General features: G+C 61.9%; 41 protein-coding genes and 1 tRNA gene. 24 read left to right on the forward strand and 18 right to left on the reverse strand.

The annotated features are described in order from the left end of the window. The 5 genes from BC363_RS21575 to BC363_RS21595 all read right to left on the reverse strand — a co-directional run. Positions 1-710: electron transfer flavoprotein subunit beta/FixA family protein (locus BC363_RS21575; RefSeq protein WP_065793328.1), on the reverse strand; the 710-nt coding region annotated here is incomplete at its 3' end. Between the two features lie 288 nt (positions 711-998). After that, positions 999-1,793 (reverse strand): rhomboid family intramembrane serine protease, encoded by a 795-nt coding sequence (locus tag BC363_RS21580; protein WP_065784910.1) that lies wholly within the window; start codon positions 1,791-1,793, stop codon positions 999-1,001. A 65-nt stretch (positions 1,794-1,858) separates the two neighbouring features. Continuing rightward, entirely contained in the window at positions 1,859-2,437 is a 579-nt protein-coding gene (locus tag BC363_RS21585; protein ID WP_065784911.1) for a cob(I)yrinic acid a,c-diamide adenosyltransferase, read from the reverse strand. 16 nt (positions 2,438-2,453) lie between these two features. Continuing rightward, entirely contained in the window at positions 2,454-2,657 is a 204-nt protein-coding gene (locus tag BC363_RS21590) for a twin transmembrane helix small protein (protein WP_025424626.1), read from the reverse strand. A 23-nt stretch (positions 2,658-2,680) separates the two neighbouring features. Then, a complete protein-coding gene (locus BC363_RS21595) occupies positions 2,681-3,514 on the reverse strand; it encodes an SDR family oxidoreductase (RefSeq protein WP_065784912.1) in 834 nt (277 codons plus the stop codon). 183 nt (positions 3,515-3,697) lie between these two features. Here BC363_RS21595 and BC363_RS21600 point away from each other — a divergent pair, with 183 nt between their 5' ends. Then, positions 3,698-4,579 (forward strand): YihY/virulence factor BrkB family protein, encoded by an 882-nt coding sequence (locus BC363_RS21600; protein ID WP_065784913.1) that lies wholly within the window; start codon positions 3,698-3,700, stop codon positions 4,577-4,579. A 6-nt stretch (positions 4,580-4,585) separates the two neighbouring features. Here BC363_RS21600 and gluQRS read toward each other — a convergent pair whose 3' ends face one another. Next, positions 4,586-5,476, reverse strand: a complete 891-nt coding sequence (gene gluQRS / locus BC363_RS21605; protein WP_065784914.1) for a tRNA glutamyl-Q(34) synthetase GluQRS — start codon at positions 5,474-5,476, stop codon at positions 4,586-4,588. Between the two features lie 54 nt (positions 5,477-5,530). On the opposite strand from gluQRS, the gene BC363_RS21610 reads away from it, so the two are divergent. Both BC363_RS21610 and BC363_RS21615 read left to right on the forward strand, forming a co-directional pair. Beyond that, entirely contained in the window at positions 5,531-6,178 is a 648-nt protein-coding gene (locus tag BC363_RS21610) for a DNA-3-methyladenine glycosylase (protein WP_065784915.1), read from the forward strand. Between the two features lie 105 nt (positions 6,179-6,283). Next, complete coding sequence (locus BC363_RS21615) at positions 6,284-6,841, forward strand: HNH endonuclease (RefSeq protein WP_065784916.1); 558 nt, start codon at positions 6,284-6,286, stop codon at positions 6,839-6,841. Positions 6,842-7,052: 211 nt separating this feature from the next. Here BC363_RS21615 and BC363_RS21620 read toward each other — a convergent pair whose 3' ends face one another. After that, entirely contained in the window at positions 7,053-7,562 is a 510-nt protein-coding gene (locus BC363_RS21620; RefSeq protein ID WP_065784917.1) for a disulfide bond formation protein B, read from the reverse strand. Between the two features lie 428 nt (positions 7,563-7,990). Here BC363_RS21620 and BC363_RS21625 point away from each other — a divergent pair. The 3 genes from BC363_RS21625 (at position 7,991) to BC363_RS21635 (ending at position 11,397) form a co-directional block, all read left to right on the forward strand. Next, a tRNA-Leu gene (locus tag BC363_RS21625) sits at positions 7,991-8,075 on the forward strand. A 255-nt stretch (positions 8,076-8,330) separates the two neighbouring features. Continuing rightward, complete coding sequence (locus BC363_RS21630; RefSeq protein ID WP_065784918.1) at positions 8,331-9,383, forward strand: hypothetical protein; 1,053 nt, start codon at positions 8,331-8,333, stop codon at positions 9,381-9,383. A 364-nt stretch (positions 9,384-9,747) separates the two neighbouring features. Continuing rightward, the gene (locus BC363_RS21635) at positions 9,748-11,397 is read left to right on the forward strand and encodes an AMP-binding protein (RefSeq protein ID WP_065784919.1); all 1,650 of its coding nucleotides are present in this window, start codon (positions 9,748-9,750) and stop codon (positions 11,395-11,397) included. A gap of 6 nt (positions 11,398-11,403) precedes the next feature. Here BC363_RS21635 and BC363_RS21640 read toward each other — a convergent pair whose 3' ends face one another. From BC363_RS21640 to secA, 3 genes are all read right to left on the reverse strand, one after another. Next, a complete protein-coding gene (locus tag BC363_RS21640; protein WP_065784920.1) occupies positions 11,404-12,678 on the reverse strand; it encodes a GNAT family N-acetyltransferase in 1,275 nt (424 codons plus the stop codon). Further along, positions 12,675-14,069 (reverse strand): lipopolysaccharide biosynthesis protein, encoded by a 1,395-nt coding sequence (locus tag BC363_RS21645; RefSeq protein ID WP_065784921.1) that lies wholly within the window; start codon positions 14,067-14,069, stop codon positions 12,675-12,677. The genes BC363_RS21640 and BC363_RS21645 overlap by 4 nt, the downstream gene beginning before the upstream one ends. Before the next feature lie 275 nt (positions 14,070-14,344). Next, positions 14,345-17,059, reverse strand: coding sequence for a preprotein translocase subunit SecA (gene secA / locus BC363_RS21650; RefSeq protein WP_065784922.1), 2,715 nt, complete (start codon positions 17,057-17,059; stop codon positions 14,345-14,347). A 245-nt stretch (positions 17,060-17,304) separates the two neighbouring features. Here secA and BC363_RS21655 point away from each other — a divergent pair, with 245 nt between their 5' ends. The 6 genes from BC363_RS21655 to BC363_RS33735 all read left to right on the forward strand — a co-directional run bounded on the left by BC363_RS21655 (position 17,305) and on the right by BC363_RS33735 (position 21,613). After that, positions 17,305-18,162: a peptidylprolyl isomerase gene (locus BC363_RS21655; protein WP_053249842.1), complete on the forward strand. Its 858-nt coding sequence runs from the start codon at positions 17,305-17,307 to the stop codon at positions 18,160-18,162. A 135-nt stretch (positions 18,163-18,297) separates the two neighbouring features. Next, complete coding sequence (gene argJ, locus BC363_RS21660) at positions 18,298-19,539, forward strand: bifunctional glutamate N-acetyltransferase/amino-acid acetyltransferase ArgJ (protein ID WP_065784923.1); 1,242 nt, start codon at positions 18,298-18,300, stop codon at positions 19,537-19,539. 151 nt (positions 19,540-19,690) lie between these two features. Further along, positions 19,691-20,446, forward strand: coding sequence for a GNAT family N-acetyltransferase (locus BC363_RS21665; protein ID WP_141690397.1), 756 nt, complete (start codon positions 19,691-19,693; stop codon positions 20,444-20,446). A 3-nt stretch (positions 20,447-20,449) separates the two neighbouring features. Further along, a complete protein-coding gene (gene mutT / locus BC363_RS21670) occupies positions 20,450-20,863 on the forward strand; it encodes an 8-oxo-dGTP diphosphatase MutT (protein ID WP_065784925.1) in 414 nt (137 codons plus the stop codon). Positions 20,864-21,044: 181 nt separating this feature from the next. Continuing rightward, on the forward strand, positions 21,045-21,365 hold the full coding sequence (locus tag BC363_RS21675) for a hypothetical protein (RefSeq protein ID WP_053249846.1): 321 nt from the start codon (positions 21,045-21,047) through the stop codon (positions 21,363-21,365). 74 nt (positions 21,366-21,439) lie between these two features. After that, a complete protein-coding gene (locus BC363_RS33735; protein WP_083222667.1) occupies positions 21,440-21,613 on the forward strand; it encodes a Flp family type IVb pilin in 174 nt (57 codons plus the stop codon). A 19-nt stretch (positions 21,614-21,632) separates the two neighbouring features. On the opposite strand, the gene BC363_RS21680 is transcribed toward BC363_RS33735, so the two are convergent. After that, positions 21,633-22,511: an SAM-dependent methyltransferase gene (locus tag BC363_RS21680; RefSeq protein ID WP_065784941.1), complete on the reverse strand. Its 879-nt coding sequence runs from the start codon at positions 22,509-22,511 to the stop codon at positions 21,633-21,635. Between the two features lie 173 nt (positions 22,512-22,684). Here BC363_RS21680 and BC363_RS21685 point away from each other — a divergent pair, with 173 nt between their 5' ends. From BC363_RS21685 to BC363_RS21705, 5 genes are all read left to right on the forward strand, one after another. Then, a complete protein-coding gene (locus BC363_RS21685; protein WP_083223586.1) occupies positions 22,685-23,461 on the forward strand; it encodes a ComF family protein in 777 nt (258 codons plus the stop codon). A 47-nt stretch (positions 23,462-23,508) separates the two neighbouring features. Beyond that, positions 23,509-23,766, forward strand: a complete 258-nt coding sequence (grxC, locus tag BC363_RS21690) for a glutaredoxin 3 (protein ID WP_065784926.1) — start codon at positions 23,509-23,511, stop codon at positions 23,764-23,766. 116 nt (positions 23,767-23,882) lie between these two features. Then, positions 23,883-24,740 (forward strand): carbon-nitrogen hydrolase family protein, encoded by an 858-nt coding sequence (locus tag BC363_RS21695; RefSeq protein ID WP_065784927.1) that lies wholly within the window; start codon positions 23,883-23,885, stop codon positions 24,738-24,740. Continuing rightward, on the forward strand, positions 24,737-25,165 hold the full coding sequence (locus BC363_RS21700) for a DUF1178 family protein (RefSeq protein WP_065784928.1): 429 nt from the start codon (positions 24,737-24,739) through the stop codon (positions 25,163-25,165). The genes BC363_RS21695 and BC363_RS21700 overlap by 4 nt, the downstream gene beginning before the upstream one ends. Before the next feature lie 129 nt (positions 25,166-25,294). Further along, complete coding sequence (locus BC363_RS21705) at positions 25,295-25,876, forward strand: GNAT family N-acetyltransferase (protein WP_065784929.1); 582 nt, start codon at positions 25,295-25,297, stop codon at positions 25,874-25,876. 125 nt (positions 25,877-26,001) lie between these two features. Here the strand turns inward: BC363_RS21705 and ubiG are convergent, their stop codons facing one another. From ubiG to BC363_RS21725, 4 genes are all read right to left on the reverse strand, one after another. Further along, entirely contained in the window at positions 26,002-26,748 is a 747-nt protein-coding gene (gene ubiG / locus BC363_RS21710; RefSeq protein ID WP_065784930.1) for a bifunctional 2-polyprenyl-6-hydroxyphenol methylase/3-demethylubiquinol 3-O-methyltransferase UbiG, read from the reverse strand. 141 nt (positions 26,749-26,889) lie between these two features. Beyond that, positions 26,890-27,438, reverse strand: coding sequence for a dihydrofolate reductase family protein (locus tag BC363_RS21715; RefSeq protein WP_065784931.1), 549 nt, complete (start codon positions 27,436-27,438; stop codon positions 26,890-26,892). Positions 27,439-27,569: 131 nt separating this feature from the next. Next, complete coding sequence (locus BC363_RS21720) at positions 27,570-28,298, reverse strand: class I SAM-dependent methyltransferase (protein WP_065784932.1); 729 nt, start codon at positions 28,296-28,298, stop codon at positions 27,570-27,572. 294 nt (positions 28,299-28,592) lie between these two features. Next, on the reverse strand, positions 28,593-30,125 hold the full coding sequence (locus BC363_RS21725) for an ABC-F family ATP-binding cassette domain-containing protein (protein WP_065784933.1): 1,533 nt from the start codon (positions 30,123-30,125) through the stop codon (positions 28,593-28,595). A gap of 703 nt (positions 30,126-30,828) precedes the next feature. Between BC363_RS21725 and BC363_RS21730 the strand changes: the two genes are divergently transcribed. The 5 genes from BC363_RS21730 (at position 30,829) to BC363_RS21750 (ending at position 37,481) form a co-directional block, all read left to right on the forward strand. Beyond that, positions 30,829-32,103: an aspartate kinase gene (locus tag BC363_RS21730; RefSeq protein WP_065784934.1), complete on the forward strand. Its 1,275-nt coding sequence runs from the start codon at positions 30,829-30,831 to the stop codon at positions 32,101-32,103. 90 nt (positions 32,104-32,193) lie between these two features. Then, the gene (ptsP, locus tag BC363_RS21735; RefSeq protein ID WP_065784935.1) at positions 32,194-34,461 is read left to right on the forward strand and encodes a phosphoenolpyruvate--protein phosphotransferase; all 2,268 of its coding nucleotides are present in this window, start codon (positions 32,194-32,196) and stop codon (positions 34,459-34,461) included. 71 nt (positions 34,462-34,532) lie between these two features. Next, positions 34,533-35,615, forward strand: coding sequence for a peptide chain release factor 1 (gene prfA, locus BC363_RS21740; protein ID WP_065784936.1), 1,083 nt, complete (start codon positions 34,533-34,535; stop codon positions 35,613-35,615). 5 nt (positions 35,616-35,620) lie between these two features. After that, positions 35,621-36,490: a peptide chain release factor N(5)-glutamine methyltransferase gene (gene prmC, locus BC363_RS21745; RefSeq protein ID WP_083223587.1), complete on the forward strand. Its 870-nt coding sequence runs from the start codon at positions 35,621-35,623 to the stop codon at positions 36,488-36,490. 331 nt (positions 36,491-36,821) lie between these two features. Then, positions 36,822-37,481, forward strand: coding sequence for a DUF4167 domain-containing protein (locus BC363_RS21750; protein WP_065784938.1), 660 nt, complete (start codon positions 36,822-36,824; stop codon positions 37,479-37,481). A 134-nt stretch (positions 37,482-37,615) separates the two neighbouring features. Here BC363_RS21750 and BC363_RS21755 read toward each other — a convergent pair whose 3' ends face one another. Beyond that, a complete protein-coding gene (locus tag BC363_RS21755) occupies positions 37,616-38,200 on the reverse strand; it encodes a TetR/AcrR family transcriptional regulator (RefSeq protein WP_065784939.1) in 585 nt (194 codons plus the stop codon). A gap of 145 nt (positions 38,201-38,345) precedes the next feature. Between BC363_RS21755 and BC363_RS21760 the strand changes: the two genes are divergently transcribed. Together BC363_RS21760 and clpB are read left to right on the forward strand one after the other, a co-directional pair. After that, positions 38,346-39,353 carry a saccharopine dehydrogenase gene (locus BC363_RS21760; RefSeq protein ID WP_065784943.1) on the forward strand — a complete coding sequence of 336 codons (1,008 nt, stop codon included), beginning with the start codon at positions 38,346-38,348 and terminating at the stop codon, positions 39,351-39,353. A 299-nt stretch (positions 39,354-39,652) separates the two neighbouring features. Next, positions 39,653-42,259 (forward strand): ATP-dependent chaperone ClpB, encoded by a 2,607-nt coding sequence (gene clpB, locus BC363_RS21765; protein WP_065784940.1) that lies wholly within the window; start codon positions 39,653-39,655, stop codon positions 42,257-42,259. Between the two features lie 237 nt (positions 42,260-42,496). On the opposite strand, the gene BC363_RS21770 is transcribed toward clpB, so the two are convergent. Continuing rightward, positions 42,497-44,446 (reverse strand): M23 family metallopeptidase, encoded by a 1,950-nt coding sequence (locus BC363_RS21770; protein ID WP_065784944.1) that lies wholly within the window; start codon positions 44,444-44,446, stop codon positions 42,497-42,499. A gap of 85 nt (positions 44,447-44,531) precedes the next feature. Further along, positions 44,532-44,875, reverse strand: a 344-nt coding sequence (locus tag BC363_RS35710; RefSeq protein WP_210183663.1) for a hypothetical protein, incomplete at its 5' end; no start/stop codon positions are given.

The following is a 44,875-nucleotide window of genomic DNA, read 5'->3' on the forward strand; positions in this document are numbered from 1 at the left end:
TCGGCCACCGACTTGACCTTGATGCCGGCCTTGCGGCCTTCCGGCTCCTCGGTCTTCAGCACCTTCAGCCGCGCCGTCGTGTCGACGCCGAAATCGGCCGGCGTGTGTCTGTCGAGCGGCTTCTTCTTCGCCTTCATGATGTTGGGCAGCGAGGCGTAACGCGGCTCGTTCAGCCGCAGGTCGGTGGTCACCACCGCCGGCAGCGTGATGGCGATCGTCTGCAGACCGCCATCAACTTCGCGCGTCACCGTCGCGCTTCCCTCACCGATCTCGACCTTGGAAGCAAACGTCCCCTGGGCCCAGCCCAAGAGTGCCGACAGCATCTGGCCGGTCTGGTTGCTGTCGTCATCGATCGCCTGCTTGCCGACGATGATCAGCCCCGGCTGTTCGGCCTCGGCAACACCCTTGACGATCTTGGCAACGGCGAGCGGCTCGACCGGGTCGTCGGTCTCGACCAGGATGGCGCGGTCGGCGCCCATCGCCAGCGCCGTCCTCAGCGTCTCTTCGGCCTTGGCCGGACCGACCGACACGACGACGACCTCGTCGGCCTTGCCGGCTTCCTTCAGCCGCAGCGCCTCTTCCACCGAGATCTCGTCGAACGGGTTCATCGACATCTTCACATTGGCCAGCTCGACACCCGAGCCGTCCGCCTTCACCCGGATCTTGACGTTGTAGTCAACCACCCGCTTGACCGTCACAAGTATTTTCATGGATTCTTCCCTCCAAGAGCTTTCGCAGGAAAATGCGCCTTAACGGAGCCGCCTGATTGTCGGTGGGCGACATCGATACGCGTTTTTTCTCCAATTACAATCACTGTGCATGGCGCTAAATCGATATAATCCCGAGAATTGGAATAACGTTTACGTACACGTAAGAAAGTGACCTGACAAGACCTCTTCGCCGATGCGGTACGAGCGTACTCTTCCTATCGTTCATGGGAGGTCAAGCCCTTGAAATGACGACGAAACCGGTGCGGGTTGGATCTCAAGTCCGCGGTTTCAAGCTGTCGGGCGACCCCAGGGTGTCGGTGGTTTGCGCGTTTCCGGCGTGGGTTGCGGCGAGACGACGACGGACTCCGCCTTGTGTTCGACAGCGCGGGGCGTGACGATCGTGCGGTCGAAGAGCGGGACGCCGCGGCGTCGCAAAATGACCACCAGTACCAGCCCCGCGACGATGCCGCCGACATGGGCGCTCCAGGAGACGCCACTACCGGGATCGACCACAAGCATGAAGAATTGCTGGCCGATCCAGAAGGCGAGCGGAATGGCCGCCGGCAGGGGCAGCGGTAACCGGAAGAACACCAGAACCCAGACACGCACCTTCGGGTGCAGCAGAAAATAGGCGGCGACCACGCCGGAGATCGCGCCCGATGCACCGATCAGCGGGGCTTCCGATGCCGGGTCGAGCAGGCCATGCGCCAAGGCCCCGGCAGCGGCACAGGCGAGATAGAACACAAGAAAGCGAAAGTGCCCGAGCGCATCCTCGACATTGTCGCCGAACACCCAGAGAAACAGCATGTTCATCGCCAGATGCATGAAGCCGCCATGCAGGAAGGAATAGGTGATGAAGGTGAAACCATCAGGCACGATGATCAGCGACGGGTCGAGCTGGGCATAGTCAAAGATGAGCGCCGGGATATAGCCGAAGCCCAGCAACGTCGCGTTGGCGAATTCTTCCGTGGCGATCGGACCGGTTATCAGCCAGACGACGATGTTGATGACGATCAGGCTGATTGTCACATACTGAACCTTGATGTGCTTCAGGGTGTTCCTGTCGTGAAGCGGTATGAACATGCGGTCCCCCGAAGCGTGATCCTACAGTCCGGCGCCGATCTAGACGCGCCATGGAGTCGGAAACGTTATCTGTTTTTCCCGGGAATCCAAAGGACGTCGGCATGTCCCTTGTCGTTTGCCCAGCGGGCTGCGACGAACAGGAAATCCGACAGCCGATTGATGTAGGCGATCGCCTCGCGGCTGACGATTTCGGCCTCGAGCTGGGCAAGCGCCACCATCTGCCGCTCGGCACGTCGGGCAACGGTTCGCGCCACATGGAGCGCGGCGGATGCGGCGCTGCCGGCCGGCAGCACGAAGGAGCGCAGGGGCTGGAGATCGGCGTTCAGCCGATCGATCTCGGCTTCGAGCCAGGTTACCTGCGTGGCGACGATGCGAAGCGGCTCGTATTCCGGCTTCTCGCCGGTGTCGGGGGTCGCGAGATCGGCGCCGAGATCGAAGAGATCGTTCTGGATCCGCATCAAGGCGGCGTCGAGATCGACGGCATCGGCGGTGTGTTGCCGTGCGAGCCCGACGAAAGCGTTGGCCTCATCGACGGCGCCGTACGCGTCGACCCGGAGATCGCTCTTCAGGCGGCGCGCACCGGAGACGAGCCCGGTGGTGCCGTTGTCGCCCGTCCGGGTGTAGATCTTGTTGAGCTTGACCATGGTGTCGTCACGTTCCTCAGGCGGGGCGGCCGCCGCCGGTGATCCATAGCGTCAGCATGATCAATACGATCGCGACTGCCTGCAGCAGTACACGGGCCTGCATCAGCTTGTTGGATTTACTGCTGCTGCCACCCCTCATCATGTTCAAGAGGCCGCGGATCAGAACGATGACGACCAGCCCCATGACAAACAGGGTCAGGCCGGTGACGAAACTGGACATCGAATGCTCCCTTGCGTTTTCACTCAGCCGAGTCGGCCGATAATACGGTAAAACAATGCGGCCGGCAGGAGCTTCTTCAGGAACGCGCCCTGCTTGGCGGGCCTTGTTACAATATAGTGCGGTTTCGGTCTCTTTGCTGCCAGCGCGTGCTTTAGGACTGCATATACGGCTTCTGGTCCGAGCTTGCCTGCGACCGGTTTGCTCTCGCCTTTCAGGCGGCGCATCTGCCGCTCGTACTCGGCGCGGTGGACCGAATTCTTCAGGTCGATGAAGCGCTCGATATAGGTCACCGCATTGGCGGTGAATTTCGAGGCGATCGGCCCCGGCTCGATTAGGCTCACCTTGATGCCACTTCCGGCGAGTTCCATTCTCAGGGTCAGCGACAGCGCCTCGATCGCGAACTTCGATGCGTTATAGGCGCCGCGCCAGCGATAGGGCACGATGCCGAGGATGGAGGAGCATTGCACGATGCGGCCGCTTCCGCGCGCCCGCATCGCCGGGATCACCCGCCGCGTCAGGTCGTGCCAGCCGATGACGTTGGTTTCCAGCTGCAGCCGCAGGGCTTCCGGCGGCAGGTCCTCGACGGCGCCGGCCTGGCCATAGGCGCCGTTGTTGAACAGCGCATCGATACGACCGCCGGAGCGCGCCATTACTGCCTCGACGAGGGCGGCGATCGTCTCCGGCTTGGTATAGTCCATCAGGAAGGTTTCGATGCCCTCGTTTTCCAGGGCGCTTCGGTCCTCTTCGCGGCGCACGGTTGCAAACACCCGCCAACCGTCCGCATGCAGCGCGCGGGCACAATGGGCGCCAATCCCGGATGAACAACCGGTGACAATGATTGTGGGGCGATCGGACATCCTGTCGATTCCTGTAGAAATCCTGCCCCCGTTTCCCATATTCATCGGCGGGATACAATTGAATTGCGCGAGCCCAAACCCGTGTACGTTGTCGCGGACGGATGAGCGTCAATGCCGTGGAACGGCGCCCAAGGACCCGCATGCAAAGGCAGGCGACCGCGGCGCCACTGGGCCGGAGTGGAAATGCCAGCGTTTATTCGCATCATCTGGAAAGTCGTGTTCGATGCGCTATGGCACTTCAGTCTGGACGACGGCTGGGCCATGGCGAGCCATGTGGCGCTTTCGTCCTTGCTTGCCGTCTTCCCCTTCCTGATTTTCGGTACGGCGCTCGGCAGCTTTCTTGGGGCCGATCAGTTTGCCGAGACCGCGGTTCACCTCATTTTCGACGCCTGGCCGGAGTCGATCGCCACCCCGATCGCCAACGAGATCGTACAGGTGCTGACCATTCCGCGCGGCGGCCTGCTGACCGTTTCGGTGCTCGCAGCCGCCTACTTCGCCTCGAATGGCGTCGAGGCGCTGCGGGTGTCGCTCAACCGCGCCTACCGGGTGACGGAAAGCCGCTACTGGTACGTGACGCGCCTTGCCAGCCTCGGGTTCGTGATCGCCGGGGTGCTGATCCTTGCGGCGCTGAGCATTATTCTCGTTGCCGTGCCGCTGGCGCTTCGCTATGCCGGCGAATGGCTGCCCTGGCTCGACGGCGTGCTGGCGACCGTCGACAACTGGAGCTTGCCGCTGGCACTGGTCGTGGTGACGGGGGGGCTGTTTATGTCGCACCTGTGGCTGCCGGATGGTCACCGCAAGGTCGTCGACGTGTTGCCGGGCATTTTTCTGACGCTGCTCTGCTGGACGATCGGCGGCTACACCTTCGCCTATTACCTCTCGACCTTTGCGACCTATGTCTCGACCTATGCGGGTCTGGCCTCGATCATGATCGTGCTGGTGTTCCTCTATATAGTCGCGGCGATCTTCATCATCGGCGCCGAGATCAATGCCGCGATCCTTAAATATCGGGTCAAGCGCATGGTGCGGCGCAGTTTCCAGGGCGTGCGCACGACCGAGGACTAAGTTCGCTTAGAGGATCAGGGCACGGATGTCGGCCGGCGACCGGCCAGCCTCGCGGAAGGCTGAAATACCGGTGTCCCGATTGCTCTTGGAAAGCTTCCGGCCGTCGGCGCCGAGCAGCAGGCGGTGATGGTGGTAGTTGGGTTCGGGCAGATCCAGCAGCCGCTGCAGCAGGCGGTGCACGGCGGTTGCGTGATAGAGGTCGCGTCCGCGCACCACATGGGTTATGCCTTGCAGCGCATCGTCGACGACAACAGACAGATGGTAGCTCGACGGCGCGTCGGAGCGCGACAGGATGACGTCGCCCCAGGCGGCAGGATCGGCCTTTATGGTGCCCGTCTCTCCATCCGGTCCACTGCCGGTTTCCTGCCAGACGAGGGGAGGTCCACCGGCCGCAAGCACCGCCTTTTGCATGTCCAGCCGCCAGGCATAGGGCTTGCCGCCTGCGATGATGGCGTTGCGCGCACCGGTCTCCAGATCGCGCTCGCGCCCGGGGTAGAGCGGTGTGCCGTCCGGATCGCGCGGCCAGCTCCTGCCCTCAGCTTCAGCATTGGCAACCGCCGCCTTGATCTCGCCGCGCGACAGGGCCGAGGGATAGACGAGGCCCATATCGTTCAGCCGCCGGAGCGCGGATGCGTAAAGGTCGAGATGGTCCGATTGCCGGCGCACTGGCCGTTCCCACTCAAGCCCGAGCCAAGCGAGATCGCTAGAGATCGCGGCCTCGAATTCCGGACGGCAGCGCGTCCGGTCGATATCCTCGATGCGCAGCAGGAACCGCCCTCCCGATGCGCGCGCCATGTCGTGGTTGAGCATCGCCGACAGCGCGTGGCCCAGATGCAGAAGGCCGTTCGGACTCGGTGCAAAACGGAAAACAGGTTGTGCGGATGACGTGTCTGCCATCGTTTCCCTTTGGCATGGAAGCGGTATAAAAATCATCCGCTTTTTGGAGGCGCCATGCGGATCATCCGAACACATGAGGACATCGAGGCGGGCCTTGCTGGTCTGGTGATGCTAGACGCCCGTCTCGAGCATGTCGTGGCCAGGGCCGGGCCCGTGCCGCTCAGACGAACCGACCCCGGCTATCGCGGTCTTGCCAGCATCATCGTGTCGCAGATGGTGTCGAAGGCAAGCGCTGCGGCGATCTGGAAACGCATGGAAGTGTCGCTCGGTGAGATCACCGCGCCTGCCGCCCTGACACTCAGCGACGAGGATTGCCGGACGATCGGGCTTTCCCGCGCCAAGGCCGACGCGCTGAGGCGGGTGGCACAGGTGGTTGTTGCCGGCGAGATCGACCTCGACGCGATTTGCAATGTCGAAGCCAAGGAGGCGATCCACGAGCTGACGACCATCAAGGGCGTCGGGCGCTGGACAGCGGAGGTCTATCTGTTGTTTTGCGCCGGGCATCCGGATGTCTTTCCATCCGGCGATGTCGCGTTGCAAAACGCGATCAGCCACGGTCTCGGTCTGGAGTTGCGCCCGACCGCCCGCGAGATTGATTCGCTGGCCGCGTCATGGTCGCCTTGGCGCAGCGTCGCGGCACGTCTGTTCTGGGCCTATTACGCGCAAGAAATGCGGCGGGATGCTGTTCCTGTGACGTCTTGAAGGAAAAAGCGAATCCGCTGTTCGTTTTTCTTTCCGGCTTCACAATCCTGTTGCAACGGGCCTAATATAGAAGGTGCAGATGCCGAATCGATCAGGAGAATACGCTTGACGATTGCAGTCTCACCGCAGGCCTTGCCGGCGCTCGTCTTGAACGCTGACTATCGGCCGCTGAGTTATTACCCCTTGTCGCTCTGGTCCTGGCAGGACGCGATCAAGGCCGTCTTCCTTGACCGTGTGATTATCCTCGCGGAGTACGAGCACTCGGTCTCCTCGCCCAGCTTCTCGATGCGGTTGCCCAGCGTTGTTTGCCTCAAGAGCTACGTGCAGCCGTCGCGTCATCCGGCGTTCACCCGGTTCAACGTCTTCCTGCGCGACAAGTTCGAATGCCAGTATTGCGGCACGCCCGACGATCTGACCTTCGACCATGTGGTGCCGCGGGCCCATGGCGGCCAGACAACCTGGGAAAACGTCGTTGCGGCCTGCTCGCCCTGCAATCTGCGCAAGGGCAGCAAGCTGCCGAAGCAGGCCGGCATGTTCCCGCACCAGAAGCCCTATCACCCGACGGTGCAGGACCTGCACAACAATGGCCGGCTTTTCCCGCCGAACCACCTGCATGAAAGCTGGATGGACTATCTCTACTGGGATGTCGAACTGCAGCCCTGAGGCATCTCGGCCATGTGGACGACGGCAGGCCGAGAGCGGAGTTACGGCGCCGCGCGTCAAATATGACGCGCAAAGGTCGCAGTAACACTTTGAGTTACTGCATAATTCCTTAAATCGATTCCGATTTAAGGAATTATGCAGTATTGCGCACGCCGCTTAGTTCATTGTCACGCGGCCATCTCCTGAAGGCAGGCCGTTTCAGTCTCGGGGATCAGGCCTTCGCAGCGCCGCGCAAGGCGATCGCTGCAAAGATCAGGCTGGCAATCACATTCCAACCGGCAAAGGACAGACCGAGCACCCGAAGCGCCGCCTCAGAGCAGGACGGGGCGTGCTTGGAATCGAGATCGCCCAGCAGGTCGCCGACATTCGACGATACGCCCTGCGCCGTCGTCGCGCAGGTCGACGGACCCTCCCATAAGCCCCATTCCGCACCCGAGTGATAGACGCCCATGCCCGCACCGACGAGCATCAGGATGCCGATCGCCAGAAGCAGGCTGCGCGTCGTCCAGGCCGGCAGCCGCAAGGCACTGGTGATAACAGCCAGAATACCGAGCGGGATGCCGTAGTAATAGGGATCGCGCTGCAGCAGGCAAAGCGCGCAGGGGATGTACCCGCCAAGGTGTTCGAAACCGAGCGCGCCGCCAACGGTCGCCGCCATGCCGAGTGTGACGAGAACGGCGATGAGCAGGTGATGGCGGGAAGCGGTGGAAGCGTCGATCATGCGTACCTCACGCTGGAAAGCATAACGGATCTGTGTCCGGCATATGCTGCATTGCAACTAAATATGGCCTTCTTAGGTGCGACGGCACCCGCTGTAAATCACGTCCTCTGCGTCACCTTTGCACGCTTTCGTGATTGCCGCTCCGCTACTGCATAATTCCTTAAATCGGATTCGATTTAAGGAGAAAATCATGCAGCGAGTTTAAAGCGTTACAGCGTCCTTTGCGCGTCATATTTGACGCGCGGCGCTGTAAGCCGCATCGCGACCTTTCGGCATCGCTTGCCGCCCTTTGCGTTCCTGTTTTTTGCGCATGTCGTAATCGCAAAACCGCTGCACAGTTTTGCGCGACATGTATTCGTTGAAAATGATGGTTGACCGCGGCAAAAACCTTCGTGTAAATCCCAGCCGCTGATATCTTACATCCCTGAGCCCCATTGGCGGAATTGGTAGACGCGCTCGACTCAAAATCGAGTTCCGAAAGGAGTGCTGGTTCGACCCCGGCATGGGGCACCACTACTAAAAACCAACGCTGTTTTTATTGAGCTTTTTCGCTGTTTTTGTCCCACATTTTCGAACCTCGAAATGTGTGGGATAAATCTGTTCGTCTTTTGTGCGCCGATATGTGCTCGTACAAGCGCTCCTGCCGAAGGGAATTAGGGCGCTTAACCGAAACAAAACAAAGGGTGTTGACCGGAGGTTGCAGAGTGTTGCTCAACCTCAGATTAAATACTAGGTGTGTTGCGTCAAATCTGGCGCAAGGCGAGGACGATGCGGTTTCAAGACTGGTTAGACGATAATCATCCCAAGTTTAGGAGCCTAACCGCATCTGTGGAGCTTACCATACGAAGCCTGCTGAAGGACGCAGGAATACCATTCCTCACGGTTTCCGGAAGAACAAAGTCTCCATCAGATTGTTTATCGAAGGCGAAAAGAAAGAGCTACAAAGATCCAGCCCTTCAAATGACGGACATTTCCGGGATTAGAGTAGTTGTATACTTTGATTACGACATCGAAAAAGTTTCTGATATTATTAAGAGCAATTTCTGTGTCGACGTTTCGAATAGCCGAAACAAAGATGAACTTCTGTCGATTAACGAGGTGGGCTACCGCTCAGTCCATTTTGTTTGCGACCTCGGTGCTGATAGAGCGCGCCTTCAGGAAAACAAAAGACTTGAGGGGCTCAAGTTTGAAATCCAGATCCGGACGGTTCTTCAGCACGCATGGGCTGAGTTGGCTCACGACAGAAATTATAAATTTAATGGCAAGCTTCCCCAGCATATCGAACGAAAACTTTTCTTGTTGGCGGGCCTAATGGAGACTGCTGATAATGGTTTTAGCGACCTTTCAATAGAGATAGATAGCTATATTGAGCATGTATCGAAAAGCGCATCTGAGGGAAGTTTAGAGATTGATTTGAATGTCCTGAGTATAGAGCAGTTCGTCAGGCAATGGGCGTCAAAGAATAACTTTAAACTTGAGGGTGATTACAGAAGGGAAGGAGTTTCCGAGCTAATGCGTGAGTTGAACGCATTTGGGGTGAATAATCTCGACGAACTTAGTAAGATTATACCAAAAGATTTTGCTTCGAAATTTCCAGGACCCACGACAATACTCGGTGTTGTCCGTGATTGGATGATAACATCTGATCTTGAGCGTTTCGTAAGTCAGGTTAGCGTCGAATGGGAGATCACTCCCGAAGACATCGAGGTGTACGAGCGTTTTCTCACGCCTGTGCAGATAGAGCTTCTTCAAGCACACACCGGTGTTGATTACGGTGGTATACTTGACGACGACGATGATGATCACGACGCGACGGAGTGAGGCCCAATCGAATACCGGCGGCGTCCATGCTGGGAGCTAACGATCCTCCCCGGGAACGAGCTTGTGCATCGCGCTTGCCGCCATCTGTTTGCGGCGCGCTTTCATGTCAGCTAAACATGTGGTTCCCGTAGAGCCGCCTTTCATCGCCCATGCCGCTCACATCGCCGTTGATTTGTCGCGGACTTCCGATTCGGATCCGGCAACACACAGAATGACCTTTTTGTTTTTATCCCAGGCGCCCATCTCCGGGTCAGCAATCCCGGCTGCGGCGCAGGTTGGTCGGCACCCTTGCCGCCCCGGTGATTGAACAACGGCGGGCGAAAATGTTAGGTGCGGTGCAGCAGAAATCTGTTGCGGCGGGGCCATGTTACCGACAATCGAGAATTACGACGAACTCTACGGCGCATTCCGGTGGCAGATCCCCGCGAAGTTCAATATCGGCGTTGCGGTGAGCGACGCCTGGGCCGCAAAAGCGCCGGAGCGCATCTGTCTTCAGCATTTCAGCCCGGATGGCGCCCATCGGACGCTGACTTACGGCGCTTTCTCTCGGCAATCCTCCGCTTTCGCGCGCGGGCTCGAACGCCAGGGGGTCAAGCCGGGAGACCGGGTGGCGATCCTGTTGCCGCAGGGGTTCGAGGCTGCCATTGCGCACGCGGCCATCTACAAACTCGGCGCGATCGCCCTGCCGCTCGCCTTGCTCTTCGGGGTCGAGGCGCTGGAGTACAGGTTGGCAGATGCCGGTGCCGCGGCAATCGTCACCAATGCTTTTGGCCACGAGCGCGTGGCGGCCATCCGCGAGCGGCTGCCGGATTTGCGGCTGGTCGTGCTGGCTGGAGCCGAAGGCGTTCCCGGCACGCTCGGTTTCACCGACCTTGCCTCAGGCGATGCTGACGGCTTTGTCGCGGCGGATACCACGCCTGACGATCCGGCATTGATGATCTACACTTCGGGAACGACCGGGCCGCCCAAGGGCGCCCTGCATGGGCACCGGGTGCTGCTCGGCCACCTCCCGGGGTTCCAGTTTCACCATCATTTCCTGCCGCAACCGGGCGACCGGATGTGGACGCCTGCGGACTGGGCCTGGGCCGGCGGATTGTTGAACGCGCTGCTGCCCTCGCTGCTGCTCGGCGTTCCCGTGGTCTCGTCGCCGGCGCAGAAGTTCGATCCGCACACGGCTTTTCGGATCCTCGAAGAGATGGACGTGCGCAACGCCTTCATTCCGCCGACAGCATTGCGGCTGATGAAGGCGGTCGACAGGCCGCGCGATCGATACCGTCTCAATCTGAGGACCGTCGGTTCCGCCGGCGAGGCGCTCGGGCGCGAAACCTTTGAATGGGCCAGGGCAGCACTCGGCCTCGACGTCAGCGAGTTCTATGGCCAGACGGAGTGCAATATCGTCATTTCGTCGGCCGCCGATCTCGGTGTTGTCAAGCCGGGCGCGATGGGCAAAGCGGCGCCGGGCCATCGGGTGGCGATCATCGACGGCGATGGCCGCGAATTGCCGGCCGGAACCGTCGGACAGGTGGCGATCAAGCGGCCAGACCCGGTGATGTTTCTTGGCTACTGGAATAACGAGACGGCAACCAACGCGAAATTCATCGGCGACTGGATGACAACAGGCGACCAGGGCGTGATGGATGCGGAAGGCTATTTCACCTTCTTCGGGCGAGATGACGACGTGATCACGTCTTCGGGCTATCGCATCGGCCCGGGAGAGATCGAGGACTGTCTTGCCGGCCATCCGGATGTGCAGCTTGCTGCGGCCGTCGGAAAGCCCGACGCGCTGCGCACGGAAATCGTCAAGGCCTATGTCGTTTTAAGACCGGGTATCGCTGGCGACGACAAGACGGCTCAGTCCATCCGCGAATGGGTGAAGACGCGGCTGTCGATGCACGAGTATCCCCGGGAGATCGCCTTTGTCGACAGCCTGCCGTTGACGACGTCGGGCAAGGTCATTCGCCGGATCCTGCGCGAGCGGGCGGCGGCGGAACCGCCGCATTCGCCCACCGACTGAAACAGGTCAGCGCCCGGCGAGCGCCTTGATCTTTTCCCGCAGCATCCGCGCCATGTTGCGGGTGTTGCGGTAAAGGTGCAGCTGTGCGGCGACCTGCCGGACGTCGCGGTCGCGGGTCTGCTGCAGGCCGATCACCAGCGTGCCCATCTCTTCGCGCTCCTGCCAGAAGCGGCTCATGATCGGGTGGTCGGGAACGGCACAGGAATCGGAGCGGGCGATGTTGGCGTCATCGAGATGCCATTCGGTCAGTTCCGCCAGCAGCAACTTGCCGGGCGAGAACTTCGCGTAGCGCTCGTCGTAGGCCGTCTTCCACGTATAGGCCTCGCCGGACATCAGGAATACGACCATGGAGGCGATCGCCTTGCCGTCGAGATCGAGCGTGTGGATGCGGACGCTATCGGCCTCGGCGAGATTGGTGATCGCCTCGCGGGCAAAGGCCGCGCGGAAGCGGTCGAGCACCATGGCGCTGCGTTCGCGGCCCTTCCAGCCGGACGCTTCCAGCGCAAGGAACTCTTCCATGCGAATGCGGATCTCGCTGGGCTGGCGTGCGACCGAATAGGCAAGCTGCCCGCGCTTCTCCAGCTGGTCCCACTGGCGCCGCAATTCGCGGAAATGCGCCGGGCTGATCGATTTCTTCAGATAGGTCGGGCCGTCAAGCAGGCTCTCGAGCATCGGCCGGCTGAACGTGTCGGTCACCGTCAGCGGCAGATTCCGACCGATGGCGACGGCGCGCGCCAGCTGCGCGAATTTGCCCTTCAGGCGTACGTCCGGCAGCACCAGAACCCGGGGCAGGGTTGCTGATGGATTGGTCAGGGCTTCGAACAGGTTGTCGATCGTCTCAGCCGCATCCTCGGCATCGAGCAACGGCACGCCAAGCGGGCCGAACGGATTGGACCAGGCGCGGATGATCGGGGCGCCGATGGAAAAGCCGGGTTTCTCAATCGAGAACGGCATCAGGAAACGCATGCGGCTGCGGCGTTCATCGTTATCGCGGATGATGGCGAGCCGGATCACGCGCTCCTCGAGCCGGGGCATTGCGGGTGCCAGGAAGCGGCCGGTGAAGAACACGTTCGGCTCGAGCGCCCGGTTCGACAGGAAGTCGAGCTCACGCTGCAATTCATAACCGGCCTTGGCCGGGTAGATGGCAAGATGTCGTCCGGGCCGCCCGACCGCAAGCATGTGTTCTGCCTGTGGATGGGGGTGGCCCATCGGCGCCAGCCCGCCAAGAATGCGGGCCGCCCTGTCGTCTGCGTCACCGGGAAGATTGGTATTGCCGATCATGGATGGATCGCCCCGTTGTTGTCATGGTTCGGACGCCCGCTTGCGAGAGCGAAGAGCGCGAAACCGAAGGTGCGCCTTACGGCGAAATGAAGCAGCATAGCCTCGACGAACATAGCACCGGCGGTTGCAAATGCAGCACCGGTCAATCCGAAGAGAGGAATGAGGCTCAGGTTAAGCGCGATGTTGGCCACCAGTGCGCCAGCGTAAAGGATCACGCAGAGCGTCTGCTGACCTGCCATCGTCAGCAGGATTTCGGCAGGGCCGATGAAAGCCTTGGCCATGATGCCGGCAAAGAGGATGGCCATTAGCGGCAAGCCGCCGACGAAAGCAGGGCCGAAGAGCGAAAGCAGGAAGGGACCGGCAAGCAGGACCATGGTCCCGAGCAGGAGCGATGGCCAGAATGCCCAACGCGCACTGTCGACGGCGATGTCTGCCAATTGCCTGCGGTCGCGGGCGGCCATCGCGACCGCGATACGGGGGCCTGCCGCTGCCTTGACCGAGAACATGACGAAATGCACCAGTGCCATCGTCTTGGCGGCGGCGAAATAGACGGCGACATCATCGGGTTTGAGATAGAAGCCGACGATGACCACGTCGGAATTGGTCAGCAGGAAGCCGAAGCCGTCGATCAGGAAGATCGGGACCGCGACCTGGAGCCATCGTCCCATTTCGATCCGAAGCGGCCCACTGACATAGCGCGAACGCAGCCGCCAGGTGAGGACGAGAAACTGACTGATGGTCGTCGCATAGACGGCGGCCATGGCTGCCACCATGGCGGTGCGCGCCGTGTGCGGCGCGCCCATCATCGTTGCCAGCACCATGAAGGCGAGCACCAGCAGAGGGCGAATGATGAAGGTGGGGCTCATGGCCGAGAGCGGCCAGCCGTGCGCGCGCGCGGTGCCGTCCATCACATCGCCAAGCGCGATCATCGGTAGGATGAACAGACCGAGATAGAGCGGAACGAGATAGTAGCCCTCGATCCGGTCGGCGAAGAGCCACAATCCCAGAAATCCGACGAGGGCAAGCGTGCTTGCCGACACGAGGGCAAAGACCCGGGCGGTGGTCGTCAGGCCACGAATTTCGGCCAGCGCCGACGTCGCCTGGTACTCGGGCAGGAAGCGGATCACGGTCGAATGGAAGCCGATGCAGGACAGGTTGCCGAACAGGATCACCAGCACCCAGACGAAGACGAAGATGCCGTATTCGAACTCGCCCATCAGGCGCGCGAGAATGATCTGGGACAGGAATGCGATCGCGGCGCTGAGGATGCGGATGACGAAGGCGACCAGCGCCATGCGCCGCGCCGTATTCTTCGGGTCCTGTTCGGTCAGGGCGGCGATCAGCACGCCGATCAGCGGAGACAGGCGGTGTCGCAGCGCCGACGGCAGCATTCGTCCGGCTGTTTGACATACCGCCATGAACACGAGAACACCCTGAGATTACGCAATACAGGGCTTAGTTGTGCCAGATCAGCGTTAACAAACGGTTCAACCGGGTGCTTTGCACGAGGGAGGGCCTCGATCAGACGGTCTCGGCTCATCGGCTGCGAAGGCCCGGGGGCGGGTGGCAAAGCGGGCGAGGTTGTCCCATTCGGCGAAGCGGCTCGACGATCTGCGACCTTTTCCTGGCCCCAAACAAAAATGCCGCCCGGAGGCGGCATTTCAGATCAAGCTTCGTAAATCCCGTGGCAGTGCTTGTACTTCTTGCCGGAGCCGCATGGGCAGGCCTCATTGCGCGAGACCTTGCCCCAGGTCGAAGGATCGGCCGGGTTGCGGTTCACCGGCGCGACGGCCAGCAGCGAACCGGCGCCGCCACCGAAATCGTCTTCGCCGGTCAGCGGGTCGATATGGTGACCGACCATCTGTGGCGGCGCGGGCTGGGGAGCCTCGGCTGCCTCACGGACCAGTTCGACGCGCATGAGCTGGGCCGTTACGGCCTGGCGCAGGTTGCCGAGCAGGGCCTGGAACAGTTCGAAGGCTTCGGACTTGTATTCCTGCAGCGGGTCGCGCTGGGCATAGCCACGGAAGCCGATGACCGAGCGCAGGTGGTCGAGGTTGACGATGTGTTCGCGCCAGAGATGGTCGAGCGTCTGCAGAATGACCGAGCGCTCGACATATTGCATGATCTCGGGGCCGAAACGCTCGGCCCGGTCGGCCACCGCCTTTTCGGTAGTCGCCGTCACGCGCTCCAGGATGTCGCTCTCGTCGATGCCTTCCTCGGCTGCCCATTCGACGATCGGCAGGTCGAGGTTGAGGTATTGTTGGACGTCGGCCTTGAGGCCCTCGACATCCCACTGTTCTGCATAGGCCCGCTCGGGGATGCGCTTGGAAACGACGTCTTCGATGACTTCGTTGCGCATGTCGGTGATGGTTTCGGTAACGCTCTCGGCATCCATCAGCTCGATGCGCTGCTCGAAAATCACCTTGCGCTGGTCATTGAGCACGTCGTCGTATTTCAGAAGGTTTTTTCGGATGTCGAAGTTGCGGGCTTCGACCTTCTTCTGGGCGCGCTCAAGCGCCTTGTTGATCCAGGGATGGACGATCGACTCGCCTTCCTTCAGGCCGAGCTTCTGCAGCATGCCGTCCATGCGGTCGGAGCCGAAGATGCGCATCAGGTCGTCCTGAAGCGACAGGTAGAACTTGGAGCGACCCGGGTCGCCCTGACGGCCGGAACGGCCGCGGAGCTGGTTGTCGATACGACGGCTTTCGTGGCGTTCGGTGGCAAGTACGTAAAGTCCGCCGGCGGCCAGCGCCTGTTCCTTCAACTGCTGCACCTCGTCGCGGATCGCCTGTTCGCGCCCGTGGCGCTCGGGGCCGGGCTCGACCTCTGCGAGTTCCTGCTGGATGCGCATGTCGACGTTGCCGCCGAGCTGGATGTCGGTACCGCGACCCGCCATGTTGGTGGCGATCGTGACTGCGCCCGGCACGCCGGCCTGTGCGACGATAAAGGCTTCCTGCTCGTGGTAACGCGCGTTCAGCACCTGGAAGTTGTTGAACCCGGACTTCTTGAGCAGATCGGCAAGCTGTTCGGACTTTTCGATCGACGTCGTGCCGACCAGCATCGGCTGGCCGCGCTCGTGCGCCGACTTGATCTCGTCGATGATCGCCTTGAGCTTCTCGCCCTGGGTACGATAGACCTCATCGTCCTCGTCGAGACGCTTGATCGGCAGGTTGGTCGGAACTTCAATAACTTCCAGGCCGTAGATGTTGCCGAATTCTTCCGCTTCGGTGGAGGCCGTGCCGGTCATGCCGCCGAGCTTGGAATACATGCGGAAATAGTTCTGGAAGGTGATCGAGGCGAGCGTCTGGTTCTCGGGCTGGATCTGCACCTTTTCCTTGGCTTCGAGCGCCTGATGCTGGCCTTCGGAATAGCGGCGGCCCGGCATCATGCGGCCGGTGAATTCGTCGATGATGACGATCTCGCCGTTGCGGACGATATAGTCCTTGTCGCGCTGGAACAGCTTGTGGGCCTTCAGCGCGTTGTTGACGTGGTGGACGATTGCGACGTTTTCGATGTCGTAGAGCGATTCACCCTTGAGCAGGCCTGCCTGTTTCAGCAGGTTTTCGAGCTTCTCAGTGCCTTCTTCGGAGAAGTTGGCCGAGCGCTGCTTCTCGTCGATCTCGTAGTCTTCCGGCGAAAGCAGCGGGATGAACTCGTTGATCGTGTTGTAGAGATCCGAGCGGTCGTCGAGCGGGCCGGAGATGATCAGCGGCGTGCGCGCTTCGTCGACGAGGATCGAGTCCACTTCGTCGACGATGGCGAAGAAGTGACCGCGCTGGACCATCTGCGCACGCTCGTACTTCATGTTGTCGCGCAGATAGTCGAAGCCGAGTTCGTTGTTGGTCGCGTAGGTGATGTCGCAGGCATAGGCCGCATGGCGCTGGTCATCGGTGAGGCCATGGACGATGACGCCGGTCGACAGGCCGAGGAAGCTGTAGACGCGGCCCATGGTGGCGGCGTCGCGCTGTGCCAGGTAGTCGTTGACCGTGACGACGTGCACGCCCTTGCTGGCAAGCGCGTTGAGATAGACGGGCAGGGTCGCCACGAGCGTCTTGCCTTCGCCGGTCTTCATTTCGGCGATGGCGCGCTCGTGCAGGATCATGCCGCCGATCAGCTGCACGTCGAAGGGACGCAGGCCAAGCACGCGGCGGGCTGCCTCGCGGGCAACCGCAAAGGCCGGCACCAGCAGGTCGTCGAGGGTCTTGCCGTCTGCGAACTCTCGGCGGAATTCCACGGTCTTGGCGGCGAGTGCCTCATCCGACAAAGCCTTCATATCGGCTTCAAGAGCGTTGATGGCATCCACTCTGGCCTTGTAGCCACGCACACGGCGATCGTTGGAGGAGCCAAACAACTTGCGGGCTAGGCCGCCGAGACTGACCATACGAATGGTCCTTTCTTTTTTGTTGCCTTGGGTTCCACCGGCCGCACCGTCCAAAACCGCGCAATGCCGTGAAACGCCCGGAAACTGTTCTGGACGCGAGGTTGCGTGACAGATAAGAGGGGGGTCGAATTATGTCAACGCACTTGCATGGCCGGACGGCTACAGAACGGCCACATTCTGGTGGTGTTCAGCCGCCACAAGCCCGATGCAATCGCGTTGACGGCCAAAGGTGAAAGGTTACGAGCATGTCGAAGTTGAAAACCCTGGCCGCTGCGGCCCTGGTTGCGGCGATCGCCGTTCATGGTGTCGCGCGCGCCGAAGACGCGGACCCGGTCATTGCGACCGTCGGTGGCGAGGAAGTGCGCCAGTCCGAGCTCAATCTCGCCCTTGGCGGTCTCGACCCGCAGCTCCAGCAGATGCCGGAAGAGCAGAAGCGTGCTGCCGCGCTGTCGGCTGTCATCGACGTCAAGCTTCTGTCGAAGACCGCCGAAAAGGAAGGCCTTCAGGACGATGCGACCTTCAAGCAGCGTCTCGCCTACCTGACCGAGCGCGAACTGCACAACGCCTTCTTCAAGAAGCACGTCGTCGACGCGATCACCAAGGAAGAAGTGAAGGCGCGCTACGACAAGGAAATCGCAGCCGTTCCCGTTCAGGAAGAAATCAAGGCGCGTCACATCCTCGTCAAGACCGAGGAAGAGGCCAAGGAAATCATCAAGGAACTCGACGCCGGCAAGAGCTTCGTCGAACTCGCCAAGGCCAAGTCCTCCGATCCGAACAAGGACGACGGCGGCGACCTCGGCTACTTCACCAAGGGCCGCATGGTTCCGGAATTCGAAGCCGTCGTGTTCACGCTCGACAAGGGCGCCTACACCAAGACGCCGGTGAAGACGCAGTTCGGCTTCCACGTCATCCTGGTCGAAGACAAGCGCCCGCAGGCGCCGCCGACGCTGGAGCAGGTCGAGCCGCAGGTTCGTCAGCTTGTCATGCGCGACAAATACGTTGAGCTGCTTGCTGCTGCCAAGAAGGACGCCGGTGTCGAGATTTCCGATCCGGCTCTGAAGAAGGCCTATGACGAGGCCAACAAGGCGCAGGAAGCCAAGTAATTTTCGACCGGCGGGCCCTGTCTGAGGGCAAGGTTCGCCGGTCAACGTTTCTTGTCGATGCCCGACGGCCCCAAAAGCCGATCGGGCATTTGTCGCAACTCCACCTTGATCCCACGGTCTTCACGCAGGTTTGCCATGTCCGGTTCCGTCTCTCCGCTCGCTCCGAAAACCTTTGCCGAAATGCCCGCTTTGCGCGGTGTTCGCATGGCAACTGCCGCTGCCGGCATCAAGTACAAGAACCGTACCGACGTGCTGATGATGGTCTTCGACCAGCCTGCTGCCGTCGCCGGCGTGTTCACGCGCTCAAAGTGCCCCTCTGCGCCTGTCGACTTCTGCCGCCAGAACCTTGGCGGCGGCGTTGCGCGCGCAGTCGTCGTCAATTCCGGCAATGCCAATGCCTTCACCGGCAAGAAGGGCCGCGAAGCGACGGAGCTGACCGCGAAGTCGGCGGCGAAGGCCGTCGGTTGCGCCGAGAGCGAGGTGTTCCTGGCCTCGACCGGCGTCATCGGCGAACCGCTGGACGCGACGAAGTTCGCAGGCGTGCTCGACGATCTCGCGGTTGCCGGCCGCCAAGACTTCTGGTTCGAGGCGGCCAAGGCGATCATGACCACGGACACCTATCCGAAGGTCGCCACCCGCAGCGCCGAGATCGGTGGCGTGAAGGTCACGATCAACGGCATCGCCAAGGGCGCAGGCATGATCGCGCCTGATATGGCGACGATGCTTTCCTTCGTCGTCACCGACGCCGACATTGCGCCGGCGGCACTGCAGGCGCTGCTTTCGGCTGGCGTCGGCCCGACGTTCAATTCGGTCACCGTCGACAGCGATACCTCGACATCGGATACGCTGATGCTGTTTGCGACCGGTGCCGCCGCCGGCGATGGCCAGCAGAAGATGACGGATGCATCCGATGCGAAGCTCGACGCCTTCCGGACGGCACTCAACGACCTGCTGCGCGATCTGGCTCTCCAGGTGGTTCGCGACGGCGAGGGTGCGCGCAAGATGGTTGCCGTCACGGTGGAAGGTGCCGAGAACGACGCGGCTGCCAAGCGCATCGCGCTTTCGATCGCCAACTCGCCGCTGGTCAAGACTGCGGTTGCCGGCGAGGACGCCAATTGGGGGCGGGTGGTCATGGCCGTCGGCAAATCCGGCGAGATGGCAGAGCGCGACCGGCTGGCGATCTGGTTCGGCGATGTGCGCGTCGCTGTCGAGGGCGAGCGCGATCCTACCTATTCGGAAGCGGCCGCCACCGCAGTCATGAAGGCGCAGGATATCCCGATCCGCGTCGATATCGGCCTCGGTTCCGGACGTGCGACGGTCTTTACCTGCGACCTCACCAAGGAATATGTCGAGATCAACGGCGACTACAGAAGCTGACGGATTCACGGGCAACCGTTCGCGGGGCTGCTTGCAGCTCCCGGGTTGCTCGTATCGCCGACGACTGGTCTGACCTGGGGGTAAGCAGATGACATCGATCGACACTCAGCCGAGCGCAGGCGATGCTACGGCTGAAGGCAAGGACAAGCGCATGGTTGATCTTCCGAGCGTGCGGCGGCTTGAGGCCGTCGGTTTTCGCGCCTGGCCGGCAGCGTCGGTTCACTATGACGGCAGCTGGCTGATCCGGCTGAATGCCGGCCACGATTCCAAGCGCCTCAATTCGGTCAACCCGCTCGATCCCTCCGATTACCGCGACATCCCCGTCCGATTGGAAAAAGCCGCCCGACGCTTTGCCGATTACGGCCGGCCGCTGACCGTGCGGCAGACGCCGTTGACGCCGCCGCAGCTGATCGCACACATGGATGCCGAGAGCTGGACTGCCTTCTCCCATAGCATTGTGATGATGGCTGATATCGCCGAGCGCGACTTCGGCGATGGCATAGACCATTTGCCGATCAAGGATGTCGGCCGCTTCGTCGACGCGCGCATCCGCATCGGCAGGGAAGATCCCAAGACCAAGGCGGCGCTCGCCGAGATCATCAATTCCATCAAGCCGGAAAGCGGTCTGTTTCTTTTCGAGGATGTGGAGAGCGGCCCGACGGCGGTGTCGCTTGTCGTTCAGGACAACGATCTCGCCGGTATCATGCTGTTTGCCGTTGACGAACACTTCCGCCGACAGGGGGTGGGCAAGGCCATGCTCGACGTTTCGCTGCGCTGGGCGCGGCTACGCGGCGCCAAGAAGGTCTGGTTGCAGGTCGAGGCAGACAACGAGGCGGCGCTGGCGCTCTATCGCGGTGCCGGCTTCTCAGACGTCTACACCTATCTCTATCGCACGCCGAAGGCCTGATCCATGGACGCCAACGGAAAGAAGATCGTCCTCGTCGCTGCCTGCGCGCTGGTGGATTCCGACGGCCGAATCCTTCTGGCGCAGCGCCCTGAAGGCAAATCGCTTGCCGGCCTTTGGGAGTTTCCCGGCGGCAAGGTGGAGCCCGGCGAGACGCCGGAGGAAACGCTGATCCGCGAGCTGGACGAAGAGCTTGGCATCCAGACCAAGGTCGCGTGTCTGGCGCCGCTGACCTTCGCCAGCCACACCTACGACGATTTCCATCTGCTGATGCCGCTTTACGTCTGCCGGCGCTATGAAGGCGTGGCGATCGGGCGGGAGGGCCAGGCGATCAAATGGGTGCGCTCCAAGGCGCTGCGCGACTACCCGATGCCTCCTGCCGACGAGCCACTTATCCCATTTCTGATGGATTTGCTCTGAACCTACCCAAAAACCGACCGATTATTAATCGATCGTTTATCTCCCTCCCGCAAAGATAACCTTAATTCAGTTTCGGTACGTAACGTTCAGCGAACGGCGTATCGGTTTCGGGCAATGTGGCAGAACGAAGCTTGGGAAGGATGCTCCCGTTCGCCGCACCTTATGCGTTTGTGAGGCTGGGATGGTAGACGACGATTTCTGGAGGACGGTTCAGGAGAAGGACATGGTGACGAGCCAGTCCCGCCGGACAGGCGTGCTCAATCTGTCGCTGTTGTTTGGAACGGCCGTGATCGCGCTGACGCTGATCCTGACGCCGATGCTGTCCTCGAAGACGGACAAGCGCATGCTGGCGAATACGCCGGTGGACTACGACAATATTTCAACCGGCTCGATCCCTTCGAACGGCACGACGAAGCGCTATACTGTGCGCCGCAGCGTGCTTCAGGAAATGCCGGGTGCGGTCTGCATCATCGATGCTGACGGCAGCAAGAGTGGCTGCTGATCTGGGCGGCGCGTCGGACTGGTTCCCTGCGTGTCTGCCGGTCGGGAAGTGAGTTCCAACCGGGTTGGGAACATATGAACACGCTGAAGCGCCTTATTCGCGATAGTAGTGCGGCCACTGCCGTGGAGTATGGGCTTATCGCTGGCCTGATTTGCCTCAGCCTGCTTCTTGGCGCGGAGCAACTAAGAGACGCACTCCTGTCTCTTTTCAATCTGCTGACAACGACGTTCCTGGATTCGCAAAACTGAGGGCCTGATCATCGGGTTTTCAGACCGGTCTTTCCTTCGTCCCCAGCGCCTCCGACAACCGCTGTTTCGCAGAGCCCGGCTTCAGCGGTTTCTGCTGGCTTTCGTGCGGCGCCCAACCGGAGAGGTAGACGACGGAGAAGGTCGCGCGGATGCGGCCGTCCGGGTCGGAGAAGCGCTCTGCATAGATTTCCGCAGCCCTCAGGAAAAAGCGCCGGGACACCGGTGTCCGACTGCGGGCCGCCAGCGGGCTGGTCATGCCCATGGCCCGCAAATCGCGGATGAGTGCGAAGAGCGAATCGTATCGAACCGTATAGGTTTCGGCGTCCGCCACCGGCAGGGCAAAGCCCGCCCGTTGCAGCAATGCGCCCATGTCGCGAACGTCGGCAAAGGGAATGACCCGCGGGCTCGCACCGCCGGTCAACTCGGCCTCGGCGGCAAGCAACGCCTCGCGCAGTTCGTTCAGCGTTCCATTGCCGGGAATTGCCGCCAGAAAAAGCCCGTCGGGCTTCAGCGACCGGCGCGCCTGGATGAAGGCGCCGGGCGTGTCGTTGGTGAGATGCAGCGACAGGGGGGAGACGAGAAGATTGAGTGTCTCGGGCTCGGCGGGGATGCGCTCGAGCGGCGCAATCGCAACCGGCATGGCGGTCGTACCGAAGCCGGGGTCGGTTTCCACCCGCTCGACCGTTCCGACCTTGCCCGTTTCCAGAAGGCGATGCGCCGTTGCGCCGGTGTAGCCGTGCAATTCCATTGCCTTGTCGAACTGCCGCTCCACCACGCTGACGCGGTCGGCCAACTCCTGTGCGACGATATCGAGGAGGAAGGCCGCCTTTGGGTCGGCATTACGCAGCGCCCGGCGACGGTGCGCCTCGACAAGGCTCTGGTCAAAGATGATTTCCACGGTACTGTGCTCCGACAGCATGATTGCTTCCCTGGAGCGGAACCGATTTAAGGGAAAAATCATGCTGAAATTCAAAGTGCTACAGCGACCTTTGCGCGTCTGAAAACACGCGCGGCGCTGTAGGGTGTTCCAGTGTCCTGCAAAGAAACCCACACGACGGCAAAGTCAACCTCATGAACGGGGAAGAGCGGCATTTTGGGCTGGCGGAGTGCCTGACCTTTCTGCGTCGGATCGGCAACGATCTCGTCAACGTCGTCTACCCTCCCGTTTGCTGCGGCTGTGGGCGGCTGATGGGCCGCCATCGGGCGGTCTGCGCCCCCTGCTGGTCGACGCTTCGATTGATCGAGCGGCCTTACTGCGAAATCCTCGGCCTGCCATTTGCCCATGACCACGGGGAGGGAGCGATGTCGCCAGAGGCGATCGCCGATCCGCCGGTCTTCGACCGCTTGCGCTCTGTTGCTGTCCACGAAGGCATCGCGCGTGAACTGGTGCATGGATTGAAATATCGGGACCGTACCGATCTCGCGCCGATGATGGCGGAATGGATGGTCCGGGCGAGCGACGGTGCCGTCGCTTCCGCCGATGCCATCATCCCGGTGCCACTGCATGCCTTCCGGCTGTGGGGGCGTAAATACAACCAGGCGGCGGAGCTTGCCCGAGCCGTCGCCGCACTGTCCGGTCGCCCTTATCTTCCGGCAACGCTTCACCGCGTCCGCCGCACGACCAAACAGGTCGGGCTCGACGCCAAGGCGCGCGAGGACAATGTTCGCGGCGCCTTTGCCGTTGCCGAGAGTGGTAAGCAAGGTCTCATCGGAAAACGCATCGTTCTCGTCGATGACGTCTATACGACCGGCGCCACCGTTACGGCTGCGACGCGCGCACTGAAGCGGGCGGGGGCCGGACATGTCACGGTTTTAACCTTTGCAAGAGCCATGTCGGGTCTTATATGACAAATAGAAGTCCGGCATCGTTGCCGGTGAAGGAGCGGTTAGGAAACATGGCTTCGGTCGTTATTTATACGCGTCAGTTCTGCGGTTATTGCTCGGCTGCAAAAAAGCTTCTGGAAACCAAGGGCGTCTCGTTCCTCGAACATGATGCGACTTACGATCCGCAGGTGCGCCAGAAGATGATCGAGAAATCGCATGGCGGGGTCACTTTCCCGCAGATCTTCATCAACGACATCCATGTCGGCGGCTGCGACGATCTGCACGCGCTGGAGCGGGCCGGAAAACTCGACGAGATGCTCGCCGCCTAAACCGTTTCCACTTTAGACAGAGCTAGGGAAGCGCTCTATCTTTCTGTTTCTACGCATTTCCTGACGGGAAAACGCTTCGTATGTTTCCCTGAAATGCTCTGAGGAGCCCGACTGCGATGACATTCAAGGCTGCCGCGATCCAGATGTGTTCCGGCGTCGATCCGGCAAGAAATGCCGAGACGATGGCGCGGTTGGTGCGCGAGGCGGCCGGGCACGGGGCGACCTATGTCCAGACGCCGGAGATGACCGGAGCGCTCCAGCGCGATCGCGCAGGTTTGCGGGCCGTGCTCAGGGATGAGGCGAACGACACCATCGTGCGCGAAGCGGCAGCGCTTGCGGGCGAGCTTGGCATTCATCTGCATGTCGGGTCGACCCCAATTGCGCTTGCAGACGGCAAGATCGCCAATCGCGGCTTCCTGTTCGGTCCGGACGGCGCCAAGATCTGCGATTACGACAAGATCCATATGTTCGACGTCGATCTCGACAATGGCGAAAGCTGGCGCGAAAGCGCGGCCTATAGCCCTGGCAGCACGGCGCGCCTGGCGGACCTCGATTTCGGCACCTTGGGCTTTGCCATCTGCTACGACGTTCGCTTCCCCGAGTTGTTCCGCCAGCAGGCGGTCGCGGGTGTGCAGGTGATGTCGGTGCCGGCGGCCTTCACTCGCCAGACCGGCGAAGCGCACTGGGAGATCCTGCTGCGTGCCCGCGCCATCGAGAACGGTTTCTTCGTCATCGCCGCGGCACAGGGCGGTGTGCATGAGGACGGGCGCGAGACCTTCGGTCATTCGATGATCATCGACCCCTGGGGCAAGGTGCTTGCTGCGGCGGGTGCCGCCGGCGAGGGGATCGTCCTGGCAGATATCGACGTGGCTGCCGTGCATGCGGCCCGCGCCAAGATCCCGAACCTCAGGAACGCGCGCAGCTTTGCGCTGGACCACGTCTTGCTCGCTGGCAAGGGAGGTGTTGCCGCTTGATCCGCTACACGCTTTCCTGCGATCAGGGCCACGCTTTCGAGGGCTGGTTCTCGTCGAGTGACGACTTTGAACGCCAGATGGACCGCAAGCTCGTTTCCTGTCCCACCTGCAATTCTACGTCCGTTGCCAAACAGCTGATGGCGCCGTCGATCGCAACCGCACGCAAGAAGGAAGCGACACGGGCGCTGGTCATGGATCAGGCACAGAAGGAAACCGTCGCCAAGATTCGCGAACTGGTAAAAGCGGTGCGTGAAAATGCCGAGGATGTCGGCGACCGCTTTCCCGAAGAGGCCCGCAAGATCCACTACGGCGAGGCGGACGAACGTGGTCTCATTGGCCAGGCGACCGTGGAAGAGGCAGTCGCTCTTCTCGAAGAGGGCATCGCTATCGCGCCGCTGCCGGTGTTGCCCGACGAGGTCAACTGAGCGGCAAGCCGGAATACCTCCTCACGTCGGCTATTTTCAGTGCCGTCGGGTGAAATCCCGGAAACACCCTTTAAAAACAGATCGTTGTTTCCCATCTCCGGATCTTTGCAATCCGGGATTTTGACAGCAATGGATCTTTCCGACCTTCGTATTTCCACCGATCGCCTGACGGTCAGGCATTTTGCACCTGAGGATTTCGACGGGTTCCATGCCTATCACAGGCTGCCGGAGGTCTACCGCTATCTCTATGCCGATCCGCTGGACGAGGACAGCGCGCGCGCAAAATTCGCCAGGGCGAGCAATCCTCGTATCGAGGAAGACGGAGATGTCGCGGTTTTTGCCGTCGAGCGGCGGGAGGATGGCGCGCTCGTCGGCGAGGTGCTGCTGAAGCTCGCGAGCAAGGCGGCACGGCAGGCGGAAACCGGCTATGTCTTCAACCCGGCTTTTGCGGGCAAGGGCTATGCGACCGAAGCGATGCGGGCGGTGCTCGAGCTCGGTTTCTCCAAGCTGAATTTCCATCGGATCTTTGCGCGCCTCGATCCACTCAACGCGGGCTCCGTCGGCGTCGTCGAGCGCTTGGGCATGCGCCGCGAGGCGCACCTGATCCAGAACGATCTGTTCAACGGAGCCTGGGGGGACGAGTTCATCTACGCCCTGCTCCAGCACGAATGGCAGGCCAGGCCGAAGCTCGACTGCTGCATAATTCCTTAAATCGGAATCGATTTAAGGAATTATGCAGCAACTCAAAGTGTTACAGCGACCCCTCCGGCGAACAGCGTCGCCGGAGGGGTTTGCAAAGGATTTGATGCAGGCCCGAGGGGGCTGGCGCTTTCCCGTTAAAGCGGGCGCTTGGCGACAATCATGTAGTTGACGTCCATGTCCTTCGACAGGTTCCACTGGTTGGACAGCGGATTGAAGAACACCCCGGTGCGCTCGGTCAGTTCGAGGCCGCTCGCCACAAGCGGCTTTTCCAGTTCCTCCGGGCGCACGAGCTTTTCGTATTGATGCGTGCCGCGCGGCAGCCAGCGCAGGACATTTTCAGCCGCAAAGATCGCGAGCGCCGCCGCCTTCATCGTGCGGTTGATCGTGGCGACGAACATCAGGCCGCCGGGGCGAACCATATGGGCGCAGGTGGTCATGAAGAAGTCGACATCGGCCACGTGCTCGACCACTTCCATGTTGAGAACGATGTCGAAGCTTTCACCCGCCTCGGCAAGGGCCTCGGCCGTCACGGCGCGATAATCCACGGCAACGCCGCTGCCGGCCGCGTGGGTCTTGGCAATACCGATATTCTTTTCCGAAGCGTCGGCGCCGACGACATCAGCCCCCATGCGGGCCATGGGCTCCGACAGCAGACCGCCACCGCAGCCGATATCGAGCAGGCGCAGGCCCTTCAGCGGCTGCGGGCTTTTCGGATCACGGCCGAAATGCTCGGCGACCTTGTCGCGGATATAGGCGAGGCGTACGGGATTGAACTTGTGCAGCGGCCGGAACTTTCCCGTCGGGTCCCACCATTCGGCGGCCATGGCCGAAAAGCGGTCTACCTCGCTCTGGTCGATCGTCGTGCGCGCTGTCTCGCTCATGCTGCCATCTCCTTCATTCTGCCTGATGAAGTCGGACGATCGGGCAGCGATGTCAAGAGGCGGGCAGCGGCCACAACAGCGCATCTGAAGCGGCCGCGCGTGCGTCCGGCGACGTCAGGTGCCACGTCGGGCAGCCTTCGATCAGGCATCCGGCTGCGGCTGGTAATGCAGGATGACGACACCGGACTTGAGCGGCCGCGTGTGGGTGAGCCTGAGGCTGGTGCGCTTCGACAGAGGTTTGAAGAGGGGAACGCCGCCGCCGAGCAGGACCGGATTGATGCCGAGCCGATATTCGTCGACGAGGCCTTTCTCCACCAGCTCTGCGGCAAAATCCGCGCTGCCGAAGATGAAGATGGTGCCGCCCTCCTGCGCCTTCAGGCGTTCGACTTCGGCGACCGCGTCGCCGGTAACGAGCTTAGTGTTGTGCCAGCCGACGGTTTTCAGCGAGCGGGAGAAGACGTACTTCTTGACCCCGTTCATGAAGGTGGCGATATCGCCTTCGGCTTCCGGCCAGTAGGACGCCATCATCTCATAGGTGACCCGGCCGAAGAGCAGGGTATCGGCTTCGAGCTGAGTTTCGCCGATATAGGCCGCGAGTTCATCCTCGAAGACGAACCAGCTGATGTCCTGACCGGGTGCTTCGAAGAAGCCGTCGACACTGACCATGTCCCACATGATGACCTTGCGCATTGTCGTCTCTCCCGTTTTCGCTCGCCGCCATTTGCGGCCCTGTTCTTTGGCCGACAACTGTCGCGTCGGATGAACGTGCGGGACAGCATGGGGCGAAGCCCGGGCGGTTCCGGCCCAGGCTCCAGCCGGCCTTATCTCTGTGCGTCGACGATCAGGATCATCGGCCGCTCCATCTCTTCGGCAAGATCCGGATTGGCGGCGATCTGCGCCGGCGTCGGGTGCCACTCCTCGACGTGACGGATGGCGAAACCACCGCGCATCAACGCGTTGAGCGTGGTGCCGATCGTGCGGTGGTATTTGACCACGCCCTTGGCCAGCCAGTCCGTCGTGCGCCGGCCCTCGACGGAGTAGTGATCCACCGGCCACCGCTTCTCCCCGTTTTCTCCGACCTGCCAGCCCGGGGTGAGCGAGGCCATGTAGATCGGGTGCTCGATGGTGAAGACCAGGTGCGAACCGGGCATCAGCGCATTGTGGATCGCCTGGATCAGGCGATCGAAGTCCTCGACATAGTGGAATGCGAGCGAGCTGTAGGCGAGGTCGAAGGCGCCGTCCTCGAGTGTCAGGTGATCGAGATCGGCGATGCCGTATTCGATCGCCGGATCGGCCGTGTCGCGTCGGGCGCGGGCGATCATGTTCTCCGACAGGTCGAGCCCGAGGACGCGGGCGGCACCCTGCTCGCGGGCGAAACGCGAGAACCAGCCGAAGCCGCAGCCGAGATCGACCACATGGCTGCCTTGCAGATCCGGCAAGGCGGCGCGGATCGCCGGCCATTCGGCGGCGCCGTCGAGACCATGCACGGATCGCCCCAGCTGGCTGTAGCCTTCGAAAAATTCCGGTTTGTCGTAGATATTCTGTGCCATTTCATTCTCCATCAAAATGCCGATGGACGGCGCACCCGTCAAAAGAAGAACCCCGTCCGTTTCCGGCGAGGTTGCAGGTGCGCGAACGCTCTTTCGTCAGCGTGCTCTATCGCCCTGCATCCCGCCTGTTGGGATGCTGGCCGAACGCGCAATGATAGGGACGTCATGTTCGCACATGGGTCCGATATCGCCCGACCGCGTCGTTCAGTCAAGTTCGTTGCTGGCGAGCATTGGTCATCTGCAGTTGCTTCCATGGCATAGCGGCGCACGGATCCATCGCGCGTCGCCTGCCTGTCAGGCCATTTCGCCTTGAGCGGCCGCGGCGAAGAAATCCTCCGGGTCCTCTACTTCGACGAGGCGCCGCTTCTCGATCAGCCAGAAGCGATTGCCGATGTTGCGCACGAAGCTGCGGTCGTGGGACACCAGCAGGCAGCTGACCTCGTTTTTCATCAACGCGTCTTCCAACGCCTCCTGGCCCTCGATGTCGAGATGGTTGGTCGGCTCGTCGAGCAGGTAGAAGTTGGGCTCCCGCAGGCGAAGCACCAGCATCGCAAGGCGCGCCTTCTGACCGCCGGAGAGCCGGCCGAGCGGCTTGTCCTGCATGTCGATGCCGACACCGGCGCCGGCGAGCAGCGAACGCACCTTCTGGTCGCCCAGCGAGAACCGGCGGGAGAGGGCGGCAAGCGGGGTCTCCTCGTCCGAAAGACCCTCAAGCGCCTGATCGCTATAGCCGAGCACCAGGGAAGGCGTGGCTTTCAACGTTTCGGGCGCGCGTGCCGGTTCTTCGATGGCGGTGCGGATGAGGTTGACCAGCCTCGTCTTGCCGGCGCCGTTTTCGCCGAGCAGGACGATGCGGTCACCCTGGCAGATCCAGCGTTTTCCCGTGCGGAAAAGCGGGGTGCCATCCGGTGTTTCCACCTGGATGTCATCGAGCGTTACCAGGATTTTCGCGTGCGTGCCGCGATTGGTCAGCCGGATCGCGCCGGCCGAACGCTCCTGATGGGCGGGCTTGGCCGCGTCTTCCAGCCGGTCGGCGCGCTGGCGCAACTGCTTGGTCTTCACCGTCAGCAGATCGCTGCCGGAGTTGATGCCGATATTGTTGAGCTTGGCCGCCTGCCGCCGCAATTGCTGCGCCACCTTCATGTCGCGCTGGTAGCGCCGCTCTTCCGAGGCGTCCAGTTCGTCGACGGCCGCGCGCGCCTGGGAATAGGGTAGCGCGAAAACGGGCGATTGGTCCGGGCGCAGGAACAGCGTGCGGTTGCTGGTGGCGTCGAGGAAGGCGCGGTCGTGGCTGGCGATCAGCACCGGCACGTCGCGCGCTAGCGCATTCAGCCAGGATTCGAGCCTTGCGATCTTGGCCAGGTCGAGATGGTTGGTCGGCTCGTCGAGGAGCAGTGCGTCGGGATCCGTGACCCAGACACGTGCAAGGAGCGCCAGCCGCTGCCAGCCGCCACTGAGGTCCGCGACGGCGCGTTGGCGAAGCGCCTCCGGCACCTCGAGCGAATCCAGCACGATATCGACACGCCAGCTTTCGCTGTCTGCCTGTTCGGCCGAAAGTGCTGAAAGAACCGCCTCATGGAACGACAGCGGCAACAGCTGTGCCGGCACGTTCTGCTCCACATGGCCGATGGTCAGGCCGCGCGAGCGGGTGATCTCGCCGGTCGTCGGCTCGAAGCTGCCGCCGATCGATCTGAGCAGGGTGGATTTACCGCGCCCGTTGGCGGCGACGATGCCGAGGCGATCGCCGGCCGCGATCGAAAGATTGAGGTTGGAAAACAGCGCCGTGCTGAGGGTGACGCCGAGGTTGCGGATATTGATCAAGGCCATGTTCGTTCTCTGGACTGCGCGAGCGACGGCAAACATCCACGGGCGGCAAGACTTCTGCCGGGTTGGGCGGATTGTCGGACCCGATGCACGGTATGGTGCAGTCTTCGGGCCGCGTCGGCTCGGAATGGACAACTGTGCAGGCGTTCAAACCGAAACGGTTTTCAGCCGCACCACACTGGGGCAGACCAGGGATAAGGTTCGCGAGGACGCGAAGCGATTGTACCGGTCAGCCCTGCAAACGCATCTGCAGGGCGTTGACGGGGCCACGCTGGCGGTGGTGCCGGAAAAAAGTCATCACAACGCAGCCCTCCTTTCACAATCGAGTTGCGCCGCAGTTTTACCATCGGCGCGAGCAATTTTCAACGGGGTGGCGAGGGCTGGGTGCGACCGAAGATGGCTCTTGCCATATGTGCAAAGCCGTAAAGCTATCTGGCGGGCCGTTCGTTACTCCAGGCGATGTCGATTGGCAATATTGTTGCTTAGCGTGCGGCCAGGTCGCTGTCACGCGGGCCTTATTCCTGCCTTCTTGCCATTGCGCCGCGCCCCCTGATCCGCTAAGAGACGCCGCGACTTTCCGCTCCCCGAAGCGGTGATTGGCCGATGTCCGAGAAGTCTCCCAAACTTTTTGATCGTCGGGTGCCGACGGGGGCGCTTTCCTGTCACGCGCGCTTGCGCGCAAACATTCGGTACCGGTAGAGGCGAAATGGCACGCATCGTGATGAAATTCGGCGGAACTTCCGTCGCTGATTTGGACCGCATTCACAATGTTGCTCGCCATGTGAAACGTGAAGTCGACGCCGGCCATGAGGTCGCGGTCGTCGTTTCCGCCATGTCCGGCAAGACCAACGAGCTCGTCGGTTGGGTGCAGCACATGCCCAAGGTCGCCGGCAGCAATGCGCCGTTCTACGATGCGCGCGAATATGACGCCATCGTCGCCTCGGGCGAGCAGGTGACCTCGGGTCTCCTGGCGATCGCGCTGCAGTCGATGGGCATCAATGCGCGCTCCTGGCAGGGCTGGCAGATTCCGATCCGCACCGACAACGCTCATGGCGCCGCCCGCATTCTCGACATCGAGGGTGCCGACATCATCCGCCGCATGGGCGAGGGCCAGGTGGCCGTGGTCGCCGGCTTCCAGGGCCTTGGCCCGGACAATCGCCTGGCGACGCTTGGCCGCGGCGGCTCCGATACGTCGGCGGTTGCGATTGCCGCTGCCGTCAAGGCCGACCGTTGCGACATCTATACCGACGTCGACGGCGTCTACACGACCGACCCGCGTATCGAGCCGAAGGCGCGGCGTCTGAAAAAGATCGCGTTCGAGGAAATGCTGGAAATGGCATCGCTCGGCGCCAAGGTGCTGCAGGTGCGCTCGGTCGAGCTTGCCATGGTGCACAAGGTCCGTACCTTCGTGCGCTCGTCTTTCGAGGATCCCGATGCGCCGGGCATGGGTGACCTTCTCAATCCGCCCGGCACGCTGATTTGTGATGAGGAAGAAATCGTGGAACAGGAAGTCGTAACCGGCATTGCCTATGCCAAGGATGAAGCCCAGATTTCGCTGCGCCGTCTTGCCGACCGGCCGGGCGTTTCCGCCGCGATCTTCGGGCCGTTGGCCGAAGCCCATATCAATGTCGACATGATCGTTCAGAACATCTCGGAAGATGGTTCGAAGACCGACATGACCTTCACCGTTCCTTCCGGCGATGTCGACAAGGCGCTGAGAGTGCTTGGCGACAATAAGGAAAAGATCGGCTACGACGTGATCCAGTCGGAAGCGGGCCTGGTCAAGGTCTCGGTCATCGGCATCGGCATGCGCAGCCATGCGGGCGTTGCCGCGTCGGCGTTCCGTGCACTGGCCGACAAGGGCATCAACATCAAGGCGATCACCACCTCCGAAATCAAGATCTCGATCCTGATCGACGGACCCTATGCCGAATTGGCAGTTCGCACTTTGCATTCCGCCTACGGTCTCGATAAGAGTTAACCGACAGGTGACTGATTTGGGATTCGCAGCCGTTTTGGCTGCGAATTCTTCCGCCGCCGTCGTCTACTCTTTTTCGGGGGACCCCACGCGATGAGAGACCTTTCCGCAGGTCCGCGCGTTCTCCTCAAGCGGTTGCGCGAACTGATGGCGGAACCGCTCGAGCCACAGGAGCGCCTTGACCGGATCGTGCGCCAGATCGCACAGAACATGGTCGCGGAAGTGTGTTCGGTCTATGTGCTGCGTTCCGACGGCGTGCTCGAACTCTACGCGACCGAAGGTCTGAACAAGACCGCCGTCCACCTGGCGCAGTTGAAGATGGGGCAGGGCCTTGTCGGCACCATTGCTGCGTCTGCGCGGCCGCTCAACCTATCCGACGCCCAGGCGCATCCCGCCTTTACCTACCTGCCGGAAACCGGCGAAGAGATCTATCACTCGTTCCTCGGCGTGCCGATCCTGCGCACGGGCCGCGCGCTCGGCGTTCTCGTCGTGCAGAACAAGGCGCAGCGCAACTACCGGGAAGACGAGGTCGAGGCGCTGGAAACGACCGCGATGGTTCTCGCCGAGATGGTGGCGACCGGCGAGTTGAAGAAAATCACCAAGCCCGGCCTCGAGCTCGATCTGTCCCGCCCGGTCTCGATCGATGGCAACAGCTACGGCGAAGGCATCGGCCTTGGCTATGTCGTGCTGCACGAGCCGAGGATCGTCGTCACCAATCTTCTGAACGAGGATACGGACCAGGAATTGCAGCGGCTTGCCGAAGCGCTGGGATCGCTGCGCATCTCGATCGACGACATGCTGTCGCGTCGCGAAGTGTCGATGGAGGGTGAGCACCGCGCGGTGCTCGAGACCTATCGCATGTTTGCCCATGACCGCGGCTGGGTGCGGAAGCTGGAAGAGGCGATCCGCAACGGCCTGACGGCCGAAGCCGCCGTCGAACGGGTGCAGAGCGAGACCAAGGCGCGCATGATCCGGCTGACGGATCCCTATCTGCGCGAGCGCATGCACGATTTCGACGATCTGGCCAACCGGCTGCTGCGACAGCTTTCGGGCTATGGCGCCAAGCTTTCGGCCAGCGATTTTCCGACCGATGCGGTGATCGTCGCGCGCGCCATGGGTGCGGCCGAACTTCTCGACTATCCGCGCGAAAACGTCCGCGGCCTGGTTCTTGAAGAGGGTGCCGTCACCAGCCACGTGGTCATCGTCGCCCGCGCTATGGGCATCCCGGTCGTCGGCCAGGCTGCGGGTGCTGTGGCGCTTGCCGAAAATCGCGATGCCGTCATCATCGATGGCGACGATGCCAAGGTGCACCTGCGGCCTCTGGCCGATCTGCAGCGCGCCTACGAGGAAAAGGTGCGTTTCCGCGCACGCCGACAGGCGCAGTTCCGGGCGCTCAAGGACGTCGAGCCACTCACCAAGGACGGCAAGCGCATCACGTTGCAGATGAATGCCGGCCTTTTGGTCGACCTGCCGCATCTGAACGAGGCGGGTGCTGAGGGCATCGGCCTTTTCCGCACCGAGCTGCAGTTCATGATCGCCTCGACCATGCCGAAGGCGGAAGAGCAGGAGGCCTTCTATCGCAGCGTCCTGAAGCAGACCGGCGGCAAGCCGGTGACCTTCCGCACCCTCGATATCGGCGGCGACAAGGTGGTTCCCTATTTCCGTGCGGCGGAAGAGGAAAATCCGGCGCTCGGCTGGCGGGCGATCCGCCTTTCGCTCGACCGGCCGGGTCTGCTGCGCACCCAGCTTCGCGCCATGCTGCGCGCCGCTGCCGGCGCCGAGCTGAGACTGATGCTGCCGATGGTGACCGAGGTCTCGGAGCTGAAGGAAGCCCGCGAACTGCTGCAAAAGGAAATCGAGCGCCAGTCGAAGCTCGGCGAACAGCTGCCGCGCAAGCTGCAGTTCGGCGCTATGCTGGAAGTGCCGGCGCTCTTGTGGCAGCTCGACGAGCTGATGAGCGAGGTGGACTTCGTTTCGGTCGGCTCGAACGATCTGTTCCAGTTCGCCATGGCGGTCGATCGCGGCAATGCCCGCGTCTCCGAGCGCTTCGACGTGCTTGGCCGGCCCTTCCTCAGAATCCTGCGCGATATCGTGCGCGGCGGCGAGCGCCATCAGACACCGGTGACGCTCTGCGGCGAGATGGCGAGCAAGCCCTTGTCGGCCATGGCCCTGCTCGGTCTTGGCTACCGCTCGGTGTCGATGTCACCGACGGCAGTCGGGCCGATCAAGGCGATGCTCTTGGCTCTCGATGCCGGCAAGCTCGGCGAGGTCCTGAACGCGGCGCTGGACGACACGCGCGACCAGACGCCGGTTCGCCAGATCCTGATCGACTTCGCTGCGGCGAACGGCATCCCGGTTTAGATAGATTTGAAGGGCTTTTGTCCTCGTTCGGGCTATGATCCGGGCGAGGCGAAGCGCATTTGGAGTGACACTTGGCAAAGCTTCCCATTGAGAAAATGCGCGAACTGGAACGGCGGTTCGGCGAGATCGAGGCCCGCATGTCGGCAGGGCCCGCGGCCGACGTCTATGTGAAGCTGGCGTCGGAATATTCCGAACTGCAGCCTGTGGTCACCAAGATCCGCGCCTATGAGAAGGCAACCGCCGAGCTTGCCGACATCAATGCCATGTTGGCCGACAGGACGACCGACAAGGACATGCGCGACCTGGCCGAGATGGAAAGGCCTGAAGTCGTGGAGGCGATCGAGCAGCTGGAACAGGAGATCCAGATCCTGCTCTTGCCGAAGGATGCAGCCGACGAAAAGAGCGCGATCCTCGAAATCCGCGCGGGAACCGGCGGCTCGGAGGCAGCGCTGTTTGCCGGCGATCTTTTCCGGATGTACGAGCGTTATGCGGCAGCCAAGGGCTGGCGGGTCGAAGTGCTTTCGGCCAGCGACGGCGAAGCTGGCGGTTTCAAGGAAATCATCGCCACCGTTTCCGGTCGCGGCGTGTTTGCGCGGTTGAAGTTCGAGTCGGGCGTGCACCGGGTTCAGCGCGTCCCGGAAACCGAAGCGAGCGGACGCATTCACACCTCGGCGGCAACCGTCGCCGTGCTGCCGGAGGCCGAGGAGATCGACATCGAGGTCCGGCCCGAGGACATCCGCATCGACACCATGCGCTCGTCGGGCGCGGGTGGGCAGCACGTCAACACGACAGACTCCGCCGTGCGCATCACCCATCTCCCGACCGGTCTCGTCGTCACGAGTTCGGAAAAGTCGCAGCATCAGAACCGCGCCAAGGCGATGCAGGTGCTGCGTTCGCGGCTCTATGACATGGAGCGCCAGCGCGCCGACAGCGAACGTTCGGCCGACCGCAAGAGCCAGGTCGGCTCCGGCGACCGCTCCGAACGTATTCGCACCTACAACTTTCCGCAGGGGCGCATCACCGATCACCGTATCAACCTGACGCTCTACAAGCTCGACCGGATGATGATCGGCGAAATCGACGAAGTCGTCGATGCGCTGCTGGCCGATTACCAGGCGAGCCAACTGGCTCTCCTGGGCGAGCAACGAGGCTGATCGCGATGACTGCCACGCTCGCGCGCCTCGTGGCGGAAAGCCGGGACCGCCTGACCGCGGCCGGCATCGAGCATGCGACACTCGACGCGCGCCATCTGGTGTCGGGCCTGCTCGGGCTTTCGCTGACGGATGTCGTGACCCGTGGCAAGGACCCGGTTTCGGAGGTGGACGCCGTCAGGGTCCGGGCCGCCGTCGAGCGGCGGATCGCGCGCGAGCCGGTCTACCGCATTCTCGGCGAGCGGGAGTTCTTTGGCCTGCCGCTCAAGCTGTCGCGGGAAACGCTGGAGCCGAGGCCGGATACGGAAACGCTCGTCGATCGCATGATCCCGCATCTGCGCCGTACCGTTACGGCGAAGGGGAGCTGCCGGCTTCTCGATCTCGGCACAGGGACGGGGGCGATCTGCCTGGCTTTGCTCGCCAGCGTTCTTGAAGCGCACGGCACGGCTACCGATATATCCGAGGATGCGTTGGCGACAGCGAGTGCAAATGCCGAGGCGCTTGGCCTTGCGGATCGTTTCGAGGCCCTGCGCAGCAACTGGTTCGAAAGGGTGGAGGGGCGCTTCGACGTCATCGTCTCAAATCCGCCTTATATACGGTCCAGTGTAGTTGCAGAGCTTGAGCCGGAAGTGCGATTGCACGATCCGGCCGCAGCACTCGATGGCGGAGACGACGGCCTTGATGCCTATCGTGCCATCGCCCTTCAGGCCGGTCATCATCTTGAGACAGACGGCGTGATAGGCTTGGAAATCGGTTTCGATCAGAAAGAGGCGGTTACGGCATTGTTTAATGCCGAGAACTTCCGTTTGCGCGAAGAAGCCAAGGATCTGGGCGGTAACGACCGGGTGCTGATCTTCGAGCGTAGCTTCGACCGTTGAAAAAATGCTGCACTGGCGCATCTTCTTTCTTGCAGACGCAAAGAAAGGGCTTGGAATCCCAGAGGAAGCGGGCTAGTTTGCCCGCGCACTGGGCAGATGGTCATGGACCTAAGATTCGTTCCGGTATGACCTGGCCACGGGGATTGCTCTCAAGAAAGAGTTGCTAGGGTTCAACAGTGCCTTGTGCAGGTACCTGCTAATTTGACGCCAGTCGGCGCCGAAGCCGCCATGTGCGGGCTCACCGGCGCGTGCTCTGTCGGGCGCGGACGGATCCGGCCGGAAGACGAAACCACATGATCATCATTATCAAGAGAATTCGGGTGAATGTACTATGAGGCCAGGACAGCAAAACAAGCGCGGCCGCGGGCGGAATAACAATAATAACAACAATAACAACAACGGAAGCAACAACAGTCATAACCGCAAGGGATCCAATCCCCTGACGCGGACCTATGATAGTTCGGGTCCGGACGTGAAGATTCGCGGTACCGCGCAGCATATTGCCGAGAAATACTCGGCGCTTGCTCGCGACGCGCAGAGCTCTGGCGACCGTGTCATCGCTGAAAACTATCTTCAGCATGCCGAGCATTACAACCGCATCATCGCAGCCGCACAGGCGCAGATGCAGGATCGCTTCCAGCGCGAAGAGCGCCAGGATTTCCGCGGCCAGGATGCCAACGACCAGGATCAGGACGATCTGGATCAGGGCTACGCCGACGAGACACCGGCTCCGCTTGCAGCCGCTCCCGTGGTCATCGAGCAGCAGCCGGTGATCGACGGTTCGGGCCCGCAGCCCGTCATCGACGGCACGCCAGCCGAAGTGGCGATGGAAGAAGAAACGCCAGCGGCTTCCGGCCGTGCGGCCTCGCGCCGCCGCAGCGCACCGCGCCCGCGCCGTCCGCGCCGCAGTGCAGCCGATGAGGCTGCCGGTGAAGGCGAAGCTTCAGGCGAAGCGCCTCCGGAAGCTCCGGCTCTGGCCGCGTCCGAGTAAATCTTCGCAGGGCCGCATATGCGGCCCGGCAGAAACAAACATCAAAAGCCCGGTCCGCTTTGCGGCCGGGTTTTTTGTTGCCTGACCATTGTTCGAACAGCCGGTTGATCGCGGCCGTTGTGGAGCGTTGTGCATCAGGCGCCGATGCCGTTGACGATCAAGGCTGCGAGATTGGCAGCCGCATTCTCCGCGGTCGCGCGACCCCGGACGAACTCTCTTGCAATCGTTTCCGCAGCGCCGGCAATGCCTGCGCAACGCAGGCGCAGATCGTCGTCAGTGAGGTTGGAGAAGGGGGCGACAGCCACGCCAATGAGCCCGACATAGTCGTCGGCCAGTTCCTGCTGCACGCGGTCCATCTCGGCGTTGCCACGCAGGGCGCCTGACATTGCCTGCCATTCCGAGCCGTTCTCGACGGCACATCCGATATAGACGGAGCTGATGATGCCGGCGACGGATGCCAGTTCGGCCGGCGCCACCAGCAAGCCGTTCTTCAGTTTTTCCGTGTGACGGCTCTCGATCTCGCGCGATAGTGCGATCAGCAACCCTTCGCGGGTGCCGAAGTGTTCATAGGCGATCGGTTTGCTGACGCCGGCGCGTTCGGCAAGGTGGCCGAGGGTGAGGGCGTCTGCGCCGCATTCCCGCAGGATTTCCTTGGAGGTTTCGATGAGCTGCGCACGCCGTTCGGGCTTGGCAAGTTTCCTCAACGCCGTCTTCGGCATCGGCTGCTCTCCTCCGGTCGTTCGCGCCAGGCGATAAATATCCCAATCCCTTGACGCAACGCGTTTGCTACTTATCTACTGATGGTAACCTACTAATGGTAGGTTGGCAAAACGCCCACCTCTCTTCCGTCTAGGAGATATGAACATGTCGAGCAAGTTCTCACCCGTCCTGATCATCGGCGGCTCCGGCGTTGTCGGGTCACAGGCGGCCAAGGCGATCCGCAGGCTGCACCCCGGTCTGCCGCTGGCAATCGGGGGCCGGGATCTCTCCCGGGCGCAGGCCGTCGCCGACCAGGTCGGGGGAGCGATCGGTGTACGGATCGATCTCGACCGCGCCGATCTTGGCCTTGATGACAATGCCGCCTTCAGCGCCGTGGTCATCTTCGTCAAGGACGAGAGACTGACCTCGATGCGGTACGCGCAGAACAAGGGAATACCGTATATCAGCCTCTCCAGCGGAACGTTCGAGGTCGGGCCTGAGGTTGCACAGTATATCCATGCGCCGGACAAGGCGCCGATCCTGCTCGCCAGCCATTGGCTTGCGGGAGCGGCGATTTTCCCCGTGCTCGACACCCTCTCGTCCTATGAGACGGTCGATGCGATCCGCATCGGCGTGCTGCTCGACGAAGAGGATATGGGCGGGCCCGCGGCACTCGCCGACTACAACCGCATTACCGGCAAGGCGCCTGCCTCGCTCACGGTCAAGGACGGCAAGCTGCATTGGGCGAGCGGGCAAGAGGCGCTCGCGCGCTACAGAAGTGTCGATGGCGTCGAACTCGATGCTGCGGCCTATTCGCCCTTTGATGTCATGGCGCTGGCCGCGCGAACCGGCGCCAAGGAAATCCGGCTCGACCTTGCCTATAGCGTGTCCGCCAGCCGGCGGCGCGGCGAACCGTTTTCAACCGAGATCACGCTTGAAATCGCTGGACAGGCGAAGGACGGAGAACCGCTGACGCGCCGGCACGAGATCGTGCATCCGCAGGGGCAGGCGCCGTTGACGGCACTTGGCGTTGCCCTTGCGGTCGAGCGTATGCTCGGTCTTGCCGGCGGCGAGGCGCCCAAGGCCGGCCTCTATCTGCCTGAGGTGCTGATCGAGCCGGCCTACTACGTCTCCCGGATGAAGGAGTTCGGTACGTCATTTGTCGATCACTGACCTCTGAGCTGCCACTGAGGGCGTTCGTCTGAGGCCACCCGGCATGCCGGCATCCACTTGCAAATGGCCACGCATCGCAAAGAGGCGTGGCCGTTTGCATCCCCCGCAAGATTTCCTATTTGCGACATGCAATCAGCCCTTTAATTTCGAAAACCGCTGCCCCATATTCGCTTCGGACGCGTTGATCCCGCGCAAGGTGTGGATCGACGGCCAATGACAGGTTCGCCGAATGCGGGGGCCTGATCCTGAAACACCAGCGGGTGCCGTGTGACGGGCCTGGTGGGCTATGGAGGTAGAGAATGAATATCGAGAAATATTCCGAACGCGTGCGCGGTTTTCTGCAATCGGCGCAGACCTATGCGTTGGCGCAGGGACATCAGCAGTTCACGCCCGAGCATGTGCTGAAAGTGCTGCTCGACGACGACCAGGGCATGGCCGCCTCGCTGATCGAGCGGGCGGGCGGCGATGCGCGCGAAGCGCGCGCCGGCAATGATGCGGCCCTGGCAAAACTGCCGAAGGTTTCCGGCGGCAACGGTTCCGTCTATCTGTCGCAGCCGCTTGCTCGCGTCTTTTCGAGCGCCGAAGAAGCGGCCAAGAAAGCCGGTGACAGCTTCGTGACCGTCGAGCGCCTGCTTCTGGCGCTGGCGATCGAAAGTTCTGCCGCCACGGCCGACATCCTGAAGAAGGCGGGCGTGACGCCGACCAAGCTCAACCAGGTCATCAACGACATCCGCAAGGGCCGCACGGCCGACAGCGCCAATGCCGAACAGGGGTTCGACAGCCTGAAGAAATACGCCCGTGATCTGACGGCCGATGCGCGCGAAGGCAAGCTCGACCCGGTGATCGGCCGTGACGACGAAATCCGTCGCACGATCCAGGTCTTGTCGCGCCGGACCAAGAACAACCCGGTCCTGATCGGCGAGCCCGGCGTCGGCAAGACGGCGATCGCCGAAGGCCTCGCTCTGCGCATCGTCAATGGCGACGTGCCGGAAAGCCTGAAGGACAAGCGCCTGATGGCGCTCGACATGGGCGCGCTGATCGCAGGCGCGAAGTTCCGCGGCGAATTCGAAGAGCGGCTGAAGGCTGTGCTCAACGAAGTGCAGGCGGAAAACGGCGAGATCATCCTGTTCATCGACGAAATGCACACGCTTGTCGGTGCCGGCAAGGCGGAAGGGGCGATGGATGCCTCCAACCTCTTGAAGCCAGCGCTTGCGCGCGGCGAGCTGCATTGCGTCGGCGCGACCACGCTCGACGAATACCGCAAGCACGTCGAAAAGGACGCCGCCCTTGCCCGCCGCTTCCAGCCCGTCATGGTCGAGGAGCCGACGGTCGAGGACACCATCTCGATCCTGCGCGGCCTGAAGGAAAAATACGAGCAGCATCACAAGGTGCGGATCTCCGACTCTGCGCTGGTTGCCGCCGCGACGCTTTCCAACCGCTACATCACCGACCGGTTCTTGCCGGATAAGGCGATCGACCTGATGGACGAAGCGGCTTCACGTCTGCGCATGCAGGTGGATTCCAAGCCCGAGGAACTCGACGAACTCGACCGGCGCATCATGCAGCTGAAGATCGAGCGCGAAGCGCTGAAGAAGGAAACCGACAGCTCGTCGAAAGACCGGCTGGAGAAGCTTGAGCTCGATCTGGTCTCGCTCGAAGAGCAGGCATCGGCGCTGACGGCGCGTTGGCAGGCGGAGAAGCAGAAGCTTGGCCGCGCCGCCGACCTCAAGAAGCAGCTCGACGAAGCCCGCAACGAACTGGCGATCGTCCAGCGCAAGGGTGAGTTCCAGCGCGCCGGCGAGCTGACCTATGGCGTCATCCCCAAGCTCGAAAAAGAGCTTTCCGATGCCGAAAGCCAGGAGAACGCCAACGCCAATCCGATGGTGCAGGAGGTCGTGACCCCCGACAACATCGCCCATGTGGTTTCACGTTGGACCGGTATCCCGGTCGACAAGATGCTGGAAGGCGAACGCGAGAAGCTGCTTCGGATGGAAGACGAACTGGCGAAATGGGTCGTCGGTCAGGGCGATGCCGTCCAGGCCGTATCGCGTGCTGTTCGCCGTGCGCGCGCCGGCCTGCAGGATCCGAACCGGCCGATCGGCTCGTTCATCTTCCTCGGCCCGACCGGAGTGGGCAAGACCGAGTTGACCAAGGCGCTTGCCCGCTTCCTGTTCGACGACGAGACCGCGCTGCTGCGCGTCGACATGTCGGAATATATGGAGAAGCACTCCGTTGCCCGGCTGATCGGCGCACCTCCCGGCTATGTCGGCTACGAGGAAGGCGGTGCGCTGACCGAATCCGTCCGCCGCCGGCCCTATCAGGTCGTGCTGTTCGACGAAATCGAGAAGGCGCATCCGGATGTCTTCAACGTGTTGCTGCAGGTGCTCGACGACGGTCGCCTGACGGATGGTCAGGGTCGCACCGTCGACTTCCGCAACACGATGATCATCATGACCTCGAACCTCGGCGCGGAGTATCTGACCGGGCTCGGTGAGAATGAGGACAGCGATGTGGTTCGCGACCAGGTGATGGACGTCGTCAAGTCGGCCTTCCGGCCGGAGTTCCTCAACCGCGTCGACGAGATCATCCTGTTCCACAGGCTGCGTCGCTCGGAAATGGGCGCGATCGTCGATATCCAGCTGGCCCGGCTGCGCAAGCTGCTGTCCGAGCGCAAGATCACGCTGGAACTGGAGGACGACGCGCGGACGTTCCTGGCCGAAAAGGGCTACGATCCCGCCTATGGCGCCCGCCCCTTGAAGCGGACGATCCAGAAGTATCTTCAGGATCCGCTCGCTGAAAAGATCCTGCAGGGCGAGTTCCCGGACGGATCCGCCATCAAGGTTCTTGCCGGCTCCGACCGGCTGAACTTCAAGCGTGGCGCCGGCACGGAAAAGGAAGCCGCCTAAACCACAGAAACTGAAAAAGACCGCCCTTCGGGGCGGCCTTTTTCGTTCATGCGCTTGAAATTCCGCCGCTGCGGGGATCGCGGCCACCGCCTATCAAGGCACCAAACCGCTACTGCACAATTCCTTAAATCGGAATCGATTTAAGGACAAAACTATGCAGCAACTCAAAGTGTTACAGCGACCTTTGCGCGTCTAAATAGACGCGCAAAGGTCGCTGTAAGAGGTGGGTGTCGCAGGCTACTTGCTGGCGACTTCGCTGCCGTCCTTGTCCAGCAACTCGTCGATGCGGTCGCGCTCCTTCTCGAACTTCGCGAGCGCGTCACCGCCCAGCGATTTGCCGCCCGGCAGGCGGATGCGCAGCGGATCGACCTTGTTGCCGTTGACGATCAGTTCGTAGTGCAGGTGCGGACCGGTCGAAAGACCCGTCGTGCCGACCCAGCCGATCACTTGACCCTGGACCACTTTCGCGCCTGTTTTGACGGTCTTGGCGATCGCGCTCTGGTGGTTATAGGAGGAGACATAGCCGTTGGCATGGCGGATCAGCGTCTGGTTGCCGTACCCGCCGGAATCCCAGCCAGCCTTCTCCACCGTGCCGTTGCCGGCTGCAATGATCGGCGTGCCGCGGGGTGCCGCCCAATCGACGCCGGTGTGCATGCGCGAGAAGCCGAGGATCGGGTGGCGACGCATGCCGAAGCCGGAGCGGAAATGGCCGTTCGGCACGGGGTTGCGCAACAGGAACTGCCGGATGCTCTTGCCTTCGCTGTTGAAGTAGTCGATCGAGTTGTCGTCCGGATCCTGGAAGCGGTAGAAGGTCGTTTCCGCGTCGCCGAACTTCGCCCTGACGTAGAGCAGTTCGGATTCCGCCGTTGCCATGCCGCGATCGTCGGTGACCGAGAAGAAGGCTTCGAGCGAATCCGTTGGTTTCAGCTGCGCCTGGAAGTCGACATTGCTGGCGAGCAGCTTGACCACGAGCCCGACCATGTCGGTGTTCATGCCGTAGGACAGCGCGGCGCGGTAGATGCCGTCATAGACGCGCGGCAGATCGTGGGTGCTGGTGATCGTCGGCGTGCCGTTGTCGTCGAAGGCGGTCGCGACCGCATCGAGCTTGGGCGGCTCGGCGCCGGGCACGAAGCGGCCGCCGTCGTCGACGGCCATCGTCAGCACATGGCGGTTGCGCGAATAGACGGTGGCGCGAACGATGCGCGCTTCCTCGCCCTTCTGGATGATGCCGATGCGCAGGACGTCGCCGTCGTTCAGTTCCTTGGCGCCGAGCGCGTCGCCGATATAACCGGCTGCGTCTTCGGCCTGCGCCTTGGCATAACCGGCATTGACCATGGCGGTCGCGATGTCGATCTTCCGGCGTACCGGAATGATGTCGTCGGCATATTCGGTGCTTTGTTCGTTGATGCTCTCGTAAGCCGCGTCGCTCTTGTTCTGCTCGACGATGCGCGCGGTCAGGCCCTGCAGCAGGTCGAGGCCGTCGCTATCGGAGGCGAAACGCTGCGGGTCGACATAAAAGAGCGAAGCGACCTGGGTGCTGCCTTCGGTCAGCACCGAACCATTGGTGCGCACATTCTCCTCGACCTCGTCGAGCGACATCGAGCTGTCGAAGGTCAGGCTGGAGCCCTTGATCGGGAAATCGACCGTCTTCAGCGCCACTTCGGAATCGACGTTGGAGCCGTAAAGGGTGCCGGTGCGTGCGACCTGCGGTTCGGCATCGGCGTCGTCGGTGGAGAAGATCGTCAGCGGGTCGAAATCCGGATAGCTGTCGGAGACCTGGTGGTTGGCGGCAAGCGCCATCTTGACGTGAACAAAGGGCTGCTTGCGCACCACTTCCTTCTCGCCGTCATGGATCATCGTCGAGACTTCCATGACGGTCTTGTCGGCCGGCTTGGCAACGATGTTGGGAGAAAGGATGCGGTCGCCGCGCTTGGCATTGACCGGCGCGTTGCCGCCGTTCGATGCGTCGAGTGCTGCATAGGCTTCGGCGGGGATCGCCAGCTGCTGGCGACCGTCAAGCGCTGCGAAAAGGGCGACGCCCATAAGAAGGCTGGAGGTGATGCCCGTCAGGAATGTGCCTGAAAGCCAGCGCAACGAAATCTCGCGTCTGTCCGGCGCGCGCCGGCCGTCCGCAAGGATCGGCGGTTGGTCGCCAAGCGACCGGACCATTTTCTTGTCGGTGATCATTCCGAGCTGGGGGCCCCTGATTTCTCTTGCCGTATTCTTGCAGGCGATACGTTGCGCGAAGATGTGCATCTTTCACACACGGGAGTCAAATCGATCGGGAAGACAGGGGAGGGGAGCGCACACCCCTTTGTATGTGCGCATCCGCGTACCCCCATGCGCCCCCGCGTGACGCGCCGTTGATGACGCTTAGATCGATGGATTGTGAAGAAGTAAGGGCCAAAATGTGTCTCCACAGGCCGTTAGGACGGGCTGGAAAGTTTTTTCGGGGCAAAAAGCCCGCATTTCCGGACTTTGTCAGAAAACTGTCATTTTTTTTGAAATTGACTGTTGACGTCTGTGAGGATGGGGGTCTATAAGCCCGATCACTGACGAGGGCGGCGGCGCTGCTGGCGACGATGTCCTTCGTTCTTAAGGTTTCCTTGATTGGCG

The sequence above is a fragment of the Ensifer sp. LC384 genome (genome assembly GCF_001695865.1).
Taxonomy (GTDB): Bacteria; Pseudomonadota; Alphaproteobacteria; order Rhizobiales; family Rhizobiaceae; genus Ensifer.

What these genes read in the sequence shown, in the direction of transcription:
- BC363_RS21640 (WP_065784920.1), bottom strand. Translation starts at nt 12,678, where the DNA reads ATGATCGGCAATACCAATCTTCCCGGTGACGCAGACGACAGGGCGGCC.
- BC363_RS21755 (WP_065784939.1), bottom strand. Translation starts at nt 38,200, where the DNA reads ATGCCGAAGACGGCGTTGAGGAAACTTGCCAAGCCCGAACGGCGTGCG.
- BC363_RS21600 (WP_065784913.1), top strand. Translation starts at nt 3,698, where the DNA reads ATGCCAGCGTTTATTCGCATCATCTGGAAAGTCGTGTTCGATGCGCTA.
- BC363_RS21665 (WP_141690397.1), top strand. Translation starts at nt 19,691, where the DNA reads ATGGTTGATCTTCCGAGCGTGCGGCGGCTTGAGGCCGTCGGTTTTCGC.
- argJ (WP_065784923.1), top strand. Translation starts at nt 18,298, where the DNA reads ATGTCCGGTTCCGTCTCTCCGCTCGCTCCGAAAACCTTTGCCGAAATG.
- grxC (WP_065784926.1), top strand. Translation starts at nt 23,509, where the DNA reads ATGGCTTCGGTCGTTATTTATACGCGTCAGTTCTGCGGTTATTGCTCG.
- BC363_RS21645 (WP_065784921.1), bottom strand. Translation starts at nt 14,069, where the DNA reads ATGCTGCCGTCGGCGCTGCGACACCGCCTGTCTCCGCTGATCGGCGTG.
- BC363_RS21720 (WP_065784932.1), bottom strand. Translation starts at nt 28,298, where the DNA reads ATGGCACAGAATATCTACGACAAACCGGAATTTTTCGAAGGCTACAGC.
- BC363_RS33735 (WP_083222667.1), top strand. Translation starts at nt 21,440, where the DNA reads ATGAACACGCTGAAGCGCCTTATTCGCGATAGTAGTGCGGCCACTGCC.
- BC363_RS21760 (WP_065784943.1), top strand. Translation starts at nt 38,346, where the DNA reads ATGTCGAGCAAGTTCTCACCCGTCCTGATCATCGGCGGCTCCGGCGTT.
- BC363_RS21685 (WP_083223586.1), top strand. Translation starts at nt 22,685, where the DNA reads ATGAACGGGGAAGAGCGGCATTTTGGGCTGGCGGAGTGCCTGACCTTT.
- prmC (WP_083223587.1), top strand. Translation starts at nt 35,621, where the DNA reads ATGACTGCCACGCTCGCGCGCCTCGTGGCGGAAAGCCGGGACCGCCTG.
- BC363_RS21770 (WP_065784944.1), bottom strand. Translation starts at nt 44,446, where the DNA reads ATGATCACCGACAAGAAAATGGTCCGGTCGCTTGGCGACCAACCGCCG.
- BC363_RS21580 (WP_065784910.1), bottom strand. Translation starts at nt 1,793, where the DNA reads ATGTTCATACCGCTTCACGACAGGAACACCCTGAAGCACATCAAGGTT.
- BC363_RS21675 (WP_053249846.1), top strand. Translation starts at nt 21,045, where the DNA reads ATGGTAGACGACGATTTCTGGAGGACGGTTCAGGAGAAGGACATGGTG.
- BC363_RS21620 (WP_065784917.1), bottom strand. Translation starts at nt 7,562, where the DNA reads ATGATCGACGCTTCCACCGCTTCCCGCCATCACCTGCTCATCGCCGTT.
- BC363_RS21630 (WP_065784918.1), top strand. Translation starts at nt 8,331, where the DNA reads ATGCGGTTTCAAGACTGGTTAGACGATAATCATCCCAAGTTTAGGAGC.
- BC363_RS21725 (WP_065784933.1), bottom strand. Translation starts at nt 30,125, where the DNA reads ATGGCCTTGATCAATATCCGCAACCTCGGCGTCACCCTCAGCACGGCG.
- mutT (WP_065784925.1), top strand. Translation starts at nt 20,450, where the DNA reads ATGGACGCCAACGGAAAGAAGATCGTCCTCGTCGCTGCCTGCGCGCTG.
- BC363_RS21655 (WP_053249842.1), top strand. Translation starts at nt 17,305, where the DNA reads ATGTCGAAGTTGAAAACCCTGGCCGCTGCGGCCCTGGTTGCGGCGATC.
- ubiG (WP_065784930.1), bottom strand. Translation starts at nt 26,748, where the DNA reads ATGAGCGAGACAGCGCGCACGACGATCGACCAGAGCGAGGTAGACCGC.
- BC363_RS21705 (WP_065784929.1), top strand. Translation starts at nt 25,295, where the DNA reads ATGGATCTTTCCGACCTTCGTATTTCCACCGATCGCCTGACGGTCAGG.
- ptsP (WP_065784935.1), top strand. Translation starts at nt 32,194, where the DNA reads ATGAGAGACCTTTCCGCAGGTCCGCGCGTTCTCCTCAAGCGGTTGCGC.
- clpB (WP_065784940.1), top strand. Translation starts at nt 39,653, where the DNA reads ATGAATATCGAGAAATATTCCGAACGCGTGCGCGGTTTTCTGCAATCG.
- BC363_RS21635 (WP_065784919.1), top strand. Translation starts at nt 9,748, where the DNA reads ATGTTACCGACAATCGAGAATTACGACGAACTCTACGGCGCATTCCGG.
- BC363_RS21715 (WP_065784931.1), bottom strand. Translation starts at nt 27,438, where the DNA reads ATGCGCAAGGTCATCATGTGGGACATGGTCAGTGTCGACGGCTTCTTC.
- BC363_RS21695 (WP_065784927.1), top strand. Translation starts at nt 23,883, where the DNA reads ATGACATTCAAGGCTGCCGCGATCCAGATGTGTTCCGGCGTCGATCCG.
- secA (WP_065784922.1), bottom strand. Translation starts at nt 17,059, where the DNA reads ATGGTCAGTCTCGGCGGCCTAGCCCGCAAGTTGTTTGGCTCCTCCAAC.
- BC363_RS21750 (WP_065784938.1), top strand. Translation starts at nt 36,822, where the DNA reads ATGAGGCCAGGACAGCAAAACAAGCGCGGCCGCGGGCGGAATAACAAT.
- BC363_RS21590 (WP_025424626.1), bottom strand. Translation starts at nt 2,657, where the DNA reads ATGTCCAGTTTCGTCACCGGCCTGACCCTGTTTGTCATGGGGCTGGTC.
- BC363_RS21595 (WP_065784912.1), bottom strand. Translation starts at nt 3,514, where the DNA reads ATGTCCGATCGCCCCACAATCATTGTCACCGGTTGTTCATCCGGGATT.
- BC363_RS21730 (WP_065784934.1), top strand. Translation starts at nt 30,829, where the DNA reads ATGGCACGCATCGTGATGAAATTCGGCGGAACTTCCGTCGCTGATTTG.
- BC363_RS21585 (WP_065784911.1), bottom strand. Translation starts at nt 2,437, where the DNA reads ATGGTCAAGCTCAACAAGATCTACACCCGGACGGGCGACAACGGCACC.
- BC363_RS21610 (WP_065784915.1), top strand. Translation starts at nt 5,531, where the DNA reads ATGCGGATCATCCGAACACATGAGGACATCGAGGCGGGCCTTGCTGGT.
- gluQRS (WP_065784914.1), bottom strand. Translation starts at nt 5,476, where the DNA reads ATGGCAGACACGTCATCCGCACAACCTGTTTTCCGTTTTGCACCGAGT.